Raw genomic sequence first — 57,671 nt, 5'->3', positions numbered from 1 at the left:
ACCGCTTCGCCGCCACTACCATCGGTAGGGATCTCGTCTCGCCAAAACGCGACAAGGTTTGGGCCGGAAGGGCTGGCGTCGGAGATGACGACGAGCTCGTCGTCTGGTCCGAAACCCATGAGGGTCGGAGTGGTGCCCGATCCGCCGGACCGGGTCAGCGAGCCGGCGGCCTGAGCCACAGCAGGATCGGACCTCTCGTAGTCCGACTCCCAGCCGCCGTCCTTCTCGTCGATCGAGAGGGAGGATCCGGTCGAGACCACCTTCAGCATCCTGCGCGAGGTCACCGCGTAGATCCCGGTGTCGTCGATCGCGAAGTTGTTCTCGAGCGCCTCATCGGAGAACGGGAACACCGCCAGCACGTCCAGGTCCCGATTCATCAAGAAGAGCGCCGCATCCGATCCGGCGACCACGTTCCCGTCGAACGTCATCCCCAGCGCCACGATGTGCGACGACGGCCGGTGCACAGCTGCGATGGCCTCGGGAGACAGCCCGGCGGGAAGCGGAGCCTTCTGCAGTTCCACGACCTTCTCGAACCGCATGGGCCCGTTGGGGTTGCCGTCGTCGGTCATCTTCAGAACACGCATGCCCTCGATGACCGAGTAGTGGAACCCGTCCTTGTCGATCATGTTGTATGCGCCGTTCGGGATCTTGGGGTAGGTGATCCCGGCTGCGTCGGCGTCCTGACCGAGACCGACGATCGCGGTGTCGTCACGTGCTGCGACGGCTGCATCCGTTTTCGTGAGCAGAGCATCGCGCCCCTCGGCAGCAGGAACCTCGGCGCCCGGATAGGGCAGGAAACCGACGGGCTCGAACTTCTCCCCTGTCGCAAGGATCTTCTGGATGCCGTACATGCTCGGCGCGAAGATGATCCGGTCCTTCCCGATGTACTTGATCGTCGGATTCGACGAGTACGTCGTCGAGACGGACTTGACGTCCGATTCGGATAGTTGCTTCGCCACCGTGGGCCCCGCAGCCGACGTGGAATCCGAAGCAGCGGAATCGAAATGGGTGATCGGATACTCCGAGTCGGTCAACCACGGGTTCTTCGGGGGCATCTGGGCCGCCACCTGGTGTTCCTGCGAGGACTGGCCGACGTTCGACTCAGAGGCACACCCTGTGGCCGCCAGTGCTGTCACAAGGCCCACAACTGCGATCGAGATCAACCGCCGGCCGGGATGAGACAGGTCGCGTCGCGTTCGACTCCTCCGCTGCGAACCTTCGAGATACATGCGCATTGTTCGTTCGTCTCCGATGAGTGGTGGCTGGAATCGAGTGAACGGCCGAGAACATCTGGACCATCTCCGCTCGGTGTGTTACAAAATATGAATGCCGAATTCCAACATGTGTGATGATCCTAAGCACACCGGACGCTCCGAGACAAGAGCCGGTGCCGGCGATGGGGAAGCGCGATCTGCCGTCGAGCGGAAATCCCCGCCCACCGAGCGAGTCGTCCAAATCCTCAACCTGCTCGCGGACACACCACGCGAACAGCTCACGCTTACGCAGGTCGCGAGCAGTCTCGGCCTGAACAAACCCACCTGCCTCGGCATCCTGACCGCACTGACGGATGCGCACTTCGTGACCCGCGACGAGTCGAAGTCGTACGGGCTCGGGCCTGCCCTGCTGCGGCTGGGCGCTGCGGCCGAATCCGGGCTCGCGAATCTCGACTTGGTCCGGCCCGTCCTCGCCGAACTCCACGACCGAGTCGGCGTGAGCTGCGTCCTCAGCACCACTCACCAGGGGCAGATCGTCATCGTCGACCGCCTCGGCACCGTCATTCCCGGCGACCGCCAAGACCTCATCGCGGAGAGATACTCGCTGACACCGCCGCTCGGTCTGGTGAACATCGCCTGGGAACACGACGATGTGGTAGACGCCTGGCTCAACCGCTCGCCGCTGATACCGCTGGGCGCAGGCAAGGACAAGGTTCGAACGATCATCGACAACGGTCGCGAACGCGGCTACCTCATCCAGCGGCTCACCACGACCACTTCGTCGAACATCGTGCTGGCCAGCCTATTGACCTCGGAGATGCCGCGCCGAGTTATCGACGAGGTGCTGCGTTATCTCCCACCGGCAGACTGGTCCGAATTCATCGGTGATCTGCCGGACGACGACGGAGCCGACATCCCGGTCGCCACCATCAGCACCCCCATCCACGATCGGCGCGGCGCACAGCAGTACACCCTGACCCTCGTCCCCGGACGCCCGGACGCCACAGTCGGCGAGTGCAAAGAGTGGGCCAAAAGTGCGGTGAACGCCGCACGCACAGCGACAATCGCCCTCGGAGGAAGTTGACGGCACGAGCCGAAAGCACATGCCGTCGTCACCCCGAAACGGTGTCGTACGGACGGAAGGGACTGCTGCGGCCGGGTACGCACTGATCAGTGGGCGTGACCGGCCGCAGACTGCACAGGACGGCCCACGCTGGCACGTTACGAGGCAGCTGACCCCGACCACGAACCGCTGCCATCAGATAAGCCGATGGCTCAGTCCACGAGGTATCGGGCGAGGGACCGCGCTACACACACCGGTTTGCCGGCCGCGTCGCACTCGACGGAGACGTCGAGGGCGACCTGCACACCGCCGGGAACGTCATCGACGGACGCCACCCGGACATGGCCGCGCACGCGCGACCCCGCCGGCACCGGCGCCGGGAACCGCACCCGGTCGAGTCCGTAATTCACTGCCGCGGCAACGTTTTCGACGCGGAGCAGCTCTTCGAAGAATCGGGACAGCAACGACAGCGTGAGATAGCCGTGCGCGATCGGCGCACCGAACGGACCCTCGGCCGCCCGCCGTGGGTCGATGTGGATCCACTGGCGGTCCTCGGTGCAGTCGGCGAACGTGTCGATCCGGTCCTGGGTGACGAGCACCCACTCACTGCTCCCGAGATCGGTTCCGGCAGCGGACCGTAACTCGTCGATCGATGCGAAGACTGCCATCAGACGCCTCCCGCCAAGGTCAGGCCGCCGTCGACGACGAGTGTCTGCCCCGTGATCCAGGCGGCGTCCTCGGACGCCAGGAACGCGACCGCGGCGGCGATGTCCTCCGGCGCTCCGAGTCGGCCCAGCGGGTAGTTCTCGACCACCTCGTCCTCGCGGCCCTCGTAGAGCGGACCGGCGAACTTTGTCTTCACGACTGCCGGCGCGATCACGTTGACGCGCACGGCGGGGCTGTTCTCCGCCGCCAACTGCGCGGTCAGCCCGATCACCGCCGACTTGCTCACCCCGTACACACCGATATCGGTGGCCGGCCGCAGACCGGCCACCGAGGCGATGTTGACGACGGCCCCGGACCCGCCACCCAGTTGCCGCCGGAACTGCCTGGTCCACCCGATCACGCCGAGCACGTTGACCCCGAGGATCTTTCGTGCCGCCTCGAGATCGGTGTCGAGGACCGGACCCGACACCGGGTTGATGCCGGTGTTGTTGACGAGCACGTCCACTCGGCCGAATACCTCGGCGGCCCGCTCGAACGTCTCGGCCTGGTGGGCTTCGTCGTCGGCGCGTCCCGCCACCGCCATCGCGACCGACGAGCCGCCGAGCTGCGCGACGGCCGCGTCGAGCGCGTCCTGCTTACGTGCCGTGATGACGACACGGCCGCCCTCGGCGACCAGACGCTGCGCGACCGCGAGGCCGATTCCGCGGCTGGCACCGGTGACGACCGCCACCCGTCCGGCGAAACGGCCGGTCATATCGAGATCCCTCCGTCGATGGGAAGCACTGTGCCGGTGATGTATCCGGCGTTCGCGGACGCCAGGAACGCGACCGCCACCGCCATCTCGTGCGGATCGGCGAAGCGCCCCATGGGAACCTGCGCGATCAGTTCGGCCTTCTTGTCCGCCGGAATCGAGGCGATCATGCGGGTCTCGGCGTTGGGCGAGATCGCGTTGACCGTGACGCCGAAGCGGGCAAGTTCCTTGGCGGCGGTCTTGGTGAACCCGATGATCCCGGCCTTGGCCATCGCGTAGTTCGCCTGCCCTGGGTTACCCCGCAGGCCCGTATAGGAGGTGATGTTGACGACGCGTCCGTAGCCGCGCTCGCGGAAGTGCGGCACGCACGCCCGGGTAAACCGGAACGTGCCACCCGCATGGACCGCCATGACCTGCTCGTAGTCCTCGTCGGTGAGCTTCCACAGCACCCGGTCCCGCAGGATACCGGCGTTATTGACCAGCACGTCGATGCGACCGGTCTCCGCGACCACCCGATCGACCACGGCCTGGACGGAAACGCTGTCGCTCACGTCCGCGACCGTCGACCGGCAACCCACGTCGGCGGCGCCCTCCAGCAGGGCGTCACCGTCGAAGTCGACGAGATATACGGTGGCGCCCGCGTCGTGGAAGAAACGGCCCAGTTCGAGGCCGATCCCCCGGGCTCCACCGGTCACGATCACCGACTGTCCGGCGAAGTCGAACGAGACGTTCGACGTCGGCGTCTGCAGGGTTTCGGTCATCAGCTGATCCTTTCGAAGATGATGGCCATGCCCTGGCCACCTCCGATGCACATGGTCTCGAGGCCGAACTGGAGGTCACGCTCCCGCAGCGAGTGCAACAGGGTTGTGGTGATCCGGGCACCGGTCGCGCCGAATGGATGTCCCAGTGCGATGCCACCACCGTTGACATTGAGCTTGTCGAGATCGATACCGAGGTCCCGGTACGACGGAATCACCTGCGCGGCGAACGCCTCGTTGATCTCGGCCAGATCGATATCGGTGATCGACAGACCTGCCTTCGCGAGGGCACGACGGGACGCCTCGACCGGACCGAGTCCCATGATCTCGGGCGACAATCCACTCACCGCGGTGGAGACGACCCGTGCGAGCGGCGTCAGGCCCAGTTCGGCGGCCTTACGATCACTCATCACGACCAGGGCGGCGGCGCCGTCATTGAGGGCGCACGCATTGCCGGCCGTGACGGTACCTTCCGTGCGGAAAACGGTCCGCAGCCCCGCGAGCTTCTCGACGGTGGTCCCGGGCCGCGGACCGTCGTCGGTGCGGACCACGGTGCCATCGGCAAGAGTGACCGGCGTGATCTCCCGCTCGAAGAACCCGTCGGCGATCGCCTTCTCCGCCAACTGCTGTGAGCGGGTAGCGAATTCGTCCTGCTCGCCCCGGCTTATCCCCCGGTAGGTGGCGACGTTCTCGGCGGTCTGGCCCATCGTGATGTAGACGTCGGGCAGCAGGCCCTCCGTGCGCGGGTCGGTCCACGTCCGGTTGGTCTCGGCCAGGCGCGCCGTCCGCTCCTGCGCCTGCGCGAACAGCCGATTCTGGAACTGGACGTCGCCGGCACCGACACCGTTCTGCTGCGGGTACCGGGAAACGCACTCGACGCCCGCGGAGACGAACACGTCGCCGTCACCGGCCTTGATCGCGTTGAACGCCATCCGTGTGGTCTGCACGCTCGACGCGCACGCCCGGTTCACCGTGACGGCCGGGACGGTGTCCATGCCCAACTGGACGGCCACCCGGCGAGCGATGTTCTCGCTCTGCTCACCCGTGTGCTCCCAGGCCCCCAGGTACAGGTCGTCCACCGTGTTCGGATCGAGCGCGGGAATCTGGTCGAGCGCCGCTCGAACCATCTGTGCGGCAAGGTCGTCCGGCCGCGTCCCGGCCAGAGTCCCCTTGCCGGCCCGCCCGATCGGCGACCGTGCGGTCGCGACGATGACTGCTTCGGTCATCTTGTCTCTCCTCCTTTCCCGGCAGGCGCCGGGACCAAGTCACAGCGCGAGATCGCGCCCGATGATTTCCTTCATGATTTCGTTGGATCCGGCCCAGATCTTGGTGACACGGGCGTCCATCCACGCACGTGCGACGCGGTACTCACGCATGTAGCCGTAGCCGCCGTGCAGCTGCACGCAGTGGTCGAGGACCTCGTTCTGCACCTGCGCCGACCACCACTTGGCCTTGGCCGCGTCGACTGCGCTCAACCCGTTGCCAGCGTGCTCGGCCACCGCGGCGTCGATGTAGGCCTGTGCCACTTCGATCTTGGTGACCAGCTCCGCCAGCAGGAACTTGTTGTGCTGGAATGACCCGATCGAGTTCCCGAACGCCTTGCGCTCCTTGGCGTATTCGATCGTCTCGAGCAGGATCTGCTTGGCGTGCGCGACATTGGTGACCGCCGCGCCGATGCGCTCCTGCGGCAGCCGCTCCATCATCGAGACGAATCCCGTTCCGGGCTCACCGAGGATCGCGTCCTCAGGCAGGCGGACCCCGTCGAAGAAGAGTTCGGCGGTGTCGGACTCGGGCTGACCGACCTTGTCCAGCTTGCGTCCCCGCTCGAAACCGGGCAGTGATGCATCGACGAGGAATAGGCTGATGCCCTTGGACCGCTGGGTCGGATCGGTTCGCGCGGCGACGACCACCACGTCGGCGGTGTACCCGTTCGTGATGAATGTCTTGGAGCCGTTCAGGATCCAGTCGGAGCCGTCCCGCACGGCGGAGGTCTCGAGGTTCGCGAGATCCGATCCCGCGGACGGCTCGGTCATTCCGATCGCCGCGACGGCCTCACCGGCCGCCATCCGTGGCAGCCACTGCTGCTTCTGTTCCTCCGACGCGAGGTCGACAACGTACGGCGTCACGATGTCGAAGTGGATGCTGAAGCTCGACGCGAGCGCCATGTTCACGGCGGCCAGTTCCTCGGTGGCGACCGCGTTGAACCGGTAGTCGTCGGCCTCGCCCCCACCGTAGGTCTCGGGGATCTCGAGGCCGAGGATGCCCTGCTTGCCGGCCGCGTGCCACACCTCCCGCGCGATGAGCTTGTCCTCGGCATAGGACTCGACATTCGGCACCACCTCGCGCGCGAGGAAATCGCGGACGGACTCACGGAACTGATCGTGATCGGCGCTGAAAACTGACCTCTTCACCACGTACCTTTCGAACTCAACCCCTAAAATCTAAGCGTTCGCTTAGTCTGCGATCAGAGTATGCGAAAGTCAATGGGTGGGCGTCGACATCGGGTCGGCGGATACTGCGGAGGGCGGAACGAATGTCGGCGCGATCAGGAACGCGAGCGGGCGACACAGTGGCGCAACGTCCGATCGGGGACGCGGTGCAGCGACTGCTCGACGCCGCGCGCGATGCGTTCGCCGCGAAGGGCTACCACGGCACGAGCACCCGCGAGATCGCGGCGGGCGCCGGTATGAGTCCCGCGGCGATGTACATCCACTTCCGGTCCAAGCAGGAGATCCTGGCACGGCTGAGCCTGGCCGGACACATCGCGGCGCTCACCGCAATCCGTACGGGTGCCGACACCCCGGGTTCTCCGACGAAACGCCTGCGTGCCGCCGTTTACGCGTTCGCCTCCTGGCACGCCGAGCACCACACTGCGGGCCGCGTGGTGCAGTACCAACTGTCCGCACTGGAGGAGGAGAACCTCGCAGAGGTCGTCCAACTGCGACATGACATCGTCGCCACGATGCGCGACGTTATATCCGAGGGAACCCGCGACGGCGAGTTCGCCGTGGCAGACATCGACGTCACGACACTAGCGATCCTGTCGCTGTGCATCGATACGGTCCGGTGGTATCCGTCCCGCGAACTACACACCCCTGAGGCCGTCGGCGCTTCGTTCGCCGCCCTGGCCGAACGGATGGTGAAGGCCGGCGACTGAACGAGCACTCAGACGAGGAGATCTAAGCGATCGCTCGTTCAAGGGGGCGAATAGATCGAGCTGAGCGCGATCCACCCCCGGACGACTCGGGAGCGCGAGGTCGTGTTCCCAGGCATCGGGGTCGCTGGTGGTCTCGTCAGCCACCCCGTGCTTGTACTGCCATTCGACCGCTTCGCGCTCGAGGGCAGGCCGGAGAGCCCTTTCTTTCTCGTCGGACCGGTCGGCGCTGTAGGCCCAGATCGGCCCCCCCAGAATGCCGGTACGAAGCCTTCTTCGTACGCGTTGCCGTTCCGTGAGATCACGGCCTCGACGGACTCTGGATCGGCGAGCGCCAGACGCCAGGCGATCGGGGCGCCGTAGTCCTGCACGTACACCGTGTACTTCGCGATACCGAGGTTCGCCAGGAAGGTGCGCGTCGCCGGCAAAGAATTTGCCCAGCAATTCTGTGGAACGGGTTCGAAGGCCGATATCGCGTACCTTCAGCGGATGCGCAGCGCCTTGCATGAGGTGATTCGCGAGCAGGCCGACCCCGGCGCCGACCTCGGGTCACTGATCGGCGGGGCGATCCTCACACCCGAGGTCACGCCCGGGGGGATCCGATGGGAGCTACAAGCACCTGCAGTCGAGAGGCTCGCAGTTCGTGCGGCGATGGCCTGGTCCGAAGTCATGAAAGAAATGCCCGGACGGCTTCGCCCGTGCGCCAATACCGAATGCAATCTCTTCCTCATCGACCACAGTCGCCCCGGCAGCGCGAAGTGGTGCTCCATATCCACGGCACGTGGGGTCCAGGCGAACGGAAACTGGCGTTAGCGAGTGCTGGTGATCGAAACACGTTGCTGTGAAGGTTGATTCGCTGGATCGGTGGGTGCTGATGGGCGTGTGGTGGTTGCATGTCGGTTTGTGGGTGATGAGGGCGGGGTCGGGTACGGCCGGTTCGGTGTGCTGTCGCGGGTCGAGCTGGAGCGGTTCTTTCATCTCGATGACAAGGATCGGGAGCTGATTGCGGCTCGCCGGCGGGATTCGAATCGGCTCGGTTTCGCGCTCCAGCTGGTGACTGTGCGGTATCTGGGTATGTTCTTGCCCGATCCGCTCGATGTTCCGGGTGAGTTGGTCGATTACCTGGCTGAGCAGCTCAAGATCGCGGATCCGTCGTGCGTGAAGTCCTACACCGACCGGGAGAAGACCCGGTTCGAACATGCGTGGGAGATCCAGCGCAAGGAGGGGCTGATCTCGTTCGCGCAGGTCGAGGCCGATCTGCTGGCGTGGATCGCTGATCAGGCATGGATGACCGGCGACGGTCCGAAATCCCTGCTCGCGGGCGCGGTGGGCTGGTTGCGCGAACGCAACGCTCTGCTACCTGGTGTCACGACGCTGGAGCGGCTGGTCACCGACGGCAAGCAGGACGCCGACCGGCGATTGTGGACGCAGCTGGCAAGTCAGCTGTCCGGCGGGGAGGCCGGGCAGCTACTGGGGCTGCTGGACACCCGGGAGGAGAACCGCCGCAGGTATGTCGAGCTGGAGCGACTACGCAAGGGGGCATTCGCCCCGACCTAGACGGGCATGAAGAACGCGCTGGCGCGGGTGCGGGATGTGAACGCGGTGATCCCGGCGTCGGTGGATATCGCGGCGGTGCCGGCGCGCCGGTTGATCGCCTTGGCCGCGCATGGTGTGACCGGCAAGACCGCGCACCTGCGGCGGATGAAACCCCAGCGGGAGCGGCTGCTGGCGTTGCTGTGCGCGACGGTATTCACCTTGCGCGCCAAGGCCATTGACGACGTGCTGGAGTTGTTCGACCTGCTGATGGTCACCGACTTGATGGCCAAGGCCGAACGCCAGTCCAAGGACGAGAAACTGAAACGCTATCCGCGGGTGAGCCGCAACGCCGGCAAGCTGGCCCAGGCGGTGCGGGTGCTGCTGGAGATGAGCGAAGCCGAACCAGGGTTGTCGCTGGAGCTGGTGTGGGATCTGATCGAGAACACCGTGTCCAAGGCCGAACTGCGGGCCGCGCTCGCATCGATCGATGAACTTGTGCCGCAGGCGGATCCGGAGTGCGACTCGCAGCGGCTCGAGGAGCTGGCCAACCGGTATGCCACGGTGCGGGCGTTCCTGCCCGCGATGATGCGCAACATCGACTTCGGCGCCACCGCCGACGCCGCGCCGGTGCTGAAAGCCGTTGCCGTGCTGGCGGATCTGATCTCCCCGCAACGCACTGCTCGTGGCGGGTTACCGGCCCGCTGGCTCGATGCCCGCCGTGTCGATCACGACCTGGTCAGCGGCGGCTGGCAGCGCCTGGTCTACCCGCTGGCACGGCCGGTCGAGACCGTCGACCGAGGCGCCTACACCCTGTGTGTGCTCGAACAGTTCCACCGGCATCTCAAGCACCGCAACATCTTCGCCGAGCACTCCTCGAAATGGCGTGACCCGCGCTCGCATCTGCTGTCGGGTATGGCGTGGGAATCCGCCCGCGACCGGGGCATGAACGCGCTCGGCCTGCCGGACAACCCGCGCGCGATACTGGGTGAGCTGGGCGAAACCCTCGACGCCACCTACCGGGAGCTGGCCGCCCGGTTGGGTGAAGACACTCCGACGACGGTGGACGAGGACGGGAAACTGCACGTGGCGGCGTTGAACGCGGTGCCGGACCCGCCGAGCCTGGTCGATCTGCGCCGCCGGACCGCGGCGATGATCCCGCGCGTGGATCTGCCGGAGATGGTCCTGGAGGTGATGAGCTGGCATCCGGATTTCGGGGAGGCATTCACCCATGTCGCCGGCACCAAGGCCCGCGTCGCGGACTTGGGTGTGTCCGTGGCCGCTGTCCTGTGCGCCCAGGCCATGAATGTCGGGCTCGTTCCGGTGACCTCGCCCGGTGCGGATGCGTTGACCCGTGATCGGCTGCGCCACGTCGACCAGCACTACCTACGGGCGGAGACGATGGCCGCGGCGAACACGGTGCTGGTCAACGCCCAATCCGAGGTGCCATTGGCCCAGCTGTGGGGCAGCGGCTGCGTCGCCAGCGTGGACGGGATGCGGTTCGTGGTACCTGTCCGGTCCATCCACGCCCGACCGAACCGAAAATACTTCGGACCGAAACGAGGCAGTACCTGGCTGAACATGCTCAACGACCAGGCCGCTGGGCTCAACGCGATGGTCGTGTCGGGTACCCCGCGCGACTCGCTCAACGCCATCGACGTGATCCTGCGTCAACCCGAGGGTAGCAAGGTCACGCGCATGATCTCCCGCGACGGTAACCCCACCCACCTCGGCCAGGCCATCGCCTACTACGGCCGGATCTTCAAGACCCAGCAGTGCGCCACGAGGCGCTGGTTTGATCGGACGGAGGTGAGAGACCACCGTGACCCGGCCGTCGTAGCGGCGGGGTGAAAGTTGGAGGCAGCCTGATCCGGGGGTCGCCGGTGAGGGTGGGAGCAGCCTCGACGAAGTCAGGTCGGCTCAGGACTACCGGATGGGCCGGGCCTGGTGAACGAGACGGGAAGGTATACGCGAGGAACCGGTGGCTTTAAGCCTCTTCATTTTGTACCAGCTCCAACCCGGTGGATATGGGCTGGGATGCGGTGCGCACCTGCCCTTTTGGGTGGGGAACTCCTGGTCGGGTATTGCTCGCCTGGGCTGGGAGGCCACGGTGAAGGACTACGGCGTAGCCGTGGCGAAACCGCAGGGGCAGAGCCGGGTGCCTAACTCGTCGACCGATCAACAGTGAACGTGGGAACCGTCCGCGTGCGTTCCTCGTCCCGCCCTCGGCCAGAGGGCTGGGATGGGGATAGGTGCGACGCCTGCCGAAGGCGTGGACGGGGCGGAGCCGTCGTAGTACTCCGAGCCGGGGAAAGCCCGGCGCATGGGGAAGGACGGCAGCGGGCCAGTCAAGGAGAAGGGTGCAATGTCCGAAGATGCGCTGGTGAACACCAGTGCTGTGGTGTGGCCGGATTCCGATTCGGCGTATTTCGCGGTACGGAGAATGCAGATCAAGTTGCATCGCTGGGCGGGGGAAGACTCCTCCCCCCGTTTCGGCGATCTGTTCAACCTCGTCCATGACCCGGCGTTTCTGGTACACGCGTGGGAACGCGTGGCCGGCAACGCGGGAGCAAGGACAGCGGGGATCGACAGGGTCACTGTGGCCCATATCGAGACCTGGATCGGGGTGCACGCGTTCCTGGACGGCATTCGGGACTCACTGAAGTCCGGCGAGTTCTCGCCGGTCGCGGTGCGGCAGGTGATGATTCCCAAGGCGGGCGGCAAGCTGCGCAAGCTGGGGATTCCAACTGTCGCTGACCGGGTCGTGCAGGCCAGTCTGAAAGCGGTGCTCGAGCCGATTTTCGAGGCGGATTTTCTGCCGTGCTCGTATGGGTTCCGTCCCAACCGGCGTGCGCACGATGCTGTCTCCGAGATCCATTTCCTCGCATCCCGCCCGCGGAATTATCAGTGGGTGTTGGAGGCGGACATCAAGGCGTGTTTCGACGAAATCGATCACACTGCCCTGATGGACCGCCTGCGGGGGCGGGTCAAGGACAAGCGGGTGCGCGCGTTGGTGAAGGCGTTCCTGAAATCCGGGATCATGACGACTTTCGGGGAAACGGAGGACACGTGGACTGGTGTGCCCCAGGGCGGGATTCTTTCCCCGCTGCTGGCGAACATCGCCCTTTCCGCGCTGGACGAGCACTTCGACCAGCAGTGGCGAGAGACGATGAGCACCGACAAGCGGCGGGCCACACGCAAACGAAAGGGCTTGGGCAACTGGCGGATTATCCGTTTCGCGGATGACTTCGTCCTGATGGTGTCGGGCGACCGAAGCCATGCCGAGGCGCTGCGTGAGGAAGTGGCAGATGTTCTGGCCCCGCTGGGGTTACGTCTGGCACAGGAGAAGACCCGTGTCGTCCATGTCGACGAGGGCTTCGACTTCCTCGGCCACAACATCTGCAGGCAGCGGAAACGAGGGACGCAGAAGCATTTCATCTATACCCGGCCGTCCAAGAAGGCGATTTCGTCGATCAAGGGCAAGGTTCGGGAGAAAGTGAACAGGTCGACCCTGCATCAGGGCCTGGACGAACTGCTGACCGGTTTGAACAGGATGTTGCGGGGCTGGGCGAACTATTTCAGGCACGGGGTGTCCAAGCAGGTGTTCCACGCGATCGACCACCTTGCGTGGCATCGCATCGCAAAGTGGTTGCACCATAAGCACTCCCGGCTCAGATGGAGCGCGTTGCGCCGCCGGTTCTGCCGACCGGGCACCTGGATCATCGCCCACAACGGGGTCGTATTCACCGGCGCATCCAGCGTCAAGGTGACCCGTTACCGCTATCGCGGCAACACCATCCCGACCCCGTGGACCCCGAAACCGGCAGTCACCACTATCGGTGCCTGACCAGCGGGTAAGGCGCGTGGAGCGCCCGTTGCGCGGAGACGCGCACGGCGGGTGCGGCGGGCGGACCGGGGAAACGGGCTGGCTGCAAGGCCAGCTCCGCGCCCCGGTCCGACCCAACCATCCTGCGCCTGGCCGACGACGAACCCTACCGGCGGGAATCCAAGGCTCAGGCCAACCTGCAGGAAGGACGCCACGACCTGGGCCGCACCGTCTTCCATGGCCGCAAGGGCGAACTCACCCGCGCCTACCTCGACGGCATGGAAGACCAACTCTCCGCGCTCGGGCTCGTTTTGAATATCACCGTGCTATGGAATTCGGTGTACCTGGACCGGGCGCTGGACGAGCTGCGCGTACAGGGCTACCCGGTGCGTGACGAGGATGCCGCGCGGCTGTCGCCATTCATCCGCCGCCATATCCGTCTCGACGGTCACTACAGCTTCCACCTGCCAGATCTGGGCGGAGGTCACCGGCCGTTGCGGGATCCGGATGCTCCCGACGATGACGAGTGAATCGGGCGCCCAGGTCGGCCCGCTCAGCAGTATGGATGGCCAAGCAAAGCGAGCTGTAACAGCCGATTGCAGTGTGTCGCGTAGACGGTTCCCTGTTCGGGCGGGGTCGGCCTCGGCGCATTCGTGATCACTGTGCCGTCTGCTGAGAGTCCGTGATCCCGGTGAGGATGTGGTGCAACCCGTACGAGAACTGTTCGGCCGGGCTCAGGTCGGCGGATTTGGTCATGCGCGAAACCAGGGGATACGCGCCGCTCTCGATGACCTTGCGCATGTAGGGGGCGACGGCGGCGCGCCACTGGTCCTCGGTCTGACCGGTGCGCCGCTGGGTCTGTTTCTCGGCGAGCTCGCGTATGACCGCGCCGCGCACGTAGTCCCTGATCAGCCCGACGGCCGAGGCCGCGTCGGCGATGTCGGAGGTCAGCGGGGCGGCTGCGGTGAGGGCGTGTTCCAGGCCGCGCAGCCAGTTGGGGCCGAGTGATGGCCGGGTGGCCAGCAGCGGGGCGAGCCAGGTGTGCCGCAGCCACAGCTCGCGCTCATGGTGGGCGTAAGCCTCGAGGTCGGCGCGCCAGTCTCCCGTCAGCGGCACGTGGTCGTCCTGTACCGCATCGGCCATGAGATCGAGCAAGTCGTCGCGGCTGTCCACGTAGCGGTAGAGCGAGGTCGTGCCGGTCGACAGCTCGGCGGCGACGCGGCGCATCGACACCGCGTCGAGCCCCTCGGCGTCGGCGATGGCGACGGAGGCGTCCACGATGCGCTCCACGCTCAGGGCCTGCCTTTTCGACCGGTACGGCTCACGCTCCCAGATAAGTGACATGGACAGGAGTCTACAGAAGTGGATACAGTGTGCCCATGAACGGGCACACTGTATCCACTGAAGTTTTGATCGCCGGCGGCGGATCCGTCGGGCTGATGCTCGCGGTGCTGTTGCGCCACCACGGCGTCGAGCCCTTCGTCGTGGAGGAGAAGCCGGAGCTCTCGCCCCACCCCAGGGCCACCGGCATCGGGTCGCGATCGGTGGAGATCCTGCGCGAGGTCGGCCTGGATCAAGCGGTCAACGAGGCCGCGGTCGACCTGCAGGCGGGGAAGATCAGAGGGCGCACGCTCGCCGAGGCCGACTTCACCGAAGGCGCGGAGTGGAAGGCGAAAACCGCGGCCGAGCTCACCTACACACCGGCCCGGATCCGCGGCACCTGCGGACAGAACCTGCTCGACCGTATGTTGATCACCAAGGCCGGTGACGTGGAGTTCGGCGTGGCGCTCGACTCGTTCGAGCAGGACTCCGGCGGCGTCACGGCGACCCTGTCCGACCGGCGTGTCGTGCGGGCACGCTATCTGGTGGCGGCCGATGGTGTGCGCAGTCGGGTTCGGCAGATCCTCGGCGTCGGCCTCACCGGTCCCGGTGTGATCGGTCAGGAGACCACGAGTGTTCTGTTCGGGGCTGATCTGCGTCCGCGCCAACCGTTCGCAATGTGCAATATCGAGCATCCGGACGCGACCGGCCTGCTGGTGACCGTCGACGGCGAACGCGAGTGGGTGTTCCTCACCCGCCTCGATACAGAGCCGACTCCCGACCTGATCCGCACCGCGCTCGGCGACCCGTCGATCGAGGTGGACATCCGCAGTGTGCTGAAGTTTCGGGGACGCGGCCAGGTGGCCGATCGGCTCTGCGGCGGGCGGGTCTTCCTGGTGGGCGACGCGGCGCACGCCATCCCCCCACTGGGCGCGTTCGGGTTGAACACCGGCATCGCCGACGCGCACAATCTGGCGTGGAAGCTCGCGCACGTACTGCGCGGTGAGGCCGGACCCGAACTGCTGCAGACTTATCACACCGAACGCCATCCGGTGGCCCTCATGACGATGGAGCAAGCGCGCCTACGGTTCAACGATCCGTCCCTCCACTGGGGGAAGGACATGGCACAGGCGCGCAAGGCAGCAGGGGCGATCAACGCGCCAGTGGTACACATGGGCTACCGGTACGGTGGCGCCGAGCTCCCCTCCACCGAGGACGTCGCCCTCGACCTCGACGGGTCGCCGGGATCCCGTCTGCCGCACATGTGGGTGGCCGACGGAGTGTCCACGCTAGATCTCGTCGGATCGCAGTGGTGCGTACTCACGGCCGATCCCGGTGTGGAGGCCGACATTCCGGTGCACCTCGTGGATGGCTGGCCGTACGGGACGGTCCTGGTCCGCCCCGATGGTTTCGTGAGCCGTTCGTACTGCTAGCGCGCTCTGTGCTGTCGCAGCCCGCGCGGTTCGAAGCGGCTGACACGTGCCTACGGAAGATCAACGGGCCGAACGCCTTACGGCCGTGGCCTAGAGCTCAGCGGCCCGGTCGCCGACGTGCGGCCGGGTCGCTGTCGGCCTGGTACCGGCGCAGCCCCTCGTCGGACACCCGAGCGTATTTGGCGAGGCTGCGGACCGAGGTATGGCCGGACAACTTCATCAACACCGGTGTGGACGCACCGTCCTCGGCGGCGTGGGTCAACCGGGAATGTCGCAGCTGGTGCAGGACGTAAGGGCCGTCGTCGTAGTCGGCGGTGTACATCTCGAACAGCTCCGCCGCGCGCCGGTACGACAACCGGCCCCGCAGCGTCGAGGGGTCGACATCGTTGGTGGCCACCGACGGGCGGGCCTTGCGGTCGGTGAGGAACACCGGCCCGGATGTGCGACCGGCCAACAATCGGGGCAGCAACCGGGCGGTGCCGGTCTGCCAGGCGATGAGATCGCGTGCCCCGCCCTTGCGGGTCACCACCGCGCACCGATTCGTGGTGTCCAGCTCCGGCACGTCGAGCGTCAACACCTCCTCCGCGCGTGCCGAGGATTCGTAGAGCAGATGCCACAACACCCGTTCCCGCAGCGGCGCATCCGATCCCAGGACCTCGGCGATCCGCTGCTTGCGCAGCGCCCTGCTGGTGTCCGGCGGTGCCGGTTTGGCCCGCAGGCGAACCAGCGGATCACCGGCCAACCAGCCCTGCTCACGCCAGTAGGCGCACGCCGACCCGAGCGCGGTCAACCGGATATTGAACGTCTTGGCTGCTTTGGCGCCCCACACGAAGGTGAACCACCCACTCACCCGATCCGGCTCCCGATCCAGCAGCGCCACGTTCGTGTCGGCCCCGAAATCACGCACCAGCCGATCCAGCGCGGCCGCATAGGTCGCGCGGGTGTTATGGGCCGGGATTGTCGCAAGGTACACCTTCACCGCGTCGGCGAGGCGGACACTGCTCGCCGGCGTCGGCAGCATCCGAACCCGACCCATCACCGACCTCCACCCGCGCTACCGCACATAGTTTCCGGAGTCGACTGGCCTCGAACGGTTCGTCGGGCCAGCTCGACCCAGACACTACCGCACATAGTCAGCTGCTATCTGCGGTAACTCCTTAGCGCCAGATTTCGCAGAGTTGGACAGGCCCGCCGCTGAATCGCATCCGATGCGCCGGACGCGGTTGCTGTCGCGGGTATATCCCTCCGGATCTCGCTCGGCGGCCACGAATCACCCTCAGTCAGAACACGACTCGCTAAACGCCAGATTTCTCAGATCTGGACCCCACGTGCCTCCACCTGCGGAAGCCGAGTGAAGGTGCGCACCCACGCTCACCGCAGACGGGAACGGTAGCGCCCCACTGAGCTGAGTGGTGGATTTCGGATCAGGCGCGAAACAGCGTAGCTATCAATGAATCATGTTGATAGATAACCGATTTCGAGAGTCTTTACAAAGACTGAGGAGCGTAGCGTAGCCCGCTGGTTCCCACGTCGGCCTATCCCAGGCAGATCAGGCCTCCCCCTCCGTGCAATCCGGGTGTGGCGCCGAGAACGTGCAAACACGTTGGTCAGACGTCGTGTTCGTCGTACGTCGCTCGGTGAGCAAGGACCTGGTGCATGTGGTCTTGTGCCCAACTTCTGAGGCCGCGTGTCATCTCATGGAGAGAGAGGCCGAGATCGGTCAGTTCGTAGGAGACGGTGACCGGGACCGTCGGCGTCACGGTGCGGGTGATCATGCCGTCGCGCTCCAGCGCCCGTAGCGTCTGGGTCAGCATCTTCTGGCTGACTCCTGCCAGCAGACGCGAAATCTCGGAGTAGCGCATGGCCTTTGCGCTGCCTGCCGTGCCATCCGCCGCGTCATCCTGATCGGAAGCGTCGCCGCCGAGCGCGCACAGGACCAGCACGACCCACTTGTCAGAGATCCGGTCGAGCAGCTGACGGCTGGGGCACACCGCAAGGAACGCGTTGTACTCCACCTTGTCCAGCGCTCGCTTCTGAGCCACACTCGTCGTCCCCAACCTGATCAGATCCTTCTCCTGAGTTAGTTACGCACTTCTAGGTGCCTACTTCCCCAAGGGAAGCAACTCCCCAATGATGGTCCTAGGTAGCGATAAGCGCCACCCCCTAAGCAAGGAGCAAGGTGAACACGATGGAAGCATCCAGCACCTCACTTCCCGGCGGCACCTGGACTCTCGGTGACTCTTCCGTCACCAGGTTCGGCTACGGAGCGATGCAGCTCGCAGGCCCATGGGTCATGGGGCCACCTGCCGACCGCGACGGCGCTCTTGCCGTGCTCTGCGAGGCCGTCGAAGCGGGGATCACCCACATCGACACCAGCGACGCGTACGGCCCCCGAGTCACCAACGACCTGATCCGCGAAGCCCTGCACCCCTATCCCGATTCGCTGCTCATCGCCACCAAGGTCGGGGCGAACCGCGACGCGCAGGGCGGCTGGCCCACCGCCCGGCGACCCGAAGACCTCCGCAAGCAGGTCCAGGAAAACCTCCGATCCCTCGGCGTCGAGGTCCTCGATCTCGTCAACATGCGCATGGGCGATGCCAACGGCCCGCAACCCGGCTCCCTCGCCGAGGCGTTCGGAACCCTCGTTGAACTTCAGAAGGAGGGTCTGATCCGACACCTGGGGGTCAGCAACGTCACTCCCGAGCAAATCGACGAAGCCCAGCGCATCGCCCCGATCGTGTGCGTACAGAACATGTACAACCTCGCGCACCGCTACGACGACAACCTCATCGACCAGCTCGCTGCGCAGGGCATCGCCTACGTTCCGTTCTTTCCACTGGGAGGCTTCACGCCGCTGCAGTCCGAGACGCTCTCTGGGGTAGCCAAACGGCTCGGGGCAACCCCGATGTCGGTGGCGCTCGCGTGGCTGCTACAGCGCTCCCCGAACATTCTGCTCATCCCCGGCACATCATCGACTGCGCACCTACGCGAGAACATCGACGGCGCCGCACTGTCTCTCCCCGAAGAGGCGGTGGCCGAGCTCGACAGGATCGGCCGCTGACGCCCGACCGCGAAGAGGAGATGGAGTCGTTCCTCGAGATCGGGGGTCTCGTAGAGCGGGGTTCGCTAGACCTACCTGAACACCGTCTGCCGACCGAACGAACTGGGGCTCGAAGTCATCGAATACAGAACGGATGTCCGGCTGGGCTGGCATACACACGCGAACCTTCTCGGGCAGGGCGACGGGATCGTCCGTCGGCCGCAGCCGCCGGCGTCGAGAAGTCGTTTGTCCGCGGCCACTGCGTCATCCGTGGCGAGGTCGATGTGGATTTGTTGGGGCGCTCCGTCGGGGGCGGCGGCGACTCAGACCGTGGGAATGATGCCGCCGTCCACCCGGAACTGGGCGCCGGTGAGCCACTTGCCGCGGCTCGAGGCAAGGAACGCGATCATCTCTGCGACGTCCTCAGGGTCGCCGGGACGACCCATCGGCACCTTCAGGTGATCCACGACCTGCTGGGTGACGCCGTCGATGTCGACGCCCTGACTGTCGGCCATCTGTTGTAGATGCTTGCGCGCACCCTCGGTGACGATGAATCCCGGTAGAACGCACACCACGCGCACGCCGTGCCCTCCCACCGCCGTCGCCAACTCACGGCTGTAGGTGTTGAGCGCCGCCTTGGATGCGGCGTACGAGGCCTCGGCCGGCTGCGGAAGATGGCTGGCGATCGAGGACACGTGCACCACGACACCCGAGCCACGCTCGACCATCCCGGGAACCAGCGCCCGGTCGAGTCGGACCGCGCTGAGCAGATTCATTTCCAGATCGGCGAGCCACGACGCGTCGGACCGCTCCAGAGTCGGCATCGGCCCGGTCGCGGCTCCTGCGTTGTTGACCAAGACGTCGACGCCTCCGACGCTGTCCACCACTCGCCGGCCAAGTTCTGCCACCCCCTCCTCCGACCGCAGATCGGCGGGAATGAAGGTGGCGGGCAGGCCTCCGGAAACCCTACACATAAACGGAGTCGGACTCACCTTATGGAGGACCAGCTTGCCGTCATCACGCCCGTTGCGCGCCGATGCCCGCCGCAACCGCGAGGCGCTCCTCACTGCGGCGCGGGAGGCATTCCTCGCCGACGACAACGTTCATGTGGAGGTGATCGCCCGTCGAGCCGGTGTGTCCATCGGCACGCTGTACCGGCACTTCGACACACGCGAGGTGCTCGTCGCGGAGGTATACCGCCACGAGGTCGCAGAGCTCTGTGCAACCCCGGCCCGGCTTCTCGAGCAGCACGCCCCGGACGAAGCCCTGCGCATCTTCCTGTTGCTGCTCGTGGAGCACGCGGCAGTGGGCAGAGGGATGGGAGAAGTCCTCGAGAGCATCCTGGCGACCGACTCGCCTGTCTTCGACGACACTCGCAACGAAATGGCTCGTGCCCTCGACGAACTGCTCGCTGCCGGCACTGCCGTCGGTCTCGTCCGCAACGACGTCAGCGGGCGCATCGTTCTGCGCGCCTTCGGCGGTATCTGCGGGATCCGCACAGAAGGGTGGAGGGACGACGCGGAGCGCATCGCTACGATCTTGTATGACGGCTTGCGTAATGCGACAGCAGAGCGGTCGTGAGGGACCGTGGATCTCCAACATCAAGTTTCAGTACAACCTGGGGATGGGAAGACATTCAATGGACATCTTCGTCATCGGCATCACCGGACGAATCGGCCGGTTGCTCGCCGATCACCTGAAGGATCGAGGCGACAACGTCAAGGGGCTCACACGGTCGACGCGCGACGAAGCCGAGTTCGCCGCGGTCGGCGTCAAGACGTACGTCGGCGACTTGGGTGCTATGACGCCACATGATCTCGCCGCGGTGGTCACCGGCACCGACGTGATCGTGTTCACCGCCGGGTCGAACGGTGGCGAACGAGGTGTTACCGAGGCTATCGACCGAGACGGTGTCGCCAAGACCGTCGAAGCGGCACACCTTGCTGGTGTTCGTCGAGTTGCACTCGTGTCCGTCTTCCCGGAGGCATGGAGGGAACGCGAACTTCCCGCCGACGAGGAGTACTACTTTGCCGCAAAGAAGGAAGCGGAAGTCACTCTCAGCCACAGCGGCCTCGACTGGTTCATCCTGCGTCCATCTCTCCTGACCGACGACGCCAGCACCGGCCTCATTGCACTCGGGCTCGCTGAAGTGCATGGACAGATCAGTCGAGGCGACGTCGCTGCGACGCTCGCCCATCTCCTGCACGAGCCCCGTATCAGCAGACAGATCCTCGAGCTGAACGAGGGTGACATCCGCATCGAGGCGGCAGTGTCGTGTGCAGCGGCTGAGGCTGAGACTGAGACAGCGGCGAAGTGTTCCCCGGACCGTGCGTAACGAGTGGTTCCGCGCCGGGGGTTGCTGAGTCACGACAGCCGTGATGCTCTGGCAGATCCGCAGAGTGAACTCAGACACGTTGGGCAGGCAGTGCGGTCTGGGAAGGTTCCGTAGTTTGTCCGGCAACGCCGTCACCCACCGCCGGCGACTGAACGAGCACTCAGACGAGGAGATCTAAGCGATCGCTCATTCAAGGGAATCGCGGGCCTCGTCGGCGATAAACCGGTATTCGAATTCGGGATCGTCGCGGTGCGCGTCGAACAATGCGTTGGCCCGATACGCCTCGGTTTCTGCACCGGCGGTCACCCGTTCGGCCGGTCACCGATAGTGCGGTCGGCGAGCGAGCTGTAAGCCCCGGCACGTCACCGCTATGGGAATTCCCTCGGCGGCAAGCCCTTTCGCGAGCGGGTAGAACCTTTCGGTGGCAAGGGGCGACAAAGAGGGTTCGATGTGAGCACCGACAGATCGGCTAGAGATCGTCGGGCAGCAGGCGGAACGCGGCATGACCAGTGAGCGGGGTAACTGCGCGGAAATCACGTCGGTCGAGTGTCAACACCTCCGTATCGCTCGGCTAATGAAACATTGGTGGCGTCGGTGAGATCCAGGCGCATGGCCATGTATCTGTTCTGCACCTTGCGCGCGACCCGCAACAGGTCCGCCGAGATCGTGGGCACTTCGATGCGTCCGGTGCGCTCTTGTGCCAACACTTCTACCTCATCGATAACCGTGCCGCAGTGCTCGACAGCGTCTCCCGCCACCTCATCGGCTCGACACGGCCGGGCAGTTGACACGGCGCCCACGGGGCACCGGAAGCGCACGAATTCTCCTGCGAGAGTGACTGTTCCACGGGCAGCGGGCACTGCCAGCAACAACAACCACCGGTTGTCGCCACGCACGTGTCGATTGTTTGACCCTCGGTCGCTCGCTCGGCTCGAATAAGGCGATCCGAACCCGGGTCGCATCGTTGGAGGGCGTCTGTTGTCTTCGTTCGTTCACCTGCACGTACACACCGAATACTCCATGCTGGACGGTGCGGCGAAGATCAAGCCGCTCTTCGATGAGGCGGGCAGGCTCGGGATGCCCGCGGTCGGCATGACCGACCACGGGAACATGTTCGGCGCGGACGAGTTCTACCAGGTCGCCACGAAGGCGGGCATCAAACCCATCATCGGCATCGAGGCATACCTGGCGCCGGGCAGCAGACACCACAAGAAGCCGGTGTTCTGGGGTCAGGCCGGCCAGCGCGGATCCAATGGCGAAGGCATCGGCGGTGACGTCTCCGGCGGTGGCGCCTACACGCATATGACGATGCTGGCGCAGAATTCACAAGGTTTGCGCAACCTGTTCACGCTGTCATCGCTGGCCAGCATGGAGGGCTACTACCGCAAGCCGCGGATGGACCGTGAACTGATCGCCGCGCATGCCTCCGGCATCATCGCCACCACCGGTTGCCCATCCGGTGAGGTACAGACCCGACTGCGCCTCGGTCAACATGCCGAGGCGATGCAGGCCGCGTCCGAATACCGCGACATATTCGGCAAGGACAACTTCTTCGTGGAGTTGATGGACCACGGCTTGCCGATTGAGCGATCGGTCCGTGACGGACTGCTCGAGATCAGCGCCAAGCTCGGCCTGCCCCCGCTGGCGACCAACGACTCGCACTACGTAAGCAAGGACCAGTCCGACGCGCACGCCGCACTGCTGTGTGTGCAGGCCGGAAAGACCCTCAGCGACCCGAACCGGTTCAAATTCGACGGCGATGGCTACTACCTGCAATCGGCGGCGGACATGCGGGCGTACTGGGACACTCAGGTGCCCGGCGCCGCAGACAACACCTTGCTGATCGCCGAACGGGTGGAGTCCTACGCGGATGTGTGGGCGCACAAAGATCGGATGCCGGTCTACGACGCGCCCGAGGGCTACGACGCGAACTCGTGGTTCCGCGAGCAGGTTGTGCGTGGACTCGACCGGCGCTTCCCCCACGGAGTGGGGGAAGAATACGTGCGCCGCGCAGAGTTCGAAATCGACATCATCGTGGAAAAGGGGTTCCCCGCCTACTTCCTGATCACTGCGGACCTGATGGATCACGCGCGCAAGGAGGGTATCCGCGTCGGCCCTGGCCGTGGTTCGGCCGCGGGATCGCTGGTCTCCTTCGCCATGGGAATCACCAATCTGGACCCGATCGAGCACGGCCTGTTGTTCGAGCGATTCCTGAACCCCGAGCGCGTGTCCATGCCCGATATCGATATGGACTTCGACGATCGCCGACGCGGCGAAATGGTCCGCTACGCGACGGAGAAGTACGGCGCCGATCGCGTCGCGCAGGTGATCACCTTCGGCAAGATCAAAACGAAGGCGGCGATCAAGGACGCTGCCCGCGTCCACTACGGCCAGGCCGGTTTCGCCGTTGCCGACCGGATCTCCAAGGCACTTCCACCTCCGGTCGCCGCCAAAGACATTCCGCTGTTGGGCATCACCGACCCGAAGCACGAGCGTTACCCCGAGGCGGCCGAAGTTAGGACGCTGATCGAAACCGATAACGACGTCGCCACGATCATGGAGACCGCGCGCGGACTGGAGGGTTTGATCCGAAACGCGGGAGTGCACGCCTGCGCGGTGATCATGTCCTCGGAACCGCTTGTCAACGTGACTCCGTTGTGGAAGCGCGACGACGGTGCGGTGATCACCGGATGGGACTATCCGTCGTGCGAGGCCATCGGCCTGCTCAAGATGGACTTCCTCGGACTGCGCAATCTCACGGTAATCGGCGACGCGATCGACAACATCCGAGCCAACCGTGGCGAGACGATCGACCTCGACTCGCTCGGCACCAGCGATCCGAAGACCTATGAATTGCTGGGGCGGGGAGACAGTCTCGGCGTCTTCCAGCTCGACGGTGGCGCCATGCGTGACCTACTCCGACGACTCGGGCCAACCGGCTTCGAGGACATCGTCGCTGTCAACGCGCTGTATCGGCCGGGGCCGATGGCGATGAACACGCACAACAACTATGCCGATCGCAAAAACGCCAGGCAGCAGATAGAGCCGATCCACGCGGAACTCGAAGAACCGCTGCACGACATTCTTGCTGAAACCTACGGCTTGGTCGTGTACCAAGAGCAGATCATGCAGATCGCGCAGCGCGTCGCGGGGTTCTCGATGGGGCGCGCGGACGTGCTGCGCAGGGCGATGGGCAAGAAGAAGCTGGACGTCCTGCAGAAGGAGTTCGAGGGATTCCGGGCAGGCATGCGGGAGAACGGATTCTCCGATGAGTCCGTGCAGGCCCTTTGGGACACCGTGCTGCCGTTCGCCGGATACGCATTCAACAAGTCGCACGCCGCCGGATATGCACTGGTTGGCTATTGGACCGCCTTTCTCAAAGCCAACTATCAGGCCGAGTACATGGCAGCACTTCTTACGTCCGTGTCGGACAACAAGGACAAGTCAGCCATCTACCTCTCCGAATGCAGGCAGCTCGGCATCAAGGTCCTGGCCCCGGATGTCAATGAATCCTCGCTACGGTTCTCCGCGGTGGGCAGCGACATCCGGTTCGGGCTCGGCGGAGTGCGCAATGTTGGGGCCAATGTTGTCGATTCGATCATCGAAACCCGCAAGCAGAAGGGAAAATACACCTCGTTCGCGAACTTCGTCGAGAAGTCGCAGCTGGTCTGTTGCAATAAGCGCGTTCTGGAATCACTCATCAAAGCCGGCGCATTCGACTCCTTCGGTCACCACCGCAGAGCGCTCATCGCAGTCCACGAGGAAGCCGTGGACGCCGTCACCGGTTTGAAACGCCAAGAGGCGATCGGGCAGTTCGACCTGTTCGGTGTGGAAGACGGCTCCGAGGAGACAGACAACGATTCCTCACCGCTGGCCCACCTGCGCTTCGACGCAGAGGAATGGCCGCGAAAGGACATGCTCGCACTCGAGCGGGAAATGTTGGGGCTGTACGTCTCCGGCCATCCGCTTGACGGCGCGGACCGTGTCCTCCGGAAGAACGCGCCGAAGCCGATCGCCGGGATTCTCGCCAATCCACCGAAAGAGGGAACGGTCACTATCGCGGGAATCATCTCCTCCTTGGAGCGTCGAGTGAACAAGAAGGGTGAGAGCTGGGCGATCGCGGTGTTGGAGGATCTGGACGCCTCGGTCGAGGTGCTGTTCTTCCCGAAGAGCTACAGCGTGTTCGCTGCGGATCTGTCTGTCGATTCCGTCGTCGTCGTCGAAGGCCGAGTCAACTGGCGCGAGGACAAGATGGCGGTATTCGGCTCGCATGTCGCACTGCTCGACGTCAGCCACCTGGACGGCGGACAGCAGCGGCCCCCTTTGATGCTGGAACTCAACGCCCAAAGCATCAACCGCGACAGCGTTCTGGAACTCAAATCAACGCTATTGGCCCATCATGGCAGTACTCCGGTGCACATCGTGCTGTGCCACCGGCAGAAGCGGACCGCGCTCGGGATACCCGACTACCCAGTGGCGGTCAGCCCGGCGTTGCTGGGCGAATTGCGGGCGCTGCGTGGTCTCAAAGTGTTGTCGTGACAACACTTTCAGCCGCCACCGCCAACTCGTGCAACAGGGCGACGAGCTGGGTCTGATGCGCGGGCGCTATACCTTCATGGCGCTCGATGTGAGCGATCACCGCCCGCCATCGCCCGCGCGGCCCTGCGGGAGCCGGACCTGCCAATCGCCCGACTCGACGGCGTCGAGCGCGACATCCGACTACTGGTGGACCACCGCGAAGACCTGGTTGCCGAACGCGCATGCATCATCACTCGGCTGCGTTGGCACCTCCACGAGCTCGACCCAGCCTGGACACCACCGGGCATGCTGGAACTCGCCAGCGCTTACGACCGGGTCGAGCAGCACCTGGCCCAGTTCGACAGGCTTGTCGGTCGGCTTGCGACGAACCTGGTCGGACACTGCCGCCGGTTGACCACCGAGATCGCTGAACTCACGGCTGAAATCAGCGAGCGAGTCGAGCAGGTGGCACCGTCGCTACCGGCGGTCGCCGGCTGCGGTGCACTGACAGCTGCCAAGATCATCGGCGAGACCGCGGGCGCCGACCGATTCCGATCCAAAGACGCTTTCGCCCGCCATAACGGCACCGCACCGCTGCCAGTCCGGCCGTCCAATCGCGCCCGACATCGACTGTCGCGCACCGGGAATCGTCAACTCAACGCTGCCCTCCACCGCATCGCAATCACCCAAGCTCGCTGCCGCCCCGCGGGCACTATCAGCCAGGCGCAAGGCTGGTAGAGACGGAGGAATGGAAGCCCTCCGAATCCTCATGCGACGACTTTCCGATGTCGTCTTCGGCACCATGCTCGCCGACCAACACCTGATCGGTGCTCATGACCCCCAAGACAACGACTCCGGCTGTTGTAGAGACCGGCAGGTGTCGTGCGCGGCGATCGAAGGCGGAGCGGCAGACGCCACTACGCGACCGCCGAGAAATACTGGAAATTACTGGATAGGGGTGGAAGAGGTGGAGCAACCAGTCGAGCTGAGCGCCCTGCTGCGAGCGGCGCTAGCGGGTACCGCTCGATCAGAGAAGGGCGGTTTACTCGCCTAGTTTTCGGGGTGGCTGTCGCCGCCGAAAGACAAATGTCGTGGCGGACCGCCAGCTGTCTGACCTGGATATTTCTGGTTTGTCTCAGGCCGTGGCGGGCGTTGCCGGTCTCAATTCGGTGGCATTTCCTCATGTTCCGTTTGCGCCAGTCGGATCACCGACCCCGTAGCTGGTACGCCGCTACGTGAGGAACTCGCGGCCGACCTCCTAGTGGTGGCGTAGTCCTGCGATGAGGAGTTCGACCATGCGGCGTGCGTCGTAGCGGGGGGTGTTGCCGGCGCCGATACACAGATTGCCGACGCCACGCATCAGTTCGTAGGCATCCATGTCTGGGCGAATCTCGCCCGCCGTGGCAGCGGCATCAAGCAGTTGGGCGCATACGGGGACGAGGCGGTTGAGGAAGGAGGCGTGCAGCGTCGCGAAGGTGGGATCGTCGGACTGTAATGCCGCGGCGAGGCCGTGTTTGGTGACCAGGAAGTCGACGAAGAGGTTGATCCACTGCGCTAGGGCCGCATGCGGTGTGCTGCTGTTCGCCAGCAGCGTCGGACCGGCCGCGGCGCATGCCTCGACCTGGTGTCGGTACACGGCGACGATGAGATCGGCTCGCGTCGGAAAGTGGCGGTAGATCGTGCCGATACCGACTCCGGCCTCGGCGGCGATGTCGCGCACGGGCGCATCGACGCCGGACGCGACGAAAGCCGCGGCGGCCGCGTCCAGCAGTGTCTGCTGGTTACGCCGGGCGTCGGCCCGTTTTCGCGGGGTCGACGACTCCGATCCGCTGTCGATGTCAGCCACTGCGCCGCTACCTCCATCACTCACCTTGTCAAACGGAGCAATGTTCCGTATGTTTCCTTTCGGAACAAGGTTCCGGTTGTTCAGGATGCCAGAACTGTCGAGCCGAAACCAATTCACGCATCGCGAACTCGCCTTACCACTCATGGAGGAACGCCTCATGCAGTACCGCATCTTGGGCCGTACCGGTGTACAGGTCAGCACCCTCGCGCTCGGCGCGATGAACTTCGGCCGGATCGGGTTCACCACGCAGGACGAGGTCACCGCTATGGTTGACGCCGCCCTGGAGGCCGGGATCAACCTCATCGACACCGCCGACATGTACAGCGGCGGCGAGTCGGAGGAGATGGTCGGCAAGGCTATCGCCGACCGCCGCGACAACATCGTGCTGGCCACGAAGGCGAGCATGCCGATGGGTGAGGAGCGTAACCATCAGGGCAGTTCGCGCCGCTGGTTGGTCGCCGAGTTGGATAACAGCCTGCGGCGACTGGGCGTCGACCACGTTGATCTCTACCAGATCCACCGGTGGGACCCGAATACCAGCGACGAGGAGACACTGTCGGCCCTGACCGACCTGCAGCGCGCCGGAAAGATTCGCTACTTCGGTTCGTCGACATTCCCCGCGTACCGCATCGTGCAGGCCCAGTGGGCTGCTCGAGAACACCACCTGCGCCGTTACGTCACCGAACAGCCCAACTACTCGATCCTGCAGCGCGGCAGCGAAACTCACGTCCTGCCGGTGACCGAGCAGTACGGGCTCGGCGTGCTGGCGTGGAGCCCGTTGGCCTCGGGCTGGCTGTCGGGTGCGATCCGCGAGGGCAGGGAAATCACCACCAGCCGCTCGACGTTCATGCCGCAGCGCTTCGACACCACCATCCCGGCCAACCGGGCCAAAATGGATGCTGTCGAGCAGCTGGCCAAGGTCGCCGACGAGGCCGGTTTGACGATGATCCAGCTCGCGCTCGGTTTCGTGACCGCGCATCCCGCCGTGACCAGCGCGCTCATCGGCCCGCGCACAATGAACCACTTGCGCTCTCAGCTCGCCGCCGCAGACACCGTGCTCTCCGCCGACGTGCTCGACGCACTCGACGCGATCGTCGCTCCCGGCGTCGACCTCGCCCCAGCTGAGAAGCACGACACGCCACCCGCCCTGCTCGACGCGGCACTGCGACGTCGCTCATCGCTGGTCACGTCGGTCGCCGGGCGGTAGGCGGGCAGGTCAGGACCCTCCTGGTCGTCGAACAGTGGGACAAGCGGGTATCCATCAGGACTCCGGGGCTGCAGGGCACTTTCCATGTTGCCGAAGTTGTTGTCGGGTAAGCAAGTTCGGCGGCACTGCGCCGAGCTTGTAGGTCGGTACGTCCCCACACAGTGAATATGCCTGAGGAGACAGACACCGGGGCTTCAAGAAGAATCGAAACGTCTCCAGCACCGGCGCAAGTTGCGATCGCAGGCCTGTCGTCCGCAGCTCGCGTGCAGCCGTGATACCACGGTGACCATCTGTTCAGGCGGAATAGTCGCGGACTGCGGACGCCCCGTGTGACGGGCCGGAGTCTTGGCAAGAGTGAGATCGGCGACGGGCGAGGTGGCGAATTCACGCTGCTTTGAAAGCGCTTCCCGGGTCGGTCCTCGGCACTACTGTGGCGGGCATGACGATTGTCTTCGTGCATGGCAATCCCGAAAGTGATGCCATCTGGGGTCCGCTGCGAGCCGAACTGGGCCGCGACGACACGGTCTGCCTGTCCCCGCCCGGGTTCGGCGCGCCGCTGCCGGACGGGTTCGGCGCCACGGTGCTCGAATACCGCGATTGGCTGGTGGGCGAGTTGGAGGCGATCGGTGAGCCGGTCGACCTGGTCGGTCACGACTGGGGTGGCGGGCATGTGGTCAACGTCGCGATGTATCGGCCGGATCTGCTGCGTAGCTGGGTCAGCGATGTCGTCGGGTTGTTCGACCCGGACTTCGTGTGGCACGACCTCGCTCGGATCTGGCAGACGCCGGTCGAGGGCGAGAAACTCGTCGACGACATGATGAAGGCCCCGCGGGAGACGCGAGTGGAACGCAACGTCCAGCTCGGAATGCCCGCCGATGTTGCCGAGGCGGTTGCCGACGCGCATGGCGACGAGATGGGCCGCGCCATCCTGTCGCTCTATCGCTCGGCCGTCCAGCCCGCCATGGCGGAGCTGGGCAAGAACCTCGAAGACGCCGCCATTCGCCCCGGCCTGCACATCGTTGCCACCGAGGACATCTATGTCGGTGTCGACGATCGGCGTATTCGCGCCGGGGAACGCGCGGGCGCCCGGGTCGCGCGCCTGGAAGGCCTGGGGCACTGGTGGATGCTCCAGGATCCGGCCCGAGGTGCCGCCGTGCTCGCCGACTTCCTCGGGTAGTCGAGCGCAGCCGTGCCACCCCGACGCGGTCCCACCCCTGCCCTTCTCCTGGCGGACGGTCAGTCCGGGGATGAGATCGCGGCGGGGCCGCACGTCGCGAAATACCACCGGGCACCCACAAGCAACCACCGCTCGAGGGACCGGAGAGCGGCCTTTCCGGGGGGCGTTCCCTAACACTGGGTTCCGGCGCGGTATCGAAATACCCTGCTGTGCAGCCTATTACCGAATACTGTTCAGGGCGGCCCCGATGCGGGATACAGCAGGCCGGCGATCAGCCGTGGCGGGGTGGACTTGCCGGCGCCGTTGCGGCCGACGAGTCCGGTGCGGCCGTGAAGGTGCCGCTGACGCAGTCGAGCGCAACAGTACCGTCAGGCCATTCGAAGGTGAGATCTCTGAGAGGGACGACGGAGGTCGTGGACATGGGTGGGGTTCTCCTTCAACCGCTCGCGGCGAACGGTCAATGTAGTGCGATGGGTTCTGTGTTGTCGGCGCCTGGTTCGAGATAACGGGCGTGCAGTTGTCCGCACGCCGCATCGATAGCGGTACCGAGTTGACGGCGCCTGGTTGCCTGAATTCCCTTGGTGCGCAGTCCCTGTACGAATTCGTCGACCCGTCGGCAGGAGGGCGCTCGGTAGGTCGGGTCTGCTCCGGTCGCCTCGTTGTAGCGGATAACGCTGACGTGGAACAACTCCGGTCGGGACCGCTCCCGCACTAGCATGGCGAGGGCGTCGAGGTGTTCCTCGCTGTCATTGACGCCGGCGATGAGCAGGTAGGCGAGATAGATCTTCCTGCGGCTGGCGACCGCATATCGGTCGAGGATGCTCAGGTTCTCCGCTAGCGGGTATCGGTCCTCGAGGGGAATGATCTGGGCACGTTGATCAGGGAACGGTGAGTGCACCGACAATGTGATCGTCACTTGCGGGTGCTCGTCGACCAATCGGGCGAGGTTCGGGGCGAATCCAACCGTGGACACGGTCAGTCGCCGCGGAGACAAACCTGCGTAGTCGGCGTCGGTGAGCAAGGTAACCGCTTCGAAGATGGCGGGGTTCGCAAGTGCCTCACCCATACCCATGAATGCGACGCTCGCTGGCCGCGGGAGGCCGGCGCGAGTCCAGTGCGGATGCATCACCTGGGCAGCAATCTCGTCGACGGTGAGGTTGCGAACAAGCCCCGCTGCTCCGCTCGCACAGAATGTGCAACCCAGACCGCATCCGGCCTGCGACGAAATACACAACGAATCCCACCCTTCGCGGTAGTGCGACACGACAGTTTCTATGCGAGCACCAGATTCGGAGGCAAAGAGCACCTTCTCGACGTGGTCGTCATGCTGTACGGCGACCACGGTAAGGGGGTGCAAGTGCTCACCAAACCGCTCGGACAATTCACTCCGAAGCCCCATCGGGAGCGTGTGAACGTCGGCGAACGTCTCCGCGGTCGATCCCCTCCAAGCCGAGATCAACTGTTGGAAACGGAACTCCGGCTCTCCGATCTCAGCGAGGTGGTCACGAATCCTCCGCCACCGACTGCGCGATCTCACTACGGCGGCACTCACGTGTCACCGTTCCTCACGGGCAAGATCTGGCGACCCTGGTAGAAGCCGCAGTGCGCGCACACCCGATGCGGCAGTGTGGCTTTTCCACACGCCGGATTAGTGCAGGTCGTGAGCACGGGGACAGGCGCCTTCCACTGTGCGCGGCGATGACGGGTACGTGAGCGAGAGGTGCGATGCTGCATGTGACGGCCTTTCGTGACGGGTTGCTGATCAGCAATGCTGAAAGAAGCGATCGATCACAGGCAGTCGTGGAGCAGAGGAAGGAGATGCTCGATTCCCAAGTGCCGACAGGCATCCCAGACGGGTCAGCCTAGGCTGGAATGGCCGGGCGGACCGGGACAGCTGACATCGCTCTGCGCGCAGAACGCAACCGGTGATCGGTGTGGCGCGAACGTGCCGGGGTGGGCTCAGTCAGAAGGAACAGCAAGATCGCACAGATGTGCGCAAGGCTGCAACCTTCGACGAAACGGGCGAGGTCATTCACCGGGGCACAATCCGTGCCCAATTCGGTAAAGGCCACCGGCAGTTCGGTGGCTAGATTCTGTCGACCTCGATGTCCATGAAAATCAGCTTATCAACCCATCACATCGCCGACCTCGACCACCTCGAACCGAATGGATTGGATGCCCAAACCACCTGAAGAGCAACATCTTTGGCATGATGACCAGCCAGTTGGGCATTGCACTGCTCGTCAGAGAGGACGTCGTCGAGTAGGGCGTCGACTTCGGCGATGAAGTCCGCGGCGACCTCGAGCTCATAGTCCCGAACGGTCGTGAGCGCCGGGGACGGCAACCGCACCGCGAACACCTGTCCCACACCACACTCCGGTCTGCTTATCCGTATTTTCCGAGCCCGACATGCGTGTCGGACGCGGCCGCTGTTCAGCGAGCCCGGGCTACCGTTCGTTGCATGAGTCGTGTCGGCAATCCCCGGGACAACGAGCACGGCGACCCTGAACCGAACAAAGACTCCGCAACGGGGAACAGGAACGGCGGCCACGGGGGAACGGCCGCGATCGATCCGGCTGACCCCGCACCGGACCACGGATCGCTCAACAAGCCGGTGTTTCTCGCCGCCGCTGGGATCGTTCTCGCGTTCGCTGTCTGGGCACTCGCCGCGCCTACGAGCGCCGAGGCCGCCCTGGGCGGGATCAAGACCTTCATCTCCACCTGGTTCGGCTGGTGGTATCTGCTGCTCGCGACGGTCATCGTCGGCATCGTGGTGTTCATCGGCGCCAGCAGGTACGGCCGGTACCGGCTGGGGCCGGAGGAGTCCCGGCCGGAGTACAGCCTCTTCACGTGGACGGCGATGCTCTTCGCCGCCGGTATCGGCATCGACCTGATGTTCTTCTCGGTTGCCGAACCCGTCTACAACTACCTCAACCCGCCCACCGGTGCGGCCCAGACCAACGACGCGGCCCGCGCGGCGACCACGTGGACGATCTTCCACTACGGCATCAGCGGCTGGGCGATGTACGCGCTCATGGGCGGCGCGCTCGCCTACTTCGCATTCCGGCACAATCTGCCGCTCACGATCCGGGCGGCGCTGTACCCGATCGTGGGCACGCGGGTGCACGGCCGGTGGGGCGATGTCATCGATGTCGCCGCGGTGCTCGGCACCATTTTCGGAGTTGCCACGTCTCTCGGTATCGGCATCGTGCAGCTCAATTACGGCCTGCACGAGATGTTCGGCCTGCCCCAGGGCAAGACCGTCCAGGTCGGGCTCATCGTGCTGTCTGTCGCTGTCACGACGATCTCGGCGATGTCCAGCATCAACCAGGGTCTGCGGCGGCTGGCGGAGCTCAATGTCGTCCTGGCGATCGCGCTGCTGGTCTACATTCTCGTGGCTGGTCGCACAGCCTTCCTGCTGAACGGGCTCGTGCAGAACGCGGGCGACTACGCCTCGACTTTCCTCGGCCGCACTCTCGACACCTTCGCCTGGGACCGCCATCCGGAGACACCGAACCAGCCGTCCGCGTGGCTGGATTCCTGGACGCTGTTCTTCTGGGCGTGGTGGGTGGCGTGGGCGCCGTTCGTCGGCCTTTTCCTCGCGCGCATCTCCCGCGGACGCACCCTGCGGCAGTTCATCTTCGGCGTGCTAGTGGTGCCGTTCAGTTTCATCCTGATGTGGATCTCGATCTTCGCCAACAGCGCGCTGGAGGTCGCTCGCGAGGACCAGGAATTCGGCGAGATGACGGCCGCGCATGCCGAGGTCGGTTTCTACTCGCTGCTCGAGCGGTATCCCGGTGCGCCGCTGCTGCTGGGCGTCGCGACCATCACCGGCCTGCTGTTCTACGTGACCAGCGCCGATTCGGGCTCGCTCGTCATGGGCAACTTCACCTCGAAGCTCCCCCACCCGATGGCCGACTGCGCGCGCGGCACGCGCATCTTCTGGGCGGTGGCGATCGGGCTGCTCACCCTGTCGATGCTGTTCGCCGGAGCCGGAGGGTCCATCAAGACCCTGCAGCACGCGACCATCATCATGGGGCTGCCGTTCTCGTTCGTGCTCGCGGGAATCGGTATCGCGCTGCTACGGGCGGTGCGCAACGAGTCCTACAAGCTCGACAGCTACCGGACGGCGCTGCCGAAGGCCATAGCGGCCGGGCGCGGGCCGTCCGGACAGGTCGGCTGGCGCCGTCGGCTGCTCGCCACCGTCCACTACCCCGGACCGGCGGCGACGCGGAAATTCCTCGCCAACACCGTCGTACCGGCGATGCGTGAGGTAGCCGCCGAATTCTCCCGCGTGGGCGTCACCGCGACCGTCGACGAGTCCGGCCACAGCGAGCACCTGCCGTCTCCACGCCTGATCGTCGACCAGGCGAACGATCCGCCGTTCGAGTATCGTGTATGGCCCGTGTCGACGCCGACACCCACCTACGCGGTGCTCGCGCAGCGCTCCGATGATCGCTACTTTCGCTGCGAGGTGTGCCTTGCGGAGGGTTCGCAGGGCTATTCGCTCAACGGCTACACCCGCGAGCAAGTCATCGGCGACATACTCGACCAGTACGAACGTCATCTCGGCTACCTGTACCTGCGGCACTCGGCGACCGAACACCACGAGTCGAAACCGGACGGTGACGACATCACCGACAGCGATACTGAAGGGACACCCACCGCATGAGTGACACGCTGTACATCGACGGCGCCTGGCGCGCCGCGGCGTCCGGTGCGACCCGCGAAATTCGTTGCCCTGCAGACAATTCCGTTGTCGGCATCGTCGCCGAGGCGGATGCTGCCGATACCGAGGCAGCCATCGCCGCCGCCCGGCGGGCCTTCGATGGCGGCCGATGGCGGCAGACCGCGGCCGCGGAGCGCGGCGATCTGCTGCTGCGGATCGCCGCCGCGATCGACTCCCGTCGCGACGAATTCGTCCGCGCCGAGACCCTCGACACCGGAAAGCGGCCCTACGAGTCGGACATCGACATGTCCGATATCGCGAACTGCTTCCGGTACTTCGGCAAACTGGCCGCCGAGGACGCGGGCCGCGTGGTCGACGCAGGCTCGCCCGAGATCGACTCCCGGATCGTCTACGAGCCGGTGGGCGTCTGCGGGCTCATCACGCCGTGGAACTACCCGCTGCTGCAGGCGGCGTGGAAGGTCGCACCGGCACTGGCCGCAGGCAACACCTTCGTCCTCAAACCGGCGGAGCTCACGCCGCACACGTCGATCCTGCTGCTGCGGGTGCTGCACGACCTCGGTGTGCCACCGGGCGTGGCCAACCTCGTCCTCGGCGCGGGGGCGGCCGCGGGCGCGCCGCTGTCGGCGCATCCGGACGTCGACCTCGTCTCCTTCACCGGCGGACTGGTCACCGGCAGGATCATCGCCCGCGAGGCGGCGGCGACAGTGAAGAAGGTGGCGCTCGAGCTGGGCGGCAAGAATCCGAATGTGGTCTTCGCCGATGCCTGCGATACCGGCGAGCGGCTGGCCGCAGCCGTCGACAATGCTCTCAACGCGGCATTCCTGCATTCCGGCCAGGTGTGCTCGGCGGGCGCTCGGCTGATCATCGAGGCGTCGGCGCACGATCGTTTCGTCGAGGAGCTGGTGCGGCGCGCCGGGCAGATCCGGCTCGGGCTACCGTTCGCCGAGGGCACCGAGACCGGGCCGCTCATCTCCGCCGCCCACCGCGACAAGGTGCACGCCTATGTCGAGCAGGCCCGCGCGGACGGCGCCGTCATCCGCACCGGCGGCGCGTTTGCCACCGGCGACCACGGCTCCGGCGGCCTCGACGACGGCTGGTTCTATCTGCCGACCGTCATCGACGGCGCGACGCGCGACATGGCGTGCGTACACGACGAGGGGTTCGGGCCGACCGTCACGGTCGAGACGTTCACCACCGAGGACGAGGCCGTCGCCATCGCCAACGACACCGAGTACGGTCTCGCCGGCGCGGTGTGGTCGTCGGATGCCGCACGGGCCCGCCGCATCGCCGCCCGGCTGCGGCACGGCACCGTGTGGGTCAACGACTTCGGGCCGTACCTGCCGCAGGCGGAGTGGGGCGGGTATCGCCGCTCGGGCATCGGCCGCGAGCTGGGGCCGTCGGGCCTGCACGAGTATCGCGAGGCCAAGCACGTCTACGAGAACCTCCGACCGGGTGTCACCGGCTGGTTCGCCGACCGAAAGGGGCAGCAGTGACCGAGTACGACTACGTGATCGTCGGTGGTGGCTCGGCGGGTGCGGCCGTCGCGGCGCGGTTGTCGGAGGACCCTTCGGTGACGGTGTGCCTGCTCGAGGCGGGGCCGTCCGATGTCGGCGACGACGCCGTTCTGCGGCTCGACCGGTGGATGGAGCTGCTCGAGTCGGGCTACGACTGGGACTATCCGATCGAGCCGCAGGAGAACGGCAACTCGTTCATGCGGCACGCCCGCGCGAAGGTGCTCGGCGGCTGCTCGTCACACAACAGCTGCATCGCATTCTGGGCACCGCGCGAGGATCTCGATTCCTGGGAGCGCGACCACGGCTGCACCGGTTGGGGGGCGGACTCGGTGTATCGGCTGTATCCGAGGATCGAGACCAACGACGCGCCCGGCGACCATCACGGCCGCAGCGGTCCGGTCCACATCATGACGGTGCCGCCGAACGACCCGTGCGGTGTCGCGGTACTCGACGCCTGCGAGGCCGTCGGCATTCCACGCGTCGAATTCAACTCCGGGCGAACAGTTATCAACGGCGCCAACTTCTTTCAGATCAACTCCCGTGCCGACGGCACCCGATCGTCGTCGTCGGTGAGCTACCTGCACCCGAACTTCGACCGGCCGAACCTCGCCGTCCGGACCGGCTCGTGGGCGAAGAAGGTCGTCGTCGAGAACGGGCGTGCGGTCGGCATAGACATCACCGACAACGCATTCGGCCGCACCACCCGCATATCGGCCGGTCGTGAGGTCATCGTCTCCGCCGGTGCCATCGACAGCCCCAAGCTGCTCATGCTCTCCGGCATCGGTCCGTCGGATCACCTGCGCGAGAACGGAATCGACGTTCTCGTCGACTCCCCCGGGGTCGGCGCCCATCTGCAGGACCATCCGGAGGGCGTCATCGGTTTCGAGACGACGCGGCCGATGGTGCGCAGCTCGACGCAATGGTGGGAGGCGGGCATCTTCACCACGACCGTCGACGGCCTCGACCGACCGGACCTGATGATGCATTACGGCAGTGTGCCGTTCGACATGCACACGCTGCGGCAGGGCTACCCGACTGCCGAGAACACCTTCTGCCTCACCCCGAACGTCACCCACGCCCGCTCCCGCGGGACCGTCCGGCTGCGCTCGCGCGACTTCCGCGACAAGCCCCGCGTCGACCCGCGCTACTTCACCGATCCCGAGGGCCACGATCTGCGCGTGATGATCGCCGGCCTCCGCAGGGCACGCGACATCGCTTCGGCCGCACCGTTGTCGGACTGGGTGGCACGCGAACTGTATCCGGGCCCCGATACACAGTCCGATGTGGAACTGGCCGATTACATTCGCCGCACGCACAACACCGTCTACCACCCGGCAGGCTCGGTGCGCATGGGCGCCGACGACGACCCGATGAGCCCGCTGGACCCGCAGCTACGGGTGAAGGGCATCGACGGTCTCCGCGTAGCCGACGCCTCGGTGTTTCCCGCGCACACGACGGTGAACCCGAACATCACCGTCATGCTCGTCGGCGAGCGCTGCGCCGAACTCCTCACCGCCGCACGGTAGTCGCCCGGTTCGGCCGGCATCCCGGATCCCGGTCACCGCCCTACGGTGAGCAGCTCGTCGGCGTAATTCGCAAGGGCACCAACGAATTGCAGTGGTTGCCCGCATCGCCGGACGCGTTCGTCTGGCTGCGGCTTTACCAGAGTGAGCTGCCGTCGGAGCCGGCCCGGACCGAACAAGCCGCTTTGGTGGACGTTGCGACGGCCCTGGCGGGCACTCAGCTACGAGGCGATGCGCGCGGTCCTTCGCCGGGCGAACACCGTGCTGGCGACGAACTGGACACTGCACGACCTGCGGCACACCGCCGCGTTGCGGATGGCCGACGATCCGGACATGCCGCTGGTGGACATCCAGACCCTTCTCGGACACCCGCATCTGAGCACGACCGAGCGCTATCTGCGCCTGCGCCTGGAGCAGGTCCGGCAACACCACCAACGGCAGACTGAGCGCCCGCGCGGGCGACCGGCGCGTCCGCCATCGGCTACGACTCGGCGGATCTACAAGAGTTGTTCGGCTGGCAGCCGGGCTTTCGATGACCACAGCACCCGCCCCTGAGAAACCGGGCATACATTCGTCACTGCCCACACCCTGCCCGACACCCGCGAAGTTGTTCCGCTGCTTCCAGATCGCCCCTTCCAAGCTTGACCAGCATTCGCCCAATTGGTGGTAGTTCCGGACATTCCGCCGACACCATCGGCCCGAGATGATCTTGGGCCGCTGACCTTCCAGGAAGCCACGTGGCCGCTTCGAACCGCGCGGGTCGCGGCATTATGGTGCGTTCCGCCGGCCCAGGATGCCTCCCAGCCGGGCGGTTACAGGGCGAGCATGGCGGCAGCGACCTGGTCGGCCGCGGCGCGACGCAGGGCGGTACCCATGTCGTCGAGGACGAGCAGTCGCGCCCCAGGGATTTCGGCGGCCAGGACCTCACCATTGCCGACCGGGAAAAACGGATCGGCGCGACCGTGCACCACGAGCGTGGGCACGTCGAACTCACCGAGCCGGCCCCGCCAGCGCGGAGCGCAGTCGATCCGGGAGAACACCATCCCGAGCTGATTCGCCTGGTGCACCGCGGGATCGCTTGACGGCGTCCGGTCCCAGATTCGGGCCGCCGTCGCCCGCGCCTGCTGCGGATCGTTGCCCATCGGCTCGGCTCCCGAGGCGGCGAATGCCGCGACAGCGTCCCGGTCGGTCCAGTCCGGCAGCGGGCGGGAGAACAGCGCAGCCATGACCGCGGGGTCGTGGTCGGGCAGGTCCTCGTCGACCGGGCCCGGCGCCACCGGCCGAGTGCCGACGAGGGTCAGTGCGGAGAACACGTCCGGGTGGTCCAGCGCGGCGACCTGAGCGATCATCCCACCGACGCCGACTCCACCGAGATGGGCGGTGCCGGCGCCGAGCACCTCGACCAGCGCGGCCGCGTCGGCGGCGAGATCCCGCAGGTCGTAGGCCGGATTCTCCGGGTCGAGGGTCGTCGACGCGCCGGAGTCGCGCAGGTCGTAGCGGACCACACGCCGCCCGCCCGACGCGAGCCGCTCGCACAGCGCGTCGGGCCAGGACAACATCGTTGTGCCGCCGACCAGCAAGACCAGCGGATCGTCCTCACGGCCGAAGCTCTCGATGCCGAGATCCACACCGTTCGCCCGTACCGAGGTCATGCCAAATCGAAATGGTCTCGTCATGCCTGAACTCCTGTCTGTCGGTATACCCAGAGGTATCGACGACAGATTCACCCGAAAGTCATCGGTGTTGCCGAGATCGTGGACACTCTCCCGCAGTCGCCCCGAACTTGGCATGAGCGTGCGTTCGTCCGGCGTCGGATGGACACGGCCAGTTGGTTCAGATGTCCTTCAGCAGGCGGCATTGTTCACGAACAACAACAATGACAGCGCTTGGCGGGCTCCGGCCAACGCCCGCCCAGCGGCATGAGCGGGCGTTGATATCGGGGCGAGATGCGGTGCCGTCTATCTCCTCGATGGTGTGAGCACGATTCTGCCGAACACCTCGCCTGCTTCCATTTTCTGGTGGGCCACAACGGCCTGTTCCAAGGGAAGTTCCTCGTGCACGACCGCTACCAGCTCGCCACGACTGGCGGCAGTGAACAGTTCGGCGGTTGCTGCGCGTTGCTCGAGTGCCGGCACGGTGTCAGCGCTGAAGGTGGCGAACGACATCGACTTCCGGAACGCCGCGACCATCTCCATGCCGAAGTCCGCCGGTGGCGTGCCTGCCATCACGCCGACGGCCACCATGCGACCGTTCGGTTCGAGTCTGGCGAAGAACGACGGCAGATCCGCACCGGCGACGATATCGAGGATGACGTCATAGCCTGCGGGAGCGTCCTGCGCACCCCGGCCGGCTCGGTCGAGCACGTGGGTCGCGCCGAGCTTGCGCAGGCGAGCGCCGCGCTCGGCCGACGACGTCGTGACCGCCACCGCGCCGGCGCCGGCGCGAGCCGCGAGCTGGACCGCTATCACGCCGATGCCGCCGGCCGCGCCGCGCACCAGCACCGACTCACCGCGAGCGAAGTGGGCATGGCGCAGGGCGAAATGGGCGACCATTGCCGAACTGCCGAGCGTCACTGCGTCGACAGCCGACAGGTCCGCCGGGAGCGGGACGAGCGTCTCGGCCGAGACGACGGCCTGTTCGGTATAGCCGCCGCTCTCACCAGTAAGTGCCCACACGCGCCGGCCGGCCCATGCGGTGTCGACGCCCTCGCCGACTTCGGTCACAGTGCCCGCGACCTCGCTGCCGAGGATACGACCGGGTGCGGCGCCATGGTTGGCCAGCGCGCCGCTTCGGATCAGGGAGTCGAGGCCGCCGACGCCGATCGCCTCGGTCGTGATCGACACCTGCCCGGCGGCCGGATGCGGGTCGGGGAGGTCGACCACTGCGAGCACCTCGGGACCTCCGAACGCCGAGACCATCACTGCTTTCACTGGTTTCTCCATGTTCTTCTCGATTGGAACCAACCAGCCGACCGTAACGGACGGCCTCGTCCGTTTAGCTAAAGTGAGAGCGGTGACTGCTCATTTGCCTCACGCACTGCGTTCGGACGCGCGTGAAAATCGCGAACGCATCCTCGAGGCGGCTCGCACGGTATTTGTCAGCGCCGGCCTGGATGTGCCGATGCGGGAGATCGCCCGGCGTGCCGGGGTCGGGCCCGCGACCCTCTACCGCCATTTCCCGACCAAGGAGATGCTGGTCGCGGAGGCGTTCACCGATCAGATGCTGGCCTGCCGGTCCCTCGTGGACGAGGGGCTCGCCGACCCGGATTCCTGGCACGGCTTCTGCCGCGTGGTCGAGAAGCTCTGTGAGCTGCAAGCACGCGACCACGGCTTCACCGCGGCCTTCATGTCCGCCTACCCACACGCGCTGAACTTCGCCGCGATCCGCACGTCCTCGCTGACCGGTGCCGCCGAACTCATCCGCCGCGCCAAAGACACCGGGCACCTGCGCTCCGACATCGTCCTGGATGACCTCATCCTTATGATCATGGCCAACAATGGCATCCGCGCGGGCACGCCGGCAGCACGTATCGCGGCCTCCCAGCGCTTCGCCGCACTCATGATCCAAGCGTTCCAGGCCTCCCCCGCGTCCGCGCCGCTGCCGCCGATACCACGATTGACCCCCCGCAGTTTCGGTACCCCGACACAGATCCACCAGGCCAAACACCCGGTGACCAAGGGATAAATATCCTGTCATCGGTATTACCGCGCATTTTAGGCACCGAGTTAGTCCAGAGAAGGTCGATGAAAGTCTATGCATCCCTTGATCCGCGCCTGCCGCTGTCGCGGGTGCCGCGCGTGGCCGGACAGTTGGAGGAGCTGGGATTCGATGGGATTCACATCCCGGAAACGATCCACGATTCGTTCGCGGTCGCGCTCTTGGCGGCCGAGCACACCACCCGGATCACCCTGCGTACCGCGATCACCCTGGCCTTCGTCAGGAGCCCGACCCTGGTGGCCTACAACGCCTGGGATCTCGCGAAATTCTCGGGCGGACGCTTCGAACTGGGCCTGGGAACCCAGATCCGGCAGAACATCGAAGGTCGTTTCGGGATGCCGTGGACCGAACCCGTCGCCCGGATGGGCGAATACCTGACGGTGCTGAGGGAACTGTTCGACGCGTTCGCATCCGGTAGTTCGATCCACTACGAAGGCGACAGCTACCGGCTGACCCGGTTGCAGCCCTATTTCAACCCCGGGCCCGACGACACCACCACCGCCCCGCCGATCTTCCTCGGCGCGGTCAACGCCGGAATGTGCCGGCTCGCAGGACAACTCGCAGACGGCGTGATCACCCACTCCACGAACTCCGACGCAGGCTATCTGAAGAACGTACTCCGTCCCGCGCTGCGGGCAGGCGCCGAGGAGCGCTCCCGCACGCCACCTGGCATCATCGCCGCCGTTCCGATCGCGACGGGCGGCGATGCGGCTGCTGTGCAGCGCGAACGCGAGCGGATGCGCCGACTTCTCGCCTTCCTGTATTCCACGCCGTCCTACCAGCCGGCGTTGTCCAGGCTCGGACTACCCGAACTGTTCGAGCGCCTGCGCGCCTTGGCGCAGGCGCAACGCTGGGACCAACTCGACGACGTGATGACCGATGACATCCTGAACACACTGCTCATCTGCGGCGATTACCGAACCCTTCCCGACCTTGTCCGTGAGCGCTACGAAGGCTTGGTAGAAGGAATCGTGATGCCGGCGCCATCCGACGACCCGGCGGACACACGCTTGGAGTTCGCGATCGAATCCCTCCATGAATGCTGAGCATCCGCTGCTACGGCCCGGCGATCCGACAGGCGTGAACAGCCTTCCGATTCAACGCGGTTCCAGAATCACGATCGGGACGCGTCGCACGCCGGCCTGCTGCCGATACGAGCATCGCGACGGCCGGGAAGTGCCGGAGCATACTTACGGGAAAGGCAAGCGTCGCAGCCTTTCTCGCTGATCAGTAGTCAACTGGTAGCGCCCGACTGCCTCAGCCACATGGGGCCAGTGGGAGTGCTGTGCTGGCCGGCATTTTGATTGTCGTGTTGATCGGGCCCACTTGCGGCTGCCACCGCTGCACCGCCCCTCCACCGGAAGATTTCACCCCGCCGACACTGCATCCGGTGTAATGAACGCCGCGATGGCGGTTGATTCAAGGAGGATTTCCGCTGTAGCGGTGTGCTGGAATGACCGAGCTCGCCACGATCGGTACGTTGGCGAGCATGCGTACCGATGGAGATTCCTGGGACATCAATGCCAGTGTGGGATCTACGGCGTTGTTCGTTGCGGCGGCTCGCGCACTGGGCGGCCGCGCGGCCGATGCGCCGGCGGAGGACCCGTTCGCGGAGCTCTTCGTGCGGGCCGCGGGCGGAGAGTGGGTCGACCTGCTCGACGGTCGAGTGCCCGACCATCCGTTGCTGACCCCCGAATTCGGCATTCAGTTCCAGCAGCATCAGGTCGCCCGCACCCGGTATTTCGACGATTACCTCCACGCGGCCGCGGCCGCCGGCATCCGGCAGGTAGTTATCCTCGGAGCCGGCCTGGACGCCCGCGCGTACCGGCTGCCGTGGCCCGACGGCACCGTCGTCTACGAATTGGACCGGCCGCAGGTGCTGGAGTTCAAGCGCGAAACCCTCGCGCAGGCTGGGCGCCGGCCGATCGCCGAGCGCCATGAGGTGCCGGTGGACCTGCGTGAGGACTGGCCGAAAGCGTTGTGCGACAGCGGCTTCGATCCTGCTCTGCCGACCGCATGGCTGGTGGAGGGCCTGCTCATCTATCTGTCGCCGGCTGCGCAGGACCAGCTGTTCGACGCCATCGTCTCGCTCAGCACGCCCGGCAGCCGGGTAGCGATCGAGCAGATGGATCCGCTGCCCGCGGAGGCCGCCGCGACGGCCGAGCAGGACGACGCGGGCGCGGACTGGGTGCGGTTGATCTACAACGACCCCCGCGGTGAGGCCACCGAATGGTTCACCGCCCGCGGTTGGACCGGCGAGCGCGTCGACCTCACCGACTACATCCGCCACCTCGGCCATACCCCGGCCGCCGAGCAGTCATTGATCAACCTGGTCACCATCGTGCGGCCCTGAGTTGGTTCTCTGCTGACAGTTCGCGCCAGCCGAGCGTGTGACCGTCCGGGTCTTGCAGGCCACCCATGACCGTCTTGGACGAGAACCGCATCGATCGCGGAACGGTGTCGGTTGTGCGACGGATCGGTGGAGATACCGCTCTTCGGCATCTCGGTCAGCGTTAGGTGCCACAGGCTGGCGGACAGAGGTCGGCCCTGCACCCAGCGAAGGGAGATACACGGTGGCATTGGGACGTCGTCGGCTGCTGATCAGCTTCGCCAGTGCGGGAGGCCTCGCCCTGGCCGGATGCGCGCAGCGAGAACCCGCGCCCCCCAAACCCGCCATGATCCGATTCGATCCCCCGCCCGGCACCCACAACGTCGATGCGCGCAGCCTCGGCACGGTCACAGTGACCGAGGGGACGTTGCGGTCGGTCGAATGGATCGACGAAACGGGCAGACCACTGCCGGGAGCACCGGCACGCGATCATCGAACCTGGACCAGCGCCGAACCACTCGGCTACGGACACACCTACACCGTGAAGGCCGTGGCACATGGCGAAACCGGCGACGTCACCGCGACGACGACCTCCGCCACGGTGCGACCGCAACAGCTCGTCGACATCTCCCTGCGCTCCGCCAATCTTGTCGAGATGGCCGAAAGCGACACCTACGGAGTGGGTTTCGTGCTCGTCGCTCATTTCGACGCACCCGTCGACCGGGCGGCTGCGGAACGCCACCTGAAGGTCACCACCCAGCCCGCCGTCACCGGCGCCTGGTACTGGCTCGACGATCAGAACGCACACTGGCGGCCCGAGCACTATTACGCACCGGGAACCAGGATCACGATCGCGGCCGAACTCTTCGGCCGCGCGCTCGGCGAGGGCCGCTACGGCCTGCGCGACCAACAGGTGTCAGTGATCATCGGCCCCGCGCACGTCGCCATCGCCGACGACGACACCAAACAGATCGAGGTCTTCGACAACGGGAACCTGGTCCGCACCATGCCCACATCGATGGGCATGGGCGGCACCACGGTCGTCGGTGGCAGAGTCCTGTCGTTCTGGACCCGCCCCGGCATCTACACCGTGCTGGACCGAAAAGACCCGGTGATCATGGACTCTGCCAGCTACGGCCTGCCGACCAACTCCGGGCTCGGCTACCTCACGAGCATCAACCACGCGGTCCGCATCAGCCACGACGGAATCTTCGTGCACGAACTGGCCGAGAGCATGTGGGCCCAAGGTAACACCAACGTCTCACACGGCTGCCTGAACATTTCCCCCAACGATGCCGCATGGTTCTACGACTTCATCATCCCCGGCGACGTCGTCGAGGTCCGCAATACCGGCGGTGACCCCCTCGACATCTGGCAGAACGGCGATTGGAGCATCCCCTGGTCCGACTGGCTTCGCGGCGGCGCCCACACATGACACGAACGAGAAAATGGGCCGACCTTGTTCGCCACTCCAGAGCATGCCGTTGCAGTATCGATGGCCGCGCACGGATCCGCGTGCGATAAGGGTTGCAACTAATCGTGATGCAGTGGTAAGCCCAGCTTTTCGAGGTGCCTACCCTCCGGTACGCGCCTACGCAGGCCCGGCCAGGTGCGACGCCACGGCCGAGCCGCAGATCGGCTGGTCTCCCAGGACCAGCAATTGCCGCTGGTGAAGCGAGTGGGCGTAGTGGTCATGTCCCCTTCGGGCACTGGAGGAGCCAAAATTTCTTGCAACGCAAGGGATTTCGTCGTTTCGAGCGCGTCGCACCTGCGGAACTGTGGGGCGATGAGCTCATTATCTGCGTACCCGGCTCCGAGACCTTCCCCATCCATCTCTGGGGGCGTGCATCAGGTGCCCTGGTCGTCGGCCAGTATTTCCTCCGGGACCGATCATGTGTCCAAATTCTTGAACACCTCGGTGGAACGATCCAGCTTAGTCTTCGGTTCGGCGCCATATGACCGACGTCACCACCTGGAGGACACTTCGCGTGGCAGCGCCTACGAGGCGTATAAAGAGTCGAAAACCTACCAGGCTACGGCCATGACTGCGATTACCGCCCTGTGTGAAAAGGTGCACGATAATCTACTTACGATTGCCGAAGAGGGTCGCACCCTCTACTTGGCGCTCGTAGAAAAGCTGGCGACGGTTATCTCTGAGGTTGTAGAATTTTCATCGGAGGCTGCGGCAACCTTTGGCGTCAGTGTCGCTGTCACCGTCGATACCGCTAATGCTGCCATAACTGCGGCAGTCGAACTTGTGGTCGAGTTAATTACAAATTTCGTCAGGGTTCAGACGAAAGTATGGATCGCGTCCAATGAGCTCGAGAATATGATTCAGCATCCGGCAGGTATTTCGGTCAGCCCTTCGGGAATCGATAGCTGGCCCGCGCCTAATACCAAGAAGTATGACGACAAAGACGACGGATGGAAACTGGACGGCGAGGACTAGGGTTATCCTGATGCAACGGGAAATATCGGGCGGATCGCCTGAACAGGTTACTGGTGCCGAGTTTGAACGCAACCACCGCACGCGGCCAAGTAGGCTGAGCCGCAACCTGGTCAGGTCATGTTTCGTGGTAGCCATTCTGGCGACAGCGAACATAATCATCGGCTGCGGGTCGGGGCCTGAACTTGAAGCTGCGGAAGGAACAAAGACGCCGACGATCTCCAGTGTGGAACGTCAGGAATGCCCACCCACCCAGGACGCGGGATCGAACCCTGACCGCGATGAGGTAAGGGATGAGATTCTGCGCGCGGGGCTTCCCGGTGGAATTTGTCTTTTTATGGTGTATTCGGGCGAAGCTCGTAACCGTCCTGGCATGCTGAATTTTCAGGTCGATCTGACTTTTCCTGCGTCGAACGGCCCCAACGACTTGCGTTCAGTTGCTACCGATATTGCCCACACCCTGAAGGTTAGTGCCATTTCGTCGCGTATCGCACAGCTTGCCGTCTCCAATTGGGGCGATATAAAGGCCGGCAAGCCTAGATATGACTCATATCTTGAAGATGCGAATTTTGCTGATCACATCTGGAATTCATCCAGCTCACGCGAAGAAGAGATGGCGCTATGGAACGTCCACATACGATGACGGTCAAGTATTGAGCCTTTCCAGGTAAGCGGTGTGGGCAGGCCCGGCAAAGTCGTATTTCATAGTTCGACGGGACGGCTGGCATCGCGACTGCGATGTCGGGCCGCCAAACGCAGACCCGGTGAGAGCGAAACCCTCGCCGCAACCGCCGGAACCGCGCCGGAATCCAGGCGCGGCGTCTTCAGTATCTGTATACGCTGGTCAGTGGGATTGACGACGACCCAGGCATTCAATCGGTACCAACTGCCTCGATACGTTCAGATTTGTTTCGTTCCCATCCGGGGCCACTGCGTTCGGGCAGCATCTGCGTTAGTTGACGAGATCGGACTTCGCGCGCTGCACTATTCAGCGGCGCGGCAACGAATGGGGTGCGATCGAAACCTCCGAACCCGCACATCGAGGAGCGCCGCGCAGTGCTGCCCTCAACGCAATGAACCCAAAGATATTGTCCAGGTTGGTATGTCGTCTTACAGGCCGTCGATCGCGGTGCCGAGGTCCGCGCCATAGCTGGACCAGCAGAAGATCGACTCTCCTGGTCGGCCCCGGTGACCCATGTACCACTCGCCGTCCTCTACGCAGCGTGCGAGGCACAGACCAGTGAAACCGATGATCAGGTCGACTTCCAAGGGGACTGCTTGGTCAGGTTCGGTGGGGTTTAGAAATACCGGGGTGCTGGGATCCAGCAACTCCACGGTGCTGTCTTGGGCACGTTGCCCTACCTCGTTGATGGTCCACCCATCCGGAAGTGCGCCCTTGTTCACCAAGGGATTCTTGCATGATGCGACGTCCCGCTCCGCGTCCGATCGTCTTGGGTATTCGGGTCGCACAGAGGAGCGTAGCGCGGTGACCGGCGGTGAGAGCGGAAAGAGTAGCGGCCCACACCAGCGAGGTAGTGCGGGCCAGCAGCAAGAGGCCACTATCCACGTGGCCGTCATCAACATGTGGCGACGGTGATCCGACTTTCAAAACACGGGGTAGTCGCTGACGAACCATTCTCGTATGCGGCCGAATCCAAGTCCAGATTTCTGGCGCCGTTGCGCACGGACTGTGGAAACCCAGCTGGGCAGCGGTTCTCGCGTAGCGACCCATGCCTCCGGCACCCCGATCCGCCCCGGACGGCTACCGCGGCCGGTGTGGGCGGCGACGATACCGCCGACGATCGCGCTGGTGGTGTCGATATCTCCGTCCGCCGCAAGACACGTGGCGATGGCAGCCGGGTAGTCGTCCAGGTGTGTGGATGCCACCCACAACGTGAACGGCACCGTGTCCTGCGCGGTCACTCGAGATCCATTACCGAGCACCTGTACGGCTTCGTGTGTGGGCGCTCCGAGTAGGGCGCGGGCACGGCGTACCCGTTGACTCATCTCGCCATCCCCGAGACGATCGATGACGGCGGTAATGAATTCCCTTGGAGCGAGCGGGGTTCCGGTCACGCGGGCGTGAGCCGGCTGCCCTGCCGCCAACGCTACCGCGACCGCCCCGGCAACCCCTTCCGTGTGCAGATGTGTCACCTGCGCCGACCGAACTGCTTCAGCGACAACCTTTTCCGGATCGCCGGCGTAATACGCGCCCAGTGGCGCGACCCGCATCGCCGCACCATTGCCGCAGGAACCCTGACCACCGAACGCGGCGGCAGCCGCCACCCGCCAATGCACGCCATCCCGGATCTGACGCAGAGTCCCCACCGTTGCGAAGCCATAGTCTCGACGCGGCTCCCACTGAGCAGCGAACCTGGCCGCCAGCCGATCCTGATCAATCCCATCGTGCCGGCCGAGCTCGGCAACCAGGGTGCACGCCATTTCGGTGTCGTCGGTCCAGTCCCATTGCCCGGCTGGGAGATTGCCTGCCAAAATGTCCGGAATCGACCGACCCATAACGGGGAATTGCTGACCTAATGCCTCCCCCACGGACAGCCCATCCAGCGAATCGAGCATCAGGGCGGCATGCATCGCATCTGGGTGGTGGCGCCGGCGAGTCGGGAGGCCGAGCGCAACGGCGGACGCGATGCTTACCGGGCTGTTGCGGCTCAGGAACGTGCCAAGGATCAATGCCGACGGCCGAAACCAAATCGGTTGGCCCGCAACGGAGTTCTCCGTGAGCGGGTGCTCGATTGGCCCGACCAGGAGTGGTCGCCTGAGCAGGTCGAGTTGGCCACCGCCGAATGGGTGGATTGGTTCAATCACTGGCGGCTCTATCAGCACTGCGGTGACATGCCGCCCACCGAGATGGAGACCGCCTACTACACAGCCCTAGCAAACCGCTGAGCTGTCACACCCGTAAGTCTCCGGACCCGCCGGGGGGATTCAGTCCCGCTCCCCGAGAACAACGGAAATGCTCTCCTGCAGGGTCGTCCGACCGCCCCAACGCAGCAGCCGATCGGACGACGACTCCCCCAGTGCGGCGCTGATACGAGCGCTGGTCTTGTCGTGCCCTTCGCGCATACCGCCGTAGCCGAGCATCGACGTCTCCCCCGACGCCCAACTGGCGGCCGCGGCCCCCTGCATCCGCGCGGCCAGTTCGGCGTCGCCGCGCTGGACCGCAATCCAGGACGTCACCTCGAACACCCAGGCGCACAGGATCCGATCGCCGAATCCCCTTGCGAGCCGCAGACATCCGCGTAGAAGGTCGAGGGCACCCGAGAGGTCCCCCGCCCGGAAGGCATCGTATCCACGCGCGAAGGTGAGGTACGCGAGGGTCCACTTGTCGCCGGCCGACGTGCACAAAGCCTCCGCCTCACGCAAGAGCTGGGCACCGTGGGTGTCGTCGCCCTCCGGCAGACTGTTGAGCAGCCCGGCGATGGCGACCGCGAGCCCCTCGGCGTCGCCGGAGTCGCGTTGGCACTGCACCGCCTCCTGGTAGTGCACCCGGGCGAGCTCGCGTTCGCCGCCACAGATCGCGGCGAATCCGAGCGCGGCTGCGGCGTACCCCTGGTCGCCGTGATCGCCGCGTGCGATCGCGAGCTCGCGCGCCCGAGTGGCCAAATCGAGCGCCGTCGTACGGTCACCCTGCAGCATCACCACGACCGACGAACTCCACTGTGCCCGTGATCGATTCGCCTCGTCCATCGAGGTGGACTCGAGCGCCGCCGACAACCAGCGCCGCGCCTCCGACAGGCTGCAGCTGGCCAGCCAATAGAAGTGCAGCGACGTCACGATCTCGATACCGGCCAGGGACAGCTGCCCGTCGCTGCGGCTATATGAAAGGGCCGCGCGGAAGTTCTCCCGCTCGTCATGGACCGCGTCGTACACCGCCTGCTGACCGGGGCCGAACCACCCCCGCCGGAACTCCGCGGCCAGGCGCCGGTACCGGGCGACGAATCGTTGCAGGCACGCCTGCCGCAGATCGGTCTCGGCCAGGCGCTCGCGCCCGAAGTCGCGCAGCGTCACCAGCAGCCGATAGCGACGGACACCACTGACGGTGCCGGACAACAACATCGACTTGTCCACCAGCGACGCCAGAATCAACCGGACATCCTGTTCCTGGTATCCGGGACCCGCACAGACCTCCGCTGCGGCCGCAGCGGTGAAACGTCCGGTGAACACCGACATCATGGCCCACACGTCGCGTTCCTGGGCGGTGAGCAGGTCGTAGCTCCATTCCACCAGCGCCTGTAGCGAGCCATGCCGCGGATCCGCCGGCCGACCGGCCGTGGCGAACATCCGGAACCGGTCAGCGAGCATTGCCAGCATCTCGTCCAGTCCGTACGCGCGCAGCCGGGCGGCCGCCAACTCGATGGCCAGCGGCATCCCATCGAGTTGCTCGCACAACCGGGCCACCGCGACCCGGTTGTCGTCGGTCAGCGCGAAATCCGGTTCGGCCGCCCGCGCGCGCTCGGTGAACAGGGCGATCGCCTCGGATTCGGCCCCCTCCTCTTCCCCGGCGGCCGGATCGGGCAGCGAGAGCGGCATGACCGGATAGACATGTTCACCATTGACGCCCAGAACCCGTTGACTGGTTACTAGCACGCGCAATCCGCCGATCGACCGCAGCAGCTCCTCGACCAGCGGGCCGCACGACTCGACCAGGTGCTCGCAGCTGTCCAGCACGATCAGGGCGTCGCGATCGCCCCACGCGTCCGAGAGTCGGTCGACCAGGGCCCGGATCGGGTTGCGCGCGCCGGTCGGTTTGTCGCCGAGTCGCAGGTCGTCGACGATCTTGTCGACGAGCAGTTCCGGTTCGAGCACAGTTCCCAAGTCGACCAGCCAGGTGTTCGCGCGCAGCGGTGACGCCGCCGCCGCCTCCACCGCGAGCCGAGACTTCCCCACCCCGCCCGGGCCGGTGAGCGTGACCAGACGCGCCGTCGTCAACAGTGCGCCGACATCGGCAAGCGCGGCCCGTCGTCCGACAAAGCTGGTCAACTGCAGCGGCAAGCGCGGAGGTCGGGTGGTGTAAGCCCCGCGACCGGTACGGTCCGGCAGGTCAGCGCCCGTGCGCGCGGCCCAGCCGGACGGGGAGCGCTCCCGCGCCGGTCTCGGCGCGGACGTGTCCCCCGATCCCGTCGCGCCGGGCAAGGCCATCTCGTCGATCGGCAGGCCGCTGCGCAGCTCGACCTCGCGCACCAGGTTTCCGAACTCCGCCGCCGTGTGCGGGCGTTCGACCGGGTTGCGCGCCATCGCGGTTTCGATCAGCTCGCACGCAATCCCGGGCACTCCCCGCTGGCGCAGGTCGGGGATGTGATTCGCGGCGATCCGCACGAACTGCGCGACAGCCTCCTCCCCCTTGCGTCGTTCGAAGGCGGCATGACCGGAGACGAGGCAGAACAGTGTGGCACCGAGCGCGTAGACGTCGGACTCGACGCTCGGCGGCCCGCCCTCGAGCACCTCGGGGGCGGTGAACGCCAGAGTGCCGGTCACGGCACGGGCGGTGGTCTCGAACCCACCGGTGGTGCGGGCGATGCCGAAGTCGGTGAGCTGCGGCTCGCCGTAGTCGGTCAGCAGGACGTTCGCCGGCTTCACGTCCCGGTGCAGAATCCCCGCACCGTGCGCCGTCTCGAGGGCGCCGGCCAGCTTCACGCCGACATGCAGGGCCTCCGACCAGGTCAACGGCCCCTGTCGATGGATTCTCGCCTCCAGCGAGCCTGCGCCGCAGAACGGCATCACGATGAAGGGCCGGCCGCTGGCGGTGACCCCCACCTCGTAGACCGCGACGATGTTTGGGTGCCCGGAGAGCGTGCCCATCGCGTATTCCTCGCGCAGGAAGCGTTCTCGATTCTCGCGATCGAGGGACGCCGAGAGCACCTTGACCGCGACCGTTCGGCCGAGGGCACCCTGCCGGCACCGAAGCACGACGCCGAAGCCGCCGCGGCCGACCTCATGCGAATCCTCGAATCCGGCCGCGCTCAATTCAGCGGCAACTGCCTCGTTCGGATCGAATCCGGCGAGATCCGCCTGGGTTGCCGGTGGGTCCGCATCGGCCACGGCACGCTCTCTCCTCGAACACCTGTGTTACTGCCTGCTGGGTGTTCTCCAGACTACCCGCGGGCTGCGTCCCGGACAGGCGCTCGGCGCGTCGGCATCAACTCTGTTTTGCCGCATCGAGGTCGGCCCGGAACTTGGCCTCGCGTGCCAGATGGGCGGGCCTGACATGCGGAGGCACGCCACGTGAGTGGATTCCTCCCGCTCTGTCATATGACCTGAGACTTTCCTGGGGGGATTGCTCCTACGGCGCCCGCCGGTCCGAAACTCGGAACGGCGGGACTCGGACTTGCCTGTTGCCCTCGATCAGCATTCGACGACGTTGACCGAGACGTTGACGGCGAGCCCGCCCATGGACGTCTCCTTGTACTTCGAGCTCATGTCCAGTCCGGTCGCGCGCATCGTCTCGATCACCTGGTCGAGGCTGACACGATGAGTTCCGTCCCCGCGCAACGCCATTCGGGCCGCATTTATGGCCTTGCCCGCCGAGATCGCGTTCCGTTCGATGCACGGGATCTGGACGAGCCCGCCGATGGGGTCGCACGTCAGGCCCAGGCTGTGCTCCATGGCGATCTCCGCGGCATTCTCCACCTGCGCCGGCGTGCCGCCGAGGATCTCCGCGAGCCCCGCCGCCGCCATCGAGGCGGCGGACCCAACCTCGCCCTGGCACCCGACCTCGGCGCCCGAAATCGAGGCGCGTTCCTTGTAGAGGGACCCGACCGCCCCCGCCGCCAGCAGGAAACGAATAGCCGTGCCGTCCGGATCGGACTTGCCCATGGGCGTGTAGTAGGTGGCGTAGTGCAGCACCGCAGGAATGATCCCGGCCGCACCGTTCGTGGGAGCGGTGACGATCCGTCCCCCGGAAGCGTTCTCCTCGTTAACCGCCAGGGCCACCAGATTGACCCAATCTTCGGCAAAGGCGGGGTCCCGGTTGGGATCCTCGCGACGTAGACGTTCGTACCAGTCGCGGGCCCGACGCCGGACGCGCAGTCCGCCCGGCAGGTAGCCCACCCGCGAAATACCCAGCTCGAAGCACTCCACCAGCACGTCCCTGATGTGCAGCAACCGGCTGCGCACCTCGTACTCGGGCCGGGCCGCACGTTCGTGCTCGAGCATCACATCGCCGATCGAGATCCCATGGTGCTCGGTGATCTCCAGCAACTCTTTCGCGGAACCGAACGAGAGCGCCAGCGGGTCCGCCTGCGCCGGCGCGTCCGTCTCGAACTCAGTGACCACAAAGCCGCCACCGATGGAGTAGTAGGTCTCCCGCAGCAGTTCCTGCCCGCCGCCGTCGGTTGCGGCGACAGTCATCGCGTTCGGATGAAAGTCCCGAATGGTCAACGGATGCAGCACGATCTCGTCTTCGGCGAGATCGATCTCCCGGACGCCGCCCAGCATGATCCGACGGGTCTCCCGCAACGTCGCGAGGCGACGGTCCTTCTCCTGCGTCTCGATGGTCTCCGGCCGGTATCCCTCCAGCCCGAGCAGGATCGCGGAGAAGGTGCCGTGGCCGGCGCCGGTGGCCGCGAGCGATCCGTAGAGGTCGACGCGGACACCGGCGACGGCATCGAGCACACCGAGGGAAGCGAGGGCCTCGGCGAACCTCCCGCCCGCCCGCATCGGGCCGACGGTGTGTGAACTGGATGGACCGATGCCGACCGTGAAGAGGTCGAACACGCTGATGGTCATGAGTCGAGATCCTTCCGGATCATCGCAGCGAGGAGCGCAACGCAGCGAGGAGCGGGTGTAAGGGCAGCGCAGCCATGCTCTACAGCTCCGGGTAGAGGGGGTACTTGTCAGCGAGTGTGCGCACGTCGGTCGCCAGCGCCGACACGTCCGCCTCCGGCGCCGCGATCAACGCCCGGGCGATCAGGTCGGCGGCCTTCTCGAAGTCTCCGGCGTCGAAACCCCTGGCAGCCAGGGCCGGGGTGCCGATTCGCAGCCCCGAGGTCACCATCGGCGGACGCGGATCGAACGGCACCGCGTTGCGATTGACCGTGATTCCGATCGCGTCGAGGCGATCCTCCGCCTGCTGGCCGTCGATCTCCGCGTCCCGCAGGTCGACTAGGACCAGGTGCACGTCGGTCCCGCCGGTCAGCACCGAGATGCCGGCGCCCTTCACATCCGGTTGACTCAACCGCTCCGCTAGGAGCTTGGCGCCATCGAGGCAACGCTGCTGCCGCTCGGCGAACTCGGGCTGGGCGGCCATCTTGAATGCGGTCGCCTTGCCTGCGATGACGTGCTCGAGCGGCCCACCCTGCTGGCCGGGGAACACCGCCGAGTTGATCTTCTTCGCGATGTCGGCCTCGTTGGTGAGGATGATGCCGCCGCGCGGTCCGCCCAGTGTTTTGTGGGTCGTCGAGGTGACCACGTGCGCGTGCGGGACCGGCGACGGGTGCAGCCCAGCCGCGACGAGCCCGGCGAAGTGGGCCATGTCCACCATCAGGTAGGCGCCGACCTCGTCCGCGATCTCGCGGAAGCGGGCGAAGTCCAGGTGCCGAGGGTAGGCCGACCAGCCGGCGATGATCAGCTGCGGTTTGTGCTCGCGTGCCGCCCTGGCCACCTCGTCCATGTCGATGAGGTAGTCGCTCTCCGAGACCCCGTACGCCGCAACGTTGTACAGCTTCCCGGAGAAGTTCAGCCGCATGCCGTGCGTGAGGTGTCCACCGTCGGCGAGGGACAGGCCGAGGATGGTGTCGCCCGGCTTGATCAGCGCGTGCATCACCGACGCGTTCGCCGTGGCTCCGGAGTGCGGCTGCACGTTAGCGAACTTCGCGCCGAAGAGTGCCTTGATTCGGTCGATAGCGAGCTGCTCGATCCCGTCGACGTGCTCGCACCCGCCGTAGTACCGGCGCCCCGGGTAGCCCTCGGCGTACTTGTTGGTCAGCACCGAACCCTGTGCCTGCATGACGGCGATCGGAGCGTGGTTCTCGGAGGCGATCATCTCGAGCCCGGTGCGCTGACGCTCGAGTTCCTTACCGATGAGGGCGGCGACGTCGGGATCGAAATCCGCGAGGGTCCGGTCCAGGATACTCATGCCACGACCCCGTTCTGCTCCGCGTACTGGGCGGCGGTCAGCAGGTCACCGGCGGCGGAGGCCTGCACGGCGAACAGCCAGCCCTCTCCGTAGGGGTCGGAGGTGACCAGACTCGGGTCGTCGACGACGGCGCTGTTGACCAGGGTCACACGGCCGCTGACCGGCGGGTACAGCTCGGAGACGGTCTTGGTGGACTCGACCTCACCGCAGCTCTCGCCGGCGACTATTGTGGCGCCGACCTCGGGCAGGTCCACGAAGACCAGCTCGCCGAGCGAGTCGACGGCGATCGAGGTGATGCCGACTCGGACGGGGCAGTCGGGGAACTCGGCTCCCGGTTTGATGGCCACCCACTCGTGGTCGTCGGTGTAGCTGCGGTCGTCGGGCAGATCGGATGAGGACATGCTTGTACCTTCTCGAGGGCTTTGGTTGGTGACTGGGTAGGTCAATAGTGTTCGCGCGCTGCGTGTTCGAGCGCGAAGTGTTCGAGCGCGAAGTGTTCGAGCGCTCCGGCTTCAGGAGCGGCGATAGAAGGGCGAGGGAGTGACCACGAAGGGTTCTTTCTTACCGCGGACGTCGACGGTCAGCTCCGTCCCGGACTCCCGCAGAGCCGCGTCCACGAAGGCGAGCGCGACCGGGTAGCCGAGCGTCGGCGAGAGCGCACCAGAGGTGACGACACCGACTGCCGTCTCGCCCGCCGCGTCGTACACGGTGTAGTCGGCGCGGGCCGCTCGCCGGCTGGTGCCCTTCAGTCCGACCAGCACCCGCTCGATGGGCCGCTCCGAGAGTTCCTGCAGCGCATCGCGTCCCACGAACTCCTTGCCCAACCGGACCACCTTGCCGAGTCCGGCTTCGTAGGGGTTGGTGTCCAGGGTCAGCTCGTGACCGTAAAGCGCCATGCCCGCCTCGAGCCGCAGGGTGTCGCGGCAGGCGAGACCGGCCGGCACACCGCCACGGTCCGCGGTCGCGTCGAGCAGTGCCCGCCACAGGCGCACCGCCAGCTCGTTGGGCACGTACAGCTCGAAGCCGTCCTCGCCCGTGTACCCGGTGCGGGCGAGCAGCACGTCGATGCCGGCGACCGACGCGGGGATGACCGCGTAGTACTTCAGCTCCGTCACGACTGCGACCTGGTCGTCCGGCACCAGTGCCTGCACGATGTCCTGCGCAGCAGGACCCTGCACGGCGATCAGCGCGGTCCGCGCCGACTGGTCGTCGACCTCGGCATCGAATCCCTCGGCGCGCGAGACGAGTTCACGTGCCACGGTCGGCGCGTTGGACGCGTTGGCCACGACCAGGAAGTGCTCGTCGGCGAGCCGGTAGACGACCAGGTCGTCGATCACTCCGCCGTCGGCGTTGCACAGCAGCGAGTACTTGGCCCGCCCGATGCCGATTTTGGAGAGTTCGCCGGCAAGCGCGTAGTCGAGCAGCGCACCGGCGGCGGGGCCGGTGATCGCGATCTCGCCCATGTGCGAGAGGTCGAAGAGCCCGGCAGTGCTGCGCACGGCCCGGTGCTCGGCGAGCTCGCTGGCGTACTTGAGTGGCATCTGCCAGCCGGCGAAGTCGGTAAAGCTGGCCTCGAGGTTGGCGTGCTCTTCGAGCAGCGGAGATGCGGGGGATGTCGAGACGGACGAAACGGTGCTCATGCGAAAGCCTCCTCGCGGGTGTCGGCGTTCGCCGAGGTGTCGGTGTCGTTTTGGCTGGTCGGGGTTTCGAATGCCTCGGGCGCCGGGCAGGAGCAGACGAGGTTGCGGTCCCCGTGTACCCCGTCGATCCGACGTACCGGTGGCCAGTACTTCGCGGCGCGCAGGGAGGCGACGGGGAAGGCGGCCAGGTGGCGGGGGTAGGGCAGCGTCCACTCGTCGGCAGTGACCTGTTGCGCGGTGTGCGGCGCCTGACGCAGCGGGCTGCGCTCGAGCGGCCACACCCCGCCGCCGACCAGGTCGATCTCCTGCCGGATCGCGACCATCGCCTGGATGAACCGGTCCAGCTCGGCCAGGTTCTCCGACTCCGTCGGTTCGACCATCAGGGTGCCGGTCACCGGGAAGGACAGGGTCGGCGCGTGGAATCCGTAGTCGATCAGTCGTTTTGCCACGTCCTCGGCGGTCACACCCGTCTTCTTGGTGATGGCGCGCAGGTCGAGGATGCACTCGTGCGCCACGAGACCCGACGGTCCGGTGTAGAGCACCGGGAAGTGCGCGTCGAGCGACTTCGCGACGTAGTTGGCCGCCAGCACCGCGGTCTCGGTGGCACTGGTCAGGCCGTCCGGGCCCATCAGCGCGAGGTACGCCCAGGTGATCGGGAGGATGCCGGCCGAGCCGTAGTTCGCGGCCGAGACCGGGGCTCCCCCGTCGCCGCCGCCGAGTGGGTCCCCGGGCAGGAACGGGGCGAGATGCTCGCGCACCGCGACCGGTCCGACGCCGGGTCCGCCGCCGCCGTGCGGGATGCAGAAGGTCTTGTGCAGGTTCAGGTGTGAGACGTCGCCACCGAACTTGCCCGGCTGGGCCAGGCCGACCAGCGCGT

50 protein-coding genes and 2 pseudogenes (2 of these 52 cut by a window edge) are annotated in these 57,671 nt (G+C 65.7%); 26 read left to right on the top strand and 26 right to left on the bottom strand.

Annotated features, from left to right (window positions below; genetic code table 11):
• Positions 1-1,055 carry the 5' portion of a hypothetical protein gene (locus tag LKE06_RS17945; protein ID WP_228000402.1) on the bottom strand. It extends 493 nt beyond the left edge of the window, so only the first 1,055 of its 1,548 coding nucleotides appear in the window; the start codon lies at positions 1,053-1,055; the stop codon falls past the left edge of the window.
• A 286-nt stretch (positions 1,056-1,341) separates the two neighbouring features.
• Here LKE06_RS17945 and LKE06_RS17940 point away from each other — a divergent pair, with 286 nt between their 5' ends.
• Positions 1,342-2,298, top strand: a complete 957-nt coding sequence (locus tag LKE06_RS17940) for an IclR family transcriptional regulator (protein WP_228000401.1) — start codon at positions 1,342-1,344, stop codon at positions 2,296-2,298.
• A 191-nt stretch (positions 2,299-2,489) separates the two neighbouring features.
• On the opposite strand, the gene LKE06_RS17935 is transcribed toward LKE06_RS17940, so the two are convergent.
• The 5 genes from LKE06_RS17935 to LKE06_RS17915 are packed head-to-tail and all read right to left on the bottom strand — an operon-like array spanning position 2,490 to position 6,863.
• Complete coding sequence (locus LKE06_RS17935) at positions 2,490-2,945, bottom strand: MaoC family dehydratase (RefSeq protein WP_228000400.1); 456 nt, start codon at positions 2,943-2,945, stop codon at positions 2,490-2,492.
• Positions 2,945-3,697: an SDR family oxidoreductase gene (locus tag LKE06_RS17930; protein WP_228000399.1), complete on the bottom strand. Its 753-nt coding sequence runs from the start codon at positions 3,695-3,697 to the stop codon at positions 2,945-2,947. The genes LKE06_RS17935 and LKE06_RS17930 overlap by 1 nt, the downstream gene beginning before the upstream one ends.
• Complete coding sequence (locus tag LKE06_RS17925) at positions 3,694-4,455, bottom strand: SDR family NAD(P)-dependent oxidoreductase (protein WP_228000398.1); 762 nt, start codon at positions 4,453-4,455, stop codon at positions 3,694-3,696. Before LKE06_RS17925 ends, LKE06_RS17930 begins: the two co-directional genes overlap by 4 nt.
• Positions 4,455-5,678, bottom strand: a complete 1,224-nt coding sequence (locus LKE06_RS17920; RefSeq protein ID WP_228000397.1) for an acetyl-CoA C-acetyltransferase — start codon at positions 5,676-5,678, stop codon at positions 4,455-4,457. Before LKE06_RS17920 ends, LKE06_RS17925 begins: the two co-directional genes overlap by 1 nt.
• A 39-nt stretch (positions 5,679-5,717) precedes the next feature.
• A complete protein-coding gene (locus LKE06_RS17915) occupies positions 5,718-6,863 on the bottom strand; it encodes an acyl-CoA dehydrogenase family protein (protein WP_228000396.1) in 1,146 nt (381 codons plus the stop codon).
• Between the two features lie 122 nt (positions 6,864-6,985).
• Between LKE06_RS17915 and LKE06_RS17910 the strand changes: the two genes are divergently transcribed.
• The 6 genes from LKE06_RS17910 to LKE06_RS17885 all read left to right on the top strand — a co-directional run bounded on the left by LKE06_RS17910 (position 6,986) and on the right by LKE06_RS17885 (position 13,495).
• Entirely contained in the window at positions 6,986-7,609 is a 624-nt protein-coding gene (locus LKE06_RS17910) for a TetR/AcrR family transcriptional regulator (RefSeq protein WP_228000395.1), read from the top strand.
• A 408-nt stretch (positions 7,610-8,017) separates the two neighbouring features.
• Positions 8,018-8,419: a CGNR zinc finger domain-containing protein gene (locus LKE06_RS32925; RefSeq protein ID WP_228000394.1), complete on the top strand. Its 402-nt coding sequence runs from the start codon at positions 8,018-8,020 to the stop codon at positions 8,417-8,419.
• Positions 8,420-8,509: 90 nt separating this feature from the next.
• Complete coding sequence (locus LKE06_RS17900; RefSeq protein WP_228000393.1) at positions 8,510-9,163, top strand: DUF4158 domain-containing protein; 654 nt, start codon at positions 8,510-8,512, stop codon at positions 9,161-9,163.
• Between the two features lie 6 nt (positions 9,164-9,169).
• The gene (locus LKE06_RS17895; RefSeq protein ID WP_228000392.1) at positions 9,170-10,990 is read left to right on the top strand and encodes a Tn3 family transposase; all 1,821 of its coding nucleotides are present in this window, start codon (positions 9,170-9,172) and stop codon (positions 10,988-10,990) included.
• Positions 10,991-11,504: 514 nt separating this feature from the next.
• Entirely contained in the window at positions 11,505-12,986 is a 1,482-nt protein-coding gene (gene ltrA, locus LKE06_RS17890; RefSeq protein WP_228000391.1) for a group II intron reverse transcriptase/maturase, read from the top strand.
• Between the two features lie 119 nt (positions 12,987-13,105).
• On the top strand, positions 13,106-13,495 hold the full coding sequence (locus tag LKE06_RS17885; RefSeq protein WP_228000663.1) for a Tn3 family transposase: 390 nt from the start codon (positions 13,106-13,108) through the stop codon (positions 13,493-13,495).
• A gap of 127 nt (positions 13,496-13,622) precedes the next feature.
• On the opposite strand, the gene LKE06_RS17880 is transcribed toward LKE06_RS17885, so the two are convergent.
• Positions 13,623-14,309, bottom strand: a complete 687-nt coding sequence (locus tag LKE06_RS17880) for a TetR/AcrR family transcriptional regulator (protein WP_228000390.1) — start codon at positions 14,307-14,309, stop codon at positions 13,623-13,625.
• A 35-nt stretch (positions 14,310-14,344) separates the two neighbouring features.
• Here LKE06_RS17880 and LKE06_RS17875 point away from each other — a divergent pair, with 35 nt between their 5' ends.
• Positions 14,345-15,718, top strand: a complete 1,374-nt coding sequence (locus tag LKE06_RS17875; RefSeq protein ID WP_228000389.1) for an FAD-dependent monooxygenase — start codon at positions 14,345-14,347, stop codon at positions 15,716-15,718.
• A 97-nt stretch (positions 15,719-15,815) separates the two neighbouring features.
• On the opposite strand, the gene LKE06_RS17870 is transcribed toward LKE06_RS17875, so the two are convergent.
• A complete protein-coding gene (locus LKE06_RS17870; protein ID WP_228000388.1) occupies positions 15,816-16,754 on the bottom strand; it encodes a tyrosine-type recombinase/integrase in 939 nt (312 codons plus the stop codon).
• A 571-nt stretch (positions 16,755-17,325) separates the two neighbouring features.
• Complete coding sequence (locus tag LKE06_RS17865) at positions 17,326-17,775, bottom strand: winged helix-turn-helix transcriptional regulator (RefSeq protein ID WP_228000387.1); 450 nt, start codon at positions 17,773-17,775, stop codon at positions 17,326-17,328.
• A gap of 131 nt (positions 17,776-17,906) precedes the next feature.
• On the opposite strand from LKE06_RS17865, the gene LKE06_RS17860 reads away from it, so the two are divergent.
• Positions 17,907-18,779 carry an aldo/keto reductase family oxidoreductase gene (locus tag LKE06_RS17860; RefSeq protein ID WP_228000386.1) on the top strand — a complete coding sequence of 291 codons (873 nt, stop codon included), beginning with the start codon at positions 17,907-17,909 and terminating at the stop codon, positions 18,777-18,779.
• 302 nt (positions 18,780-19,081) lie between these two features.
• Here LKE06_RS17860 and LKE06_RS17855 read toward each other — a convergent pair whose 3' ends face one another.
• Entirely contained in the window at positions 19,082-19,732 is a 651-nt protein-coding gene (locus tag LKE06_RS17855; RefSeq protein WP_228000385.1) for an oxidoreductase, read from the bottom strand.
• A gap of 34 nt (positions 19,733-19,766) precedes the next feature.
• Here LKE06_RS17855 and LKE06_RS17850 point away from each other — a divergent pair, with 34 nt between their 5' ends.
• Complete coding sequence (locus LKE06_RS17850) at positions 19,767-20,339, top strand: TetR/AcrR family transcriptional regulator (RefSeq protein WP_228000384.1); 573 nt, start codon at positions 19,767-19,769, stop codon at positions 20,337-20,339.
• Positions 20,340-20,382: 43 nt separating this feature from the next.
• Positions 20,383-21,093 (top strand): SDR family oxidoreductase, encoded by a 711-nt coding sequence (locus tag LKE06_RS17845; RefSeq protein WP_308188380.1) that lies wholly within the window; start codon positions 20,383-20,385, stop codon positions 21,091-21,093.
• Between the two features lie 533 nt (positions 21,094-21,626).
• On the opposite strand, the gene LKE06_RS17840 is transcribed toward LKE06_RS17845, so the two are convergent.
• On the bottom strand, positions 21,627-21,884 hold the full coding sequence (locus LKE06_RS17840; protein ID WP_228000383.1) for a hypothetical protein: 258 nt from the start codon (positions 21,882-21,884) through the stop codon (positions 21,627-21,629).
• 184 nt (positions 21,885-22,068) lie between these two features.
• Here LKE06_RS17840 and dnaE point away from each other — a divergent pair, with 184 nt between their 5' ends.
• Together dnaE and LKE06_RS17830 are read left to right on the top strand one after the other, a co-directional pair.
• Positions 22,069-25,632, top strand: coding sequence for a DNA polymerase III subunit alpha (gene dnaE, locus LKE06_RS17835; RefSeq protein ID WP_228000661.1), 3,564 nt, complete (start codon positions 22,069-22,071; stop codon positions 25,630-25,632).
• Positions 25,633-25,818: 186 nt separating this feature from the next.
• A complete protein-coding gene (locus tag LKE06_RS17830) occupies positions 25,819-26,349 on the top strand; it encodes a transposase (protein WP_228000382.1) in 531 nt (176 codons plus the stop codon).
• Positions 26,350-26,869: 520 nt separating this feature from the next.
• Here LKE06_RS17830 and LKE06_RS17825 read toward each other — a convergent pair.
• A complete protein-coding gene (locus tag LKE06_RS17825; protein WP_228000381.1) occupies positions 26,870-27,457 on the bottom strand; it encodes a TetR/AcrR family transcriptional regulator in 588 nt (195 codons plus the stop codon).
• A gap of 157 nt (positions 27,458-27,614) precedes the next feature.
• Here LKE06_RS17825 and LKE06_RS17820 point away from each other — a divergent pair, with 157 nt between their 5' ends.
• Together LKE06_RS17820 and LKE06_RS17815 are read left to right on the top strand one after the other, a co-directional pair.
• Positions 27,615-28,664 (top strand): aldo/keto reductase, encoded by a 1,050-nt coding sequence (locus LKE06_RS17820; protein WP_228000380.1) that lies wholly within the window; start codon positions 27,615-27,617, stop codon positions 28,662-28,664.
• Between the two features lie 439 nt (positions 28,665-29,103).
• Positions 29,104-29,841, top strand: a complete 738-nt coding sequence (locus tag LKE06_RS17815) for an alpha/beta fold hydrolase (RefSeq protein ID WP_228000379.1) — start codon at positions 29,104-29,106, stop codon at positions 29,839-29,841.
• A 242-nt stretch (positions 29,842-30,083) separates the two neighbouring features.
• On the opposite strand, the pseudogene LKE06_RS17810 reads toward LKE06_RS17815, so the two are convergent.
• From LKE06_RS17810 to LKE06_RS17795, 4 genes and pseudogenes are all read right to left on the bottom strand, one after another.
• Positions 30,084-30,262: pseudogene (locus tag LKE06_RS17810) on the bottom strand (ATP-binding cassette domain-containing protein); the annotation flags it as partial.
• A gap of 36 nt (positions 30,263-30,298) precedes the next feature.
• On the bottom strand, positions 30,299-31,240 hold the full coding sequence (locus LKE06_RS17805) for a radical SAM protein (RefSeq protein WP_228000378.1): 942 nt from the start codon (positions 31,238-31,240) through the stop codon (positions 30,299-30,301).
• Between the two features lie 149 nt (positions 31,241-31,389).
• The gene (gene rpmF, locus LKE06_RS17800; protein ID WP_228000377.1) at positions 31,390-31,575 is read right to left on the bottom strand and encodes a 50S ribosomal protein L32; all 186 of its coding nucleotides are present in this window, start codon (positions 31,573-31,575) and stop codon (positions 31,390-31,392) included.
• 400 nt (positions 31,576-31,975) lie between these two features.
• Positions 31,976-32,209: a hypothetical protein gene (locus LKE06_RS17795; protein ID WP_228000376.1), complete on the bottom strand. Its 234-nt coding sequence runs from the start codon at positions 32,207-32,209 to the stop codon at positions 31,976-31,978.
• A gap of 93 nt (positions 32,210-32,302) precedes the next feature.
• Here LKE06_RS17795 and betT point away from each other — a divergent pair, with 93 nt between their 5' ends.
• The 4 genes from betT (at position 32,303) to LKE06_RS17775 (ending at position 38,123) form a co-directional block, all read left to right on the top strand.
• Positions 32,303-34,513 (top strand): choline BCCT transporter BetT, encoded by a 2,211-nt coding sequence (betT, locus tag LKE06_RS17790; protein ID WP_228000375.1) that lies wholly within the window; start codon positions 32,303-32,305, stop codon positions 34,511-34,513.
• Positions 34,510-36,024: an aldehyde dehydrogenase family protein gene (locus tag LKE06_RS17785; protein ID WP_228000374.1), complete on the top strand. Its 1,515-nt coding sequence runs from the start codon at positions 34,510-34,512 to the stop codon at positions 36,022-36,024. The genes betT and LKE06_RS17785 overlap by 4 nt, the downstream gene beginning before the upstream one ends.
• Positions 36,021-37,571 (top strand): GMC family oxidoreductase, encoded by a 1,551-nt coding sequence (locus LKE06_RS17780; RefSeq protein WP_228000373.1) that lies wholly within the window; start codon positions 36,021-36,023, stop codon positions 37,569-37,571. Before LKE06_RS17785 ends, LKE06_RS17780 begins: the two co-directional genes overlap by 4 nt.
• A 192-nt stretch (positions 37,572-37,763) precedes the next feature.
• Positions 37,764-38,123 carry a tyrosine-type recombinase/integrase gene (locus tag LKE06_RS17775; RefSeq protein WP_228000372.1) on the top strand — a complete coding sequence of 120 codons (360 nt, stop codon included), beginning with the start codon at positions 37,764-37,766 and terminating at the stop codon, positions 38,121-38,123.
• Between the two features lie 257 nt (positions 38,124-38,380).
• Here the strand turns inward: LKE06_RS17775 and LKE06_RS17770 are convergent, their stop codons facing one another.
• Both LKE06_RS17770 and LKE06_RS17765 read right to left on the bottom strand, forming a co-directional pair.
• Complete coding sequence (locus LKE06_RS17770; protein WP_228000660.1) at positions 38,381-39,220, bottom strand: alpha/beta fold hydrolase; 840 nt, start codon at positions 39,218-39,220, stop codon at positions 38,381-38,383.
• 306 nt (positions 39,221-39,526) lie between these two features.
• Positions 39,527-40,498, bottom strand: coding sequence for a zinc-binding dehydrogenase (locus LKE06_RS17765; protein ID WP_228000371.1), 972 nt, complete (start codon positions 40,496-40,498; stop codon positions 39,527-39,529).
• An 82-nt stretch (positions 40,499-40,580) separates the two neighbouring features.
• On the opposite strand from LKE06_RS17765, the gene LKE06_RS17760 reads away from it, so the two are divergent.
• The 6 genes from LKE06_RS17760 to LKE06_RS17735 all read left to right on the top strand — a co-directional run bounded on the left by LKE06_RS17760 (position 40,581) and on the right by LKE06_RS17735 (position 46,703).
• Positions 40,581-41,252 (top strand): TetR/AcrR family transcriptional regulator, encoded by a 672-nt coding sequence (locus LKE06_RS17760; protein ID WP_228000370.1) that lies wholly within the window; start codon positions 40,581-40,583, stop codon positions 41,250-41,252.
• A 59-nt stretch (positions 41,253-41,311) separates the two neighbouring features.
• Complete coding sequence (locus tag LKE06_RS17755) at positions 41,312-42,331, top strand: TIGR03617 family F420-dependent LLM class oxidoreductase (RefSeq protein ID WP_228000369.1); 1,020 nt, start codon at positions 41,312-41,314, stop codon at positions 42,329-42,331.
• A gap of 443 nt (positions 42,332-42,774) precedes the next feature.
• A complete protein-coding gene (locus tag LKE06_RS17750) occupies positions 42,775-43,638 on the top strand; it encodes an SAM-dependent methyltransferase (protein WP_255649279.1) in 864 nt (287 codons plus the stop codon).
• Positions 43,639-43,858: 220 nt separating this feature from the next.
• Positions 43,859-45,049: a L,D-transpeptidase gene (locus tag LKE06_RS17745; protein WP_228000368.1), complete on the top strand. Its 1,191-nt coding sequence runs from the start codon at positions 43,859-43,861 to the stop codon at positions 45,047-45,049.
• Between the two features lie 606 nt (positions 45,050-45,655).
• Complete coding sequence (locus LKE06_RS17740; RefSeq protein ID WP_228000367.1) at positions 45,656-46,063, top strand: hypothetical protein; 408 nt, start codon at positions 45,656-45,658, stop codon at positions 46,061-46,063.
• Between the two features lie 10 nt (positions 46,064-46,073).
• Positions 46,074-46,703, top strand: a complete 630-nt coding sequence (locus LKE06_RS17735; RefSeq protein WP_228000362.1) for a hypothetical protein — start codon at positions 46,074-46,076, stop codon at positions 46,701-46,703.
• Between the two features lie 467 nt (positions 46,704-47,170).
• On the opposite strand, the gene LKE06_RS17730 is transcribed toward LKE06_RS17735, so the two are convergent.
• Positions 47,171-47,464, bottom strand: coding sequence for a hypothetical protein (locus LKE06_RS17730; RefSeq protein WP_228000353.1), 294 nt, complete (start codon positions 47,462-47,464; stop codon positions 47,171-47,173).
• A gap of 201 nt (positions 47,465-47,665) precedes the next feature.
• On the bottom strand, positions 47,666-48,652 hold the full coding sequence (locus LKE06_RS17725; RefSeq protein ID WP_228000351.1) for an ADP-ribosylglycohydrolase family protein: 987 nt from the start codon (positions 48,650-48,652) through the stop codon (positions 47,666-47,668).
• A 177-nt stretch (positions 48,653-48,829) separates the two neighbouring features.
• Here LKE06_RS17725 and LKE06_RS17720 point away from each other — a divergent pair.
• Positions 48,830-48,967: pseudogene (locus LKE06_RS17720) on the top strand (IS3 family transposase); the annotation flags it as partial.
• A 39-nt stretch (positions 48,968-49,006) separates the two neighbouring features.
• Here LKE06_RS17720 and LKE06_RS17715 read toward each other — a convergent pair.
• The 6 genes from LKE06_RS17715 to gcvP form a co-directional block, all read right to left on the bottom strand.
• Positions 49,007-52,120 carry a protein kinase domain-containing protein gene (locus tag LKE06_RS17715; protein ID WP_228000345.1) on the bottom strand — a complete coding sequence of 1,038 codons (3,114 nt, stop codon included), beginning with the start codon at positions 52,118-52,120 and terminating at the stop codon, positions 49,007-49,009.
• A gap of 303 nt (positions 52,121-52,423) precedes the next feature.
• Positions 52,424-53,806, bottom strand: a complete 1,383-nt coding sequence (locus LKE06_RS17710; protein WP_228000343.1) for an L-serine ammonia-lyase — start codon at positions 53,804-53,806, stop codon at positions 52,424-52,426.
• Positions 53,807-53,885: 79 nt separating this feature from the next.
• On the bottom strand, positions 53,886-55,154 hold the full coding sequence (glyA, locus tag LKE06_RS17705; RefSeq protein ID WP_228000341.1) for a serine hydroxymethyltransferase: 1,269 nt from the start codon (positions 55,152-55,154) through the stop codon (positions 53,886-53,888).
• Complete coding sequence (gene gcvH / locus LKE06_RS17700; RefSeq protein ID WP_228000339.1) at positions 55,151-55,555, bottom strand: glycine cleavage system protein GcvH; 405 nt, start codon at positions 55,553-55,555, stop codon at positions 55,151-55,153. The genes glyA and gcvH overlap by 4 nt, the downstream gene beginning before the upstream one ends.
• A gap of 111 nt (positions 55,556-55,666) precedes the next feature.
• Positions 55,667-56,794, bottom strand: coding sequence for a glycine cleavage system aminomethyltransferase GcvT (gene gcvT / locus LKE06_RS17695; RefSeq protein WP_228000337.1), 1,128 nt, complete (start codon positions 56,792-56,794; stop codon positions 55,667-55,669).
• Positions 56,791-57,671 carry the 3' portion of an aminomethyl-transferring glycine dehydrogenase gene (gene gcvP, locus LKE06_RS17690; RefSeq protein ID WP_228000336.1) on the bottom strand. Its footprint extends 2,089 nt past the window's final position, so 881 of the gene's 2,970 nt are visible here — the last part of the coding sequence; its start codon lies off the right edge, out of view; it ends in the stop codon at positions 56,791-56,793. Before gcvP ends, gcvT begins: the two co-directional genes overlap by 4 nt.

The sequence above is a fragment of the Nocardia australiensis genome (genome assembly GCF_020733705.1).
Classification (GTDB): Bacteria; Actinomycetota; Actinomycetes; order Mycobacteriales; family Mycobacteriaceae; genus Nocardia; species Nocardia australiensis.
This window is presented reverse-complemented; position numbering and strand designations above follow the sequence as displayed.

What these genes read in the sequence shown, in the direction of transcription:
- ltrA (WP_228000391.1), top strand. Translation starts at nt 11,505, where the DNA reads ATGTCCGAAGATGCGCTGGTGAACACCAGTGCTGTGGTGTGGCCGGAT.
- LKE06_RS17855 (WP_228000385.1), bottom strand. Translation starts at nt 19,732, where the DNA reads ATGTGTAGGGTTTCCGGAGGCCTGCCCGCCACCTTCATTCCCGCCGAT.
- LKE06_RS17925 (WP_228000398.1), bottom strand. Translation starts at nt 4,455, where the DNA reads ATGACCGAAACCCTGCAGACGCCGACGTCGAACGTCTCGTTCGACTTC.
- betT (WP_228000375.1), top strand. Translation starts at nt 32,303, where the DNA reads ATGAGTCGTGTCGGCAATCCCCGGGACAACGAGCACGGCGACCCTGAA.
- LKE06_RS17735 (WP_228000362.1), top strand. Translation starts at nt 46,074, where the DNA reads ATGCAACGGGAAATATCGGGCGGATCGCCTGAACAGGTTACTGGTGCC.
- LKE06_RS17740 (WP_228000367.1), top strand. Translation starts at nt 45,656, where the DNA reads ATGACTGCGATTACCGCCCTGTGTGAAAAGGTGCACGATAATCTACTT.
- LKE06_RS17880 (WP_228000390.1), bottom strand. Translation starts at nt 14,309, where the DNA reads ATGTCACTTATCTGGGAGCGTGAGCCGTACCGGTCGAAAAGGCAGGCC.
- rpmF (WP_228000377.1), bottom strand. Translation starts at nt 31,575, where the DNA reads ATGCAGCATCGCACCTCTCGCTCACGTACCCGTCATCGCCGCGCACAG.
- LKE06_RS17820 (WP_228000380.1), top strand. Translation starts at nt 27,615, where the DNA reads ATGCAGTACCGCATCTTGGGCCGTACCGGTGTACAGGTCAGCACCCTC.
- LKE06_RS17725 (WP_228000351.1), bottom strand. Translation starts at nt 48,652, where the DNA reads ATGCATGCCGCCCTGATGCTCGATTCGCTGGATGGGCTGTCCGTGGGG.
- LKE06_RS17870 (WP_228000388.1), bottom strand. Translation starts at nt 16,754, where the DNA reads ATGGGTCGGGTTCGGATGCTGCCGACGCCGGCGAGCAGTGTCCGCCTC.
- LKE06_RS17805 (WP_228000378.1), bottom strand. Translation starts at nt 31,240, where the DNA reads ATGGGGCTTCGGAGTGAATTGTCCGAGCGGTTTGGTGAGCACTTGCAC.
- LKE06_RS17860 (WP_228000386.1), top strand. Translation starts at nt 17,907, where the DNA reads ATGGAAGCATCCAGCACCTCACTTCCCGGCGGCACCTGGACTCTCGGT.
- gcvT (WP_228000337.1), bottom strand. Translation starts at nt 56,794, where the DNA reads ATGAGCACCGTTTCGTCCGTCTCGACATCCCCCGCATCTCCGCTGCTC.
- LKE06_RS17815 (WP_228000379.1), top strand. Translation starts at nt 29,104, where the DNA reads ATGACGATTGTCTTCGTGCATGGCAATCCCGAAAGTGATGCCATCTGG.
- LKE06_RS17845 (WP_308188380.1), top strand. Translation starts at nt 20,383, where the DNA reads ATGGGAAGACATTCAATGGACATCTTCGTCATCGGCATCACCGGACGA.
- LKE06_RS17770 (WP_228000660.1), bottom strand. Translation starts at nt 39,220, where the DNA reads ATGACCTCGGTACGGGCGAACGGTGTGGATCTCGGCATCGAGAGCTTC.
- LKE06_RS17750 (WP_255649279.1), top strand. Translation starts at nt 42,775, where the DNA reads ATGCGTACCGATGGAGATTCCTGGGACATCAATGCCAGTGTGGGATCT.
- LKE06_RS17940 (WP_228000401.1), top strand. Translation starts at nt 1,342, where the DNA reads ATGTGTGATGATCCTAAGCACACCGGACGCTCCGAGACAAGAGCCGGT.
- LKE06_RS17895 (WP_228000392.1), top strand. Translation starts at nt 9,170, where the DNA reads ATGAAGAACGCGCTGGCGCGGGTGCGGGATGTGAACGCGGTGATCCCG.
- glyA (WP_228000341.1), bottom strand. Translation starts at nt 55,154, where the DNA reads ATGAGTATCCTGGACCGGACCCTCGCGGATTTCGATCCCGACGTCGCC.
- gcvH (WP_228000339.1), bottom strand. Translation starts at nt 55,555, where the DNA reads ATGTCCTCATCCGATCTGCCCGACGACCGCAGCTACACCGACGACCAC.
- LKE06_RS17785 (WP_228000374.1), top strand. Translation starts at nt 34,510, where the DNA reads ATGAGTGACACGCTGTACATCGACGGCGCCTGGCGCGCCGCGGCGTCC.
- LKE06_RS17920 (WP_228000397.1), bottom strand. Translation starts at nt 5,678, where the DNA reads ATGACCGAAGCAGTCATCGTCGCGACCGCACGGTCGCCGATCGGGCGG.
- LKE06_RS17710 (WP_228000343.1), bottom strand. Translation starts at nt 53,806, where the DNA reads ATGACCATCAGCGTGTTCGACCTCTTCACGGTCGGCATCGGTCCATCC.
- LKE06_RS17930 (WP_228000399.1), bottom strand. Translation starts at nt 3,697, where the DNA reads ATGACCGGCCGTTTCGCCGGACGGGTGGCGGTCGTCACCGGTGCCAGC.
- LKE06_RS17875 (WP_228000389.1), top strand. Translation starts at nt 14,345, where the DNA reads ATGAACGGGCACACTGTATCCACTGAAGTTTTGATCGCCGGCGGCGGA.
- LKE06_RS17755 (WP_228000369.1), top strand. Translation starts at nt 41,312, where the DNA reads ATGAAAGTCTATGCATCCCTTGATCCGCGCCTGCCGCTGTCGCGGGTG.
- LKE06_RS17935 (WP_228000400.1), bottom strand. Translation starts at nt 2,945, where the DNA reads ATGGCAGTCTTCGCATCGATCGACGAGTTACGGTCCGCTGCCGGAACC.
- LKE06_RS17910 (WP_228000395.1), top strand. Translation starts at nt 6,986, where the DNA reads ATGTCGGCGCGATCAGGAACGCGAGCGGGCGACACAGTGGCGCAACGT.